Source organism: Aquirufa ecclesiirivi, from assembly GCF_011250515.1.
Classification (GTDB): domain Bacteria; phylum Bacteroidota; class Bacteroidia; order Cytophagales; family Spirosomataceae; genus Aquirufa; species Aquirufa ecclesiirivi.
Genome location: NZ_JAANOP010000005.1, coordinates 2,877 through 60,547 on the forward strand (window position 1 = coordinate 2,877; position 57,671 = coordinate 60,547).

A 57,671-nucleotide genomic window follows, 5' to 3' on the forward strand; every position below is an offset into this window, starting at 1 on the left:
TCGGTTTACTAATTGGATTAGCTGTAGTACTTGCACCGGAAAAAGTTAGTGTTTTTGTTCCTGAATATTCAATAGCATCATTCCCATAGGCATCTACCGCTTTTATACTCAAAGTTTGGGTGGCACCAACTTGTTGACTTGATTGGCCACTGATGACAAAATGAGTAGCAGCATTAGATTTTACCTGAATTGAAAACGCTGATTTAGCTGATATGCTACCAACACTTACCTGGATATTCGCAGTTTCCACTTGGTATAAAATCAAATCTACTTGGGCTATTCCGTTTGTAAATACCACTTGAACGGGTTGACCAAAATCGATTCCAGAAACACTCGGTTTACTAATTGGATTAGCTGTAGTACTTGCACCGGAAAAAGTTAGTGTTTTTGTTCCTGAATATTCAATAGCATCATTCCCATAGGCATCTACCGCTTTTATACTCAAAGTTTGGGTGGCACCAGCTTGTTGACTTGATTGGCCACTGATGACAAAATGAGTAGTTGAGCTAGCATTTACTTGAATCCCTAATAGACTACTAGCTAAAACTCCACTCGATACAACAATGGATGCCTGCTCTGCCCTAAACAAAGTCAAATCCACAGATGCAACTCCTTGATTAAACAATACGACTAAACCTTGATTGAATGTCCCTTTTATATATCGACCTTGAACTGAAGGATTCAATACTGGATTTAAGGAGGCATTGGCCCCTGAAAAAACAAGATTTACATCCGAAAAACCTCCCATAAATCCTGTATCCACATTCCCATAGGCATCCACCGCTTTTATACTCAAGGTCTGGATGGCCCCTACTTGTTGGGTCGCATTTCCACTGGTAACAAAATGAGTAGCAGAGCTAGCATTTACTTGAATGGCCAAAGGTGAACTTGTCTTGATTGTCCCCTCATTTACGGAAATAGACGCAGTTTCCACTTGGTATAAAATCAAATCTACTTGAGCCATTCCGTTCGTAAAAACCAGTTGGACAGGTAGTCCAAAATCTATCCCAGAGACACTCGGTTTACTAATTGGGTTAGTCGTTGTACTTGCCCCAGAAAAAGTTAGCGTTTTTGCTCCTGAATATTCAATAGCCTCATTCCCATAAGCATCTACCGCTTTTATGCTCAACAACTGGGTGCTTCCAGCTTGTTGGGTCGCAGTTCCACTAATCACAAAATGAGTAGCGGGATTAGATATTACCTGAATCGAAAACACTGATTTGGCGGATATGCTACCATCACTTACCTGGATATTCGCCGTTTCCACTTGGTATAAAATCAAATCAACCTGAGCCATTCCGTTCGTGAAAACCACTTGGACAGGTAGTCCAAAATCTATCCCAGAGACACTCGGTTTACTAATTGGGTTAGTCGTTGTACTTGCCCCAGAAAATATCAGTGTTTTTGTTCCTGAATATTCAATAGCACCATTCCCATAAACATCTACCGCTTTTATGCTCAACGACTGGGTACTTCCAGCTTGTTGGGTCGCAGTTCCACTGATGACAAAATGAGTAGCGGGATTAGATATTACCTGAATCGAAAACGCTGATTTGGCTGATATGCTACCATCTGTTACCTGGATATTCGCAGTTTCCACTTGGTATAAAATCAAATCTACTTGAGCCATTCCGTTTGTGAAAACCACTTGAACGGGTTGACCAAAATCTACCGCAGAAACACTCGGTTTACTTATTTGGTTGGTTGTAGTACTTGCCCCAGAAAAAATCAGTGTTTTTGTTCCTGAATATTCAATAGCCTCATTCCCATAGTCATCTAAAGCTTTTATACCCAAAGTCTGCGTTGCTCCAGCTTGTTGAGTTGCAGTCCCACTGATGACAAAATGAGTAGCAGCATTAGATTTTACCTGAATCGAAAACGCTGATTTGGTAGATATGCTACCATCACTTACCTGGATATTCGCCGTTTCCAATTGGTATAAAACCAAATCTACTTGGGCCATTCCGTTCGTAAAAACCACTTGGACAGGTAGTCCAAAATCAACACCTGATACTGTAGGATTTCTTATTGGGTTGGTTGTATTACTTGCCCCAGAAAAAGTCAGTGTTTTTGTTCCTGTATATTCAATAACCTCATTCCCATAGGCATCTACCGCTTTAATTCTCAAAGTCTGAGTAGTTCCTGCTTGCTGAGTCTCATTCCCACTGATGACATTATGAGTTGCTGAACCAGCTTTTACTTGAATGGCTAAAGGTGCTTGGGGTAAAATCACCCCATCAGTTACTGAAATTGAAGCTTTTTCTGCTTTATAAAGTGTTAAGTCGACTAATGCTATTCCTTTGTTAAACAATACCCTTAGACTTTGATTCATTGCTCCAGTTTCATATCGACCTTTAACGACGGGATTCAATACTGGATTATTGGATGCATTGGCCCCTGTGAAAACTAGATTTACATCTGTGAAACCTCCCATAAACCCTGTATCCACATTCCCGTAGGCATCCACAGCTTTTATAATCAACGATTGGGTGCTTCCAACTTGTTGGGTCGCATTTCCACTGATGACAAAATGAGTTGCTGAACTAGGTTTTACTTGAATTGAAAAAGCTGATTTTTCTGAAATAGTACCATCACTTACCTGGATACTCGCCGTTTCCACTTGGTATAAGATCAAATCCACTTGGGCAATTCCGTTCGTGAAAACCACTTGAACGAGTTGACCAAAATCGATTGCAGAAATACTTGGATTTCTAAGTGGATTGCTCGTCGAGCTGGCTCCAGAAAAGATGAGGGATTTCGTACCAGAAAAAAAACTACTGGCTACATTACCATAGATATCTATCTCGCGGATACTTAAAGTCTGTACTCTTCCTGCCTCTTGTTTGTTTAAACCTAGAATTTCAAAATGAGTAAAATTACCAGATATCACTTGTACAGATAAAGGAGAATTCGATGCTATTGTACTATCAGAAACGATTATACTAGCTTGTTCTGCTTTTCTAAGAATTAAATTGACTTCAGCTATCCCTGATACAAAATTCACTTCTATTTCCTCTCCAAAATTGACCCCATTGGCAGTTGGACTATAAATTCCAATGGTAAGGGCTCCTCCAAACCGTAATTTTTTTCTACCTACATAATTTGATTCTGTAAAACCTAATATATTTTTAGCCACTACTCTTACAGGGTATACCGCACCCACATGGACAGCATTTAAACCTTCAAGAACAAAGTAATTATTATCAAAATCTTGAGGAAGTATTTCAACAGGCTCACTGTCTACATAAACTCCATTTTCTGTAGACACATTTAATATATCAGTATTAATATTTTGGCCAGAATATATCATCCCTAAAGCTGTTAAGTCAGCAATACCATCCACAAAATCCGTAGGTTGATCTAATACATTATTTCCTTTTGAACCCAATCCACTAATTACTCCATCTAATGCGGCACTCGTAATGGTTACAGGATTTTTACTTGCGTCAAAATCTAGAACAACATTTCCAAAACCGTCAATTGCTAAAATTTGATTTTCCCCTTTGATAGGTGATTGGTTTTTAAAATTGGGCTCTAATTTAATTTGAAAACTATTCCATGCTCCATTAATAACTTGAATGGAAAAAACATTGGAAACCATTCCAGAATGACTCGCTTGAATAGTTGTTAAACCTGCTGTAAATAACTCCAATTCAACTTGAGCTTTACCTTTGTTAAAGCTTACAGTTATAAGTTCTCCGAAGTTGGACCCATTAACCAAAGCAGGATAATCCAACAATTGAATTTCAAATATAGAAAATGACACATGTTTAGTACCTTGATACGTAAGATCCACTTGACCTTGAGAATCAATGGCTTCGATATTAACAGTCAAATATTCACCTGCCACCGAAGTAGTATTTGTGGAAGTTAATCTGAGCTGAGTTGCAGCTTGACTTTTAGACAAAGCTTGGGAATAAGCAAGTTTTGTGAATTCATCATTTTTGTTAATTCCTGTTGAATAAACTATTTCCGAATGAAAAAGTAAAATCAAAAAAATCAGGTTTGTCAGAATAGCCCAATCTCTAAAAGAATGAGGAATTCTTAATTTATTAGTGGTATACATCGTGATTAGAGCTTCAAAGCTTACACTTTGAATCAAATATTAAATATGTGTTCAGGCAGACATGTAAGGCGACTGAGCGATTAGACTCATGATTTAAACAAATTGATATTCGATTAGAATCATCTCAAATCAATGCCATTGACAGACCGAAGTCCACAAAGCACGATGAACAAACGAGAATACTCTTGTTGTAAAAAAGACCAAAAATGCAAAAATGGATGTACCCAATTTGGGCCAAATGAAGAAGACATGGGATATATTTTAGTGGTTAGATTGCCATTAGGCAATGCTAAACTAGGAAATCACCCGTATGAATCCAATTAATTGGCAAGAAGATTTGTACTCAATTTGGAATGTTGCTTTTGGGTATCTCAATTACACGGGTTTGCATAAAAACTTTTTTTTTATACCTTTGGGACATGATTATGCATTCAACTACTTATTACTACGCTTATTATTACGCAGGATATCCATCCTGCCAATAGGCTATTGTAGGTATAGATTTAATTTAAACTTATTATGAGCCGGCCCAAAGTCGGTTTTTTTGTTTTATGAGCTTCACCATTTCTCCAGCTTCTCGGTTACAAGTTGTACAAGAATACTACTTTTCTACCAAGCTAAAACAGATTGCAGCCTTGAAAGCATCAGGTATCCCTGTGCTTAATCTTGGTATTGGTAGTCCTGACCTAGCACCCTCAGATGTCACCATTCAGGCATTGATTACTAGCGCCCAGAAAAAAGAAAACCATGCCTACCAAGGTTACCAAGGTATTCCTGCTTTGCGTGAAGCTTTTGCTCAATTTTACCAGAAACACTACCAACTAGACTTAAATCCCAATTCCGAAATATTACCTCTAATGGGCTCCAAAGAAGGCATCATGCACATTGCTATGGCATATTTGGAAAAAGGAGATATCACCTTAATCCCCAATCCTGGTTACCCAACCTACCAAGCTGCTTGTGCCCTAACAGGGGCAGAAGTACAAAGTTATGAGCTGTCGGAAGCCAATGGCTGGCTACCTGATTTAGATGCCTTGGCCAAGCGCGATTTATCTCAAGTGAAAATCATGTGGGTCAACTATCCTCATATGCCAACGGGTGCTAAGGCCGATAAAGCATTTTTTGAAAAGCTGCGTGATTTTGCCGTCACTCATTCCATCTTATTGGTCAATGACAACCCGTATAGCTTTATCTTAAATGAAGAACCTATCAGTATGTTAAGTATACCTGGGATGAAAGAGGTGGCCTTGGAATTAAATTCTCTTTCCAAATCCCATAACATGGCGGGTTGGAGAATTGGTGCTGTGATGGGAAAACAAGAATTCTTAGCGCCCATTTTGACTTTTAAATCCAACATGGACTCAGGTATGTTTTTACCTCTTCAAGAAGCCGCGGCGGAAGCATTAAAAGCCGATTCGGCTTGGTTTAAACAACAAAATGAGATTTATGCTGGCCGTCAAAAAGTAGTATTTCAATTGATGGACTTATTAAACTGTAGCTATGATCCGAAACAAAGCGGCATGTTTGTTTGGGCTAAAATTCCCCATACTTATGCTGACGGATATGAGCTTTCCGACAAAATTCTTAGCGAAAATGCCGTCTTCATCACTCCAGGCGGTATTTTTGGAAGTCAAGGAAATAATTACATCCGCATCTCTCTATGTGCCCCCATTTCCCTTTTTGAAACAGCTATCAAGCGCATAAAAACACAGTCGAATGGAATCTAACAAAGTCGTAGGAATATTAGGTATAGGATTAATCGGTGGTTCCATGGCGCTAGGTCTACGTAAAAGTGGATGGGCCAAAGCGTGTATTGGAATTGATACGAATCGCCCGAACCAAAAGAGGGCTTTGGAATTAGGTTTAATCGATCAACTATTACCTTTGGAAGAAGCTTTACAAGTGATTGATATCCTCATTATTGCTACTCCAGTAGATAATTTGGTCGAACAATTACCCAACATGTTGGACCAATTCAACGATAAGCAAATCGTGATCGAAGTGGGTTCAACCAAAAGCCCCATTTACGAGGCGCTAAAAAATCACCCAAGAAGAAAGCAATTTGTGTCTACTCACCCCATGGCTGGAACCGAATTTTCGGGCCCAGAAGCGGCTATTGATGGGCTTTTTGAAGGAAAACGCTGTGTGATTTGTGATCAAGAACTAAGTGATCCAGATGCTGAAAAAACCATTGAGAGTCTATACCAAGACGGTTTACACATGAACTTAATCTATATGGATTCCATCAGCCATGATGTCCATACAGCCTACATTTCCCATATTTCTCACATCTGCTCCTTTGCCTTAGCCAATACCGTGTTGGAAAAAGAGAAAGATGAAAAACGTATTTTCGAATTGGCTTCCACGGGTTTTGAATCAACCGTCCGTTTGGCCAAATCATCTCCTGAAACATGGATTCAAATCTTTCACCAAAATCAAGAAAATTTGATGGATGTATTGGATGAATACATCAACACACTATTGAAATACAAAGGACTGATGCTTTCTGGAAGTTATGAAAAACTCAAAGAGGAATTAGCTAAAGCCAATGACATTGGGCGGATTCTAAACCGTAAATAAAATATAAGCTCCAGACTTCTTGCGATGTCTGGAGCATGTTAGTTGTGCTGATGAAAGCATAATTAAATGTATAGAAAAAAAGGTTTTTACCTATTAATTCGCCTTAGGTGCTCGATATGAATACGGTTTCCACGTATTATTTTGAGGGTTCAAATCAGGAAATACATGATCTGGGTCAATGGTTACTGACTTAATGGGCAAAGTGGTATTAGTCTTAAAATCCCAACTGCCTCCTCGCTGCCAGATCTCCACAGGAAAAGTATAACGCTCCTTTTTACCATCAGATAGTTCTACCTCGACGATTCCCGGCATAACCATTTTATCCAAATTCTTAATCGTCACAATGGCTCCATTGCTAGGATTTTGATCTACATACACCACATCACTGACCGTTTGATCTAACTTCCACAATTCAAAAAACCATTGTCTCCAAAACCAAGTTAAATCCTCCCCTGCTCCATCTTCCATGGCATGGAAAAAGTCGTAAGGAGTCGGGTGTTTAAAGGCCCAGTTCTTGATGTAATTCTTAAATGCATAATCAAAACGGTCAGCACCCAATATTTGCTCACGCAAAATCTTTAATCCAAAACCCGGCTTATTGTAGGCTTCCCATCCTAAGTTTCTAGGTTGAACCACATCAGGAATCGACATGATAGGATCGGCATTTTCTCTAAACATGGCTTTAGCGATTTGATGCATATCAAACTTGCGGTTCTTGTATTCTCCATCGTTGAACGCATCCGTAGAATAAAAATTGATGAAGGTATTAAATCCCTCATCCATCCAAGGAAACTTGCGCTCATTGGTTCCTACGATCATCGGGAACCAGTTATGACCAAATTCATGATCTGTTACCCCCCACAAAGCCGCTGTTTGATCACGAAATCCGCAGAAGATTATTCCCGGATATTCCATGCCGGATACGATACCTGCTACGTTAGTCGCACTAGGATACGTGTACTCATACAACCATTTAGAATAATACTCAATGGACGCTTTTACGTATTCGGTGGATCTTCCCCAAGAATTTTTACCATTGGACTCTTCTGGATAAACGGATATCGCCATGGATTTTTTTCCGCTAGGCAAATTGATTCTGGCCGCATCCATGATAAATGATTTTGATGTTGCAAAAGCCACATCACGGGCATTCTGACATTTAAACTTCCATGTCAAACGGTCTTTCGCTGGTCGAGAAGCTGGATTTTTCACTTCATCTTCCCCACGAATGATTACCGTTGTTTCAGAATTGGCAGCTGCATTCCAACGTTTTACCTGCTCGACGGTAAATACTTCAGATGGATTTAGTAACTCTCCAGAACCCACCACTAAATGCGAAGCGGGTACATTGATGGCATATTCAAAATTGCCATATTCCAAATAAAATTCACCAGCTCCTAAATAAGGAAGTACATTCCAACCCTCAATATCATCGTAGACACACATGCGAGGAAACCACTGGGCTACCTGAAATATCATGCCATTTTTAGTCTCCTGCAAACCCATACGATCAGATCCATTTTTAGGAGAAGTAAATGAATAAACAATCTTGATTTTGGCTTGACCTAGTTTTTCTGCCAAAGGCTGCGCCAAACGAATTTGCATGCGAGTATCTTCCACGATAAATGGAGTTACTTTACCATCTACCAATACGCTTTCAATTTTATAGCCTCCATCAAAACCCACATTGCCAAAACGTCCACCAGAAATAGGAGTCGTTTTACCGCCTCTTGATTGGGTATTAAAGGAATTTTGATCCAATTGTAACCACAAAAAACCTAATTTATCTGGGGAATTGTTTTTGTAAGTAATCTCTACATCTCCTGAAATTTTTCTAGCCTCCTCATCCAAACTCACCTGAATTTTATAATCAGCGGAGTTTTGCCAATAAGATGGCCCTGGAATACCTGCACCCGAACGATAGGGTGAGTTGGATTGATAATTCCATAAAGGGTGAAATAATTCGTAAGCACTATATGTCGACTTTGTCTGGGCATTTGCTGTCCAAGTAATGCTCAATAAAAGACAAGCGTAAGCCAATATTCTATTCATATAAATCATTGTTTTTAAGATTCAAATACAGTTAAATTTTCCGTATCCAGTAATCGTTTATTTAATCCCAAAGCCTTAGGCACCTCATAGTGATAAAAGAACTTCATGGTATGTAACTTATCCTGATAAAACTCCTTATCTAGTGCAGATGGGCTTTCTTCTAAAGCTTTACTAGCCACTGTTCCTTGCTTTAACCACTGCCATGCTACCACAATTAGTCCGAACAATTCCATGTATAAAGTAGAATCAGCTAGGAATAATTCTGGTTTTCCCTCGGCCGCTATTTTTAGTTTATGCATCGTCACTTGACCTAATTTGGCCACTTCTTGCTCTAACTCTTCTGCATATCGCTGAATATTGGCTTGCTTTTTAGCCTCTTCAATATCTTTCTGAATCAAGTTTACCAATAACTTTAAAGCCTTCCCTTGATTGGCTGGAATTTCTCTCCCCAATAAAGTTAAACCATGAATACCGGTAGTCCCTTCGTAAATGGACATAATCCGCACATCGCGAGCCATTTGTTCCAAAGGAAAGTCTTCGGTATATCCATAACCACCTAATACTTGAACTCCCTGATTTACCGCCTGCAATCCCATTTCGGCAGGATAAGTCTTCGCCACTGGCGTCATCAAATTCAATAAAGTATGGTAGTTTTCAGCTTCTTCTCCTGTTAAACATTTGGAATAATCTTCCCACATAAAACTTTGGAATAACAATCCCATGGCTCCTTCTACGATGGTCTTCTGGAAATAAAGCATACGCTGAACATCCGGATGGTTTTTGATCAAAGTGGGTGGTGTTTCTGGGTCTTTATTACTCAACTTACGTCCTTGAGAGCGCTCATTGGCGTATTGTTTGGAGAAATGATAAGCCGCAGAAGCGATATAAGCGCCTCCCATACCTACTCCTAAACGAGCTTCATTCATCATTTGAAACATGTAGGATAGTCCTTTGTTCGGCTCTCCAACCAAATAACCAATGGAATCTCCTTTATCACCGAAAGATAAATGCAATGCCGGCGTTCCTTTTTGACCCATTTTATGGTAAAGTCCCAAAGAAGTCACTTCATTGGAAACCCAAGCTCCATTTTCTTTTCTGCGCTTGGGAACCACAAATAAGGAAATCCCCTTAGTTCCTTTCGGCGCTCCTTCTAATCGAGCTAATACCAAGTGAATAATGTTTTCTGAGAATTGATTATCTCCCCCAGAAATAAATATTTTTTGTCCTTTGATGGAAAAAGTCCCATTGCCTAAATCCTTGGCTTGGGTAGACACATCATTCAGTGAGCTACCTGCCTGTGGTTCGGTCAAACACATGGTTCCTGTCCATCGGCCATTTAACATATTTGGTACATATTCCGCTTTCAATTCCTCGGATCCGAAAGAAGCAATTAAGTGTGCTGCTCCATTGGTTAATCCCGTAAACATGACAATGGAATTACTCGCCGCGCCACGAATAAACTCATGGGCTCCTCCTACTGTACTAGGCAATTGCTGTCCCCCTTTTTCATACGAAAATGTGGCGCCTATCATTCCTGACTCCCCCATTTCTTTAACATAGGCCTCTGTAGATGGATGTACGTGTACCGTTCCATCAATCAATTCAGCAGGATGCCTGTCGGTATCCACAAAATGAGGACGTAAATAGCGTTCAGCAATGGATTCCGCTGAGTCTAATACCATGTCGAACATGTCGGGTGTATAATCCGCAAAATAAGGGTGTGAACATAAGGAACCGAAGTCCAACACTTCTTTTAAAATAAAGTCGAGATTCCGACGATCATATTCTTTTGCCATATAGTAACACATTAGAAATTCAAAAATGCAGAAAAAAAATATATTATGCAAGCATACTAGTTTGTGTTTCTATGAGTCAATTCTCCCGACCTGTATGGATTGCCGGAATAAAGGGTAAAATGAATTTAAAAACGGTTTATGATTAATACACGGGTAAGGTCAATCCCACGTTGTACGGAATCCAAGCAGCAAGTCGGCAATCCCACAATGGGGTATTTTGATGTCGCAATTTGTTGAAATCGATGTAACTAACCAGCTTTTGATACGATTCGGATGGAATCCCTTGATATCTATCTACGAACTTGCGTTCTTTCGATTTTCCAGCGACCATAAAATATCCTAAGACCTGCCGATCTGGCTTGTTTAAACAGGTCAAATTTCCGATGATTTGTGCGGGTATCTTATCAAAAATCCCACCGTCTAAGATGCGCTGATCTTCCTGGCGTTTCCAGTATTGATACGCCAATTTATCGACGTGGTAGACCTCCAGCTGTACATACCATTCAGTAAAATCATCATAGGGAATCGATTCCAAGGGCAAAGCTATTTCTCGTCCATCTAAAAAGGTATCTTCCATTAATATGGGTTGCGTATTTTGGGTTGCCTGCCAGCACTTATTGTAACAAATTGGTACTGGAGCCGGTGGCGGTGGAGGGCTAGGGCAAGTAGTTAAAAACTGAATGAGATCTTGGCGTTTAACAAAATAATAATCTTCCGTTCCGCGGCTATCTTGAATACTGGCCTGCAATTTAAAATTCATGTCCTTCACCTTATCTGCATTTTGATAGGTGGATGTAAAAGTCTTTAGCCCAACAGGTACTGATAGTTGCTGCCAATTCGATGCAATTTCGAGTCCGTCTGCTGTCCTAATTTCTAAGCGATATTTCTTGCCAATCTGACCCTGAAATGTCGCTGGTGTTTGATACATTCCTTTTTGCATCTCTTTTAACGAAATGACTGAGCCAGCTTCATCCACAATCCGTACAGCCGCACCGGGAATCGGCTGCCCCTGAAATTCGGTAGGATCAAATGGCGAGTAAGCAGAAGTATAATTTAAACGAACGGTATAAGGGCCTGCCAAATTTGATATCTCTCCATATACAACAAGGGCGTCACTCAAGTTTTTTGTCTTGAAATCTGTGATTTCCGTCTCACAAGAGAACAAACCCAATAAGCCCAAGAATACCAATAATCTCTTCATCAAAATTTAAAATTATAAGTCAGGGACGGAATTGCTGCACCCAACACGGATAATTGATAGGTGCGCGCTTGGTTTATCAAACCTGTGGATGACCTAAAAAAAATCGAATAGGCGTTTTCTCGGGCTAACAGGTTATAGATGGAAAAATTCCAACTACCCTGCCATCGTTTACCTTCCTTCGGCTCAATCGTAAACCCAATATCCAAACGCATATAATAAGGAATTCGCTCTTGGTTACGCAAGGTGAAACTTGGACTCGAATATCCATCCAACAAGGGCTGAATGGTTGTATTCGTCAAATAGGAATTACCATTGGAGGATGGAGCCAAGCCCGGCCGAGGAAAAATTCCACTCGCATATCCATAATCAAATAAATCATTGAACGCATATACCTTATAGCGGGCGTTCGGATAGGTTATCGGCCGGCCGGAAGTATAAGTAAAATTCGCATTAAAAGAGATTCGTTTGGATAAACGATTATTCAACACAAATTTAAAATTGTGCGGCATATCAAAGTTGGCCGGAAACTCCTTCCCGAAATTGGCTGCCATTTGATTTTCATTGGCTTCAATCAACCGAAACGAGCGTGCATAGGTATAGGAAATCCAACCTGTCAAACGTTTTCCCCGTGCCTTTTTCAAAAAAAACTCAGCCCCATAGGCTCGGCCTTCCCCAACCAATAATTCTGTCTCCACCGTTGGATTCAAATAAATAGCGGCCCCATCGATGTAATCAATAACATGAGATAAACGCTTGTAATATACTTCTGCCGATGCCTCGAAAATGGCATTTTGTGCATTGCTAAAATTCCTAAAAATCCCGATTGAATATTGATCAGCTACTTGTTGGGGTAAATAGGGATTTGAATTCTTCCAAATATCCACAGGCGACACTGCCATGGTATTGGACAATAAATGCATAAACTGCTGCATGCGGTTAAAGCCCATTTTGATGGATGTATTGGTGTCCAATTTTATGGCTAATGACAATCGTGGTTCAAAGCCTCCATAAGATTGAATCACATCACCAGATTGAAAGCTTAACGTGTCTGAAATTGTGTTGATGGCACGGGGTAATCCTGGTTTATAGCGATAAAACTGCTGTGGACCGCGTAATTGATAATAAGCATACCTTAAGCCAACATCCAGGCTGAAGCGCTTATTAATCTGCAGGTTATGCCCAAGGTATACAGACATTTCGCGCGAATATTCCGCTTGCATGGGAAAAGTATTCACGGCAGAATTTATTGTACTTGGCTGAAAAGTCCCAGCATCATTACGGTAAGCTGTATATTCTACTCCAAGATCACTCCTTCCCCACTTTTTCAAATCAAGGCTGAGGTCTTCACGCAGAGTTTTTTGAGCAATCGACGGTCGCCAAATAAACTCATAGCCCGATTTCAAGCCCTCAATACCATAAGCGTATTCACTCGCAAAGGCAGTGAAATGATGTGACCAATTTCGCCATAGAGCAAAGTGTTGAAAGCTTAAGGTCTTGGTTTGCCAAGCATACAAAGTATCTGCTGCAAATTTGAACCCGTCATTACTCACATAAGTAGATAAGGAAAAGCGTTGGTTATTACCGATGCGGTGGGTTAATTTGACATTGACATCATAAAAATTAGCTCTACTTTTTTGAAGTGCTGGATTGGGAAAATAACCCAAATAAAAATCTGAAAGCGACCCACGGGCACCCAAAATCAAGGACGTTTTCCCCTTACTCAATGGCCCATCTACTAGCAGCCGACTGGAAATGGGACTAATTCCCCCTTGAATTTGCCATTTATCAAAATCACCTTCTTTCATGCGCACATCTAACACGGAAGAAGCACGACCTCCATACTTACTTGGAATACCTCCTTTGTACAAACTCAAATCTTGCACCAAGTCGGCATTAAAACTCGTAAAAAAACCAAATAAATGGGAAGTATTAAACAGCGGCACTCCATCTAGCAAGACCAAATTTTGATCCACATTACCACCTCGCACGTTAAAACCAGAAGCTCCCTCTCCAACGGTCGAGACACCTGGAAGCAACATGATGCTTCGAATCACATCTGCCTCTCCCATCAAATTGGGCAATTTTTTCAGCGTCTTACTGGTCATCTTTTCCACCCCCATCAAGGTTCTGCTCACATTGGCATCAGACTTCTCCTCCGATATGACCACTTCATCTAACATTTGTTCCGACTTCTCTAAATAAACCGAAATTCGTATATTTTCTTTTAGGTCAATTTTAGCTGTTTTATATTTATACCCAAGGCTGCGAAAAACGGCTCCGTAGGAACGAGAGGGAAGTGATAATGAAAAATGTCCAGAAGAATCTGTTCTTGCTCCAATTGTAAGACCGGAAAAAAAGATAGAAGCCCCTTCGATAGGAGTCTTTGTTTCGTTATCTTGGATCGTTCCTGAAAATATGAAATTCCCATTTTTTTGACCCAAGGTGGCGAAGGATAATAGAAAACAATACACCAGTAATACCTGTTTCATCGCTTCTGATTTCGTAAAATCAAAACTCCTTTTGCTTGTTTCCAAGCAGGGTCAAAACTTCCTTCTGGGAATTTTGCGACGGCATGACTGCCTAAAGCGATATCCACGTCTCCATCCCCGTCTAGATCACCTACATCCATCACCGACCAGCGACCAAGATGCTGTATAGGTAAACTCTTTGTCTGGAAAGTATTTCCCATATTTTCCAAATACAAAAATCCTTCTTCGCTTCGCTTCTGAACATCCGGAAAAAGAGCAATAGAAACTAAATCTTGATCTCCATCCATATCAAAATCAGAGGCCAGTACTTTCGTGGCGCCATTTTGAGGAAAAAATGCGCTCTGTTTAAACTGATAATTTCCTTGATTCCTGAATACATATATACCATGATAAGGCTTCAAAACCGTTGAAAAATCTGCATTGTCTCCAGCTGTACATACAATATCCCAATCTCCATCTTGATCCAAATCCGCGATATCAAAAGAACTAGTTCCATAAATAGGAGGAAAACGCAATAGGATTTTACGACGAAACTGTAGCTTACCTTGGTTCAAATACAGGATTATACGCTCATCTCCTTGAGCAAACAAAGCCAACAAATCTTGTTTCCCGTCTTGGTTAAAATCTTTTATAATAACTCGAGTAGCCCCAGTTTGCGCCTCCACTACTTGTTGCGCCCAAGCCCCTGTTTTCCCTTTTTTCCAAATGGACAAGCCCCCCACTTGAAAGCCAAATTCACAAGACACCAACTCCTCTTCAGAATCTTCATCCATATTGGCAGCACTCACTTGCAATGGCCTATTTAAGTTTATCAAATCCTGTTGATTGACCAGCGATTTGTTGGAAGCCAATGTCACCAATTGGCTTACACCATTCACATCGGGATTCGCCTGGGTGGTTGTACCAATGTAGGTGAAACGGTATTTTCCAGCACTCCCATCCACATGAGTTAGTGCATTTTGATCTTTCCATTGTTGGATGGCTTTCCCTTGCTTGTCTAAGAGCCAAATGATACGGTTCGATTGGTCTCCTGCGATAATCTGTCGATGAGCCTCATCTATTTTTATTGCTGTATAATTAGGGAAAGTTCCTCCTTCCAATTTTACAGGTAAATCTTCTACGGTAAACAGGTTTTTAAGTGGTGTAACTGGATTAGGTTTTGTTTCAGGAAATTTAGCTGTAGATTCCGCTAAATAGTAAGCCTTTATCTTATCCCAATCTTCGTCGGAAATGAGCGCTTGGGGAGATTTTAAAATAGCATAATCTGATAAAGGTTTCTGCAATTGATCTATTTCTTTCTGAACCCCCATAAGTGTTCCCATGTAGGGCAAAGTACTGTATTTCCAGACATTGTTGGGTAATACATCAGGACTTGGCAATGCATGGCAAGTAGCACAATGTTTTTGGGCTAATGCCTTACCTTCGGCCACTTGTGTATCTTGACAACTCCAAGTAAAAAATGAAATATACAAGAATATTAACCCAAGCAATAACCTAAACCCACTGGGAAAAATCCGAAAAACGAGAAGCTTCTTTTGGTTTAGCCCCATAGCTTATTTCAGCTTTTTGAATATTTGCAATTGGTCGTTATTCCTACTCACTAAATATAAAAGTCCCTTCACCGTTTTGATTGGCTTGATATCTCGTATGTCGCCCTCTAAGAGTAAACCTGTATCGGTTGGAACCAAGGCTTTAAAATCTCCTCGACCATTTCCGGCCAAAATCAGTCCAAAGAATGCGTCATATCGAGCCTGATACATGGATGCTCCATTAAAATTTCCACCTATAATCACATCTAAATTCCCATCCTGATTCACATCCTCGGTCTTGATCACCATGATTTTGGATACTTGGGCCAGGCTTGGCAAATCTTTTCTTTTAAACTTACCTCCCCCTAGATTTTCCACGTAAATGGATTCAAAGGTATTAATTCGTTTTTCGAGAGCTCCTTCCAGCTCCTCCTTTTCAAATAGTTCATCAATGCTTAAACCCGCAAATTTCTTATAATCTGTAAAGCGTTTATTGATGATGCTTGGAATCTGTTTCCCCATTTCATCTTTACTGTTGATCGGATACCAGGTATCTTTTCCAGCTCGGTTATAGGAAACAATATGTTCTTTGGTTTCATTATGGTCTATATCCTTAATCAACATCTTCAGCTCTCCACCCGGATCACGTCGTAGCTTGGAATTGGTTCCCAAATTACCCACCACTAAATCCATATCACCATCTTTGTCGAAATCTCCCACACTTAATCCTCCCCAGAAGCCTGTCAAATCCGACAATTCATTTTCCTTCAATGTCAGTTTTCCGCGGTCATAATAAAACATTTTGATCGGCATCCAATCTCCGATGACCACCAAATCTTGATCCCGGTCATTGTCTAAGTCAACCCACACGGCTTCACTAATCATCCCTGCTTCACGTAATTCTGGAGCTAGTTGCTGAGTTTTGTCTGCAAATTTTCCCTTTCCATCGTTGATTAATAAATAGGATTTAGGAGAAAGCCCATATTGATAAGCCAATACCCGCCCACCTACAAACAAGTCTATATCTCCATCTCGGTCAAAGTCGATAGGTCGAACAACCGATTTATTATCATACATAGGAGGCAAAGCCTTTGTATTTCGCGTAAAGTTCCCCTTACCGTCATTGATGTACAAACGATCAAATTGCTCAGGCATGTTGTCATAAAACTCATTACCCCCACTAACCACGTACAAATCTTGGTCTTTGTCTCCATCCGCATCAAAAAACAAGGCATCCACATCCTCTTGCAAAGAATCTGCTAAAAAGGCTGTTTGTTTTGAAAGCACAAATCCTGTACTTTTTTGAAGGAACAATTGTCCCGCTTGGTATTTGGCACCTCCTACATAAAAGTCCTCTAATCCATCCCCATTGACATCACCAAGGGCTAATTTAGGTCCCTCGATGGAGACTTTGAAAGGAATCAATAATTCACGGTTAAAGTCGAAATAGGTATTTTCTTGATGCTTGTAAGGAATATTCATAACCTTACTCAGCTCTTCAAAAAGGGGCTTAGGCTTGGTCACAAATGAAAAATCTTTTACCCAGGTAGTCGCATTTTTTTGTTCGACTGTCAAGGTCGTATTAATGCTAGGCTTGGTCAAGATTTGCATTTTTTCGTTCTCCCAAATGACCAATACCGAGTCTATTTGAGTTTGTTTTCCTATTCCAAACAACAGACTTGGCTCCACTGAACTCATGAATCCTCGAGTGGGCACTAACTGTTGTAATTGCTGCCCGTCCTTGGTCTTTAGAATAACTTTAGCTCCTACCCCAAAAGTGTTTTTATCTGAGCCCTTGAATTTAATTTTGATGTAATTATTCTTTAATAATTGTCGGGCATTATTTTGATAAATTCCTGCAGCCTCATTCAAGTTATTGGTGATTAAATCCAAATCGCCATCATTATCTAAATCCGCATAGGAACTACCATTGGAAATACTAGCTGCTTCAAATCCCCAAGCGGTAGATTTATCCTTAAAACGTAAATCTTTAGAACCTTGGAAAAGGTAATTATGCCACTTTCCGCTGGGCATTAAATCGATGGCCTTTTGATCCAACTGATGTGAAGTGGGTAAGCCATAATGCAAAGAATCTCCAATAACAAATTTGAGATAATCTAAGTCATTCGGTCTGCGTAAAATACCATTGGAAACAAAGATGTCTTTGATGCCATCTCCATCGTAATCGGCCATCAAAGTACTCCAAGACCAGTCGGTGGCAGCTACCCCCGAAGAAACAGCCACATCACTAAATTTCTCCCCACCCATGTTCAGCTGTAAGCAGTTGCGACTATACTGATTGAAATAGCCAAATTGTAATTTGTATAAATAAATATCTAATGGGTCTTCTCCTACAGATGATTTTTCTACTTTTTCGTCTTCTGGGTACATATCCAGCGTCATAATATCTTGGTATCCGTCGTTGTTGATATCCGCAATATCAGATCCCATAGAAAAACGACTTAAATGCTTAAAATGCTCTTTGATACCCTCATGAAAAGTACCATTTTTCTGGTTGATGTAGTAGTAATCATCTTCATGAAAATCATTACTTACATAGATATCCATCCAACCATCATTATTCAAATCAGCCACTGATATTCCTAAACCATAGCCCATAGCGGCTTGGTAAATTCCTGCTTCTTTGGACACATCCACAAAACGCCCACCATCATTTCGGTATAAATAATCCCCCGCCTCATTGTCTTTCAGCATACGGGTATTGACACGGTCATAAGAACGTGTATTATGAACGGCATGATTCAATAAATAACAATCCAGATCCCCATCTTTGTCATAATCGAAAAAAGCAGCTTGCGTAGAAAAGCCTGTGAAATCCAAACCAAACTGACTCGCTTTTTCCGTAAATGTTAGGTCTCCATTATTGATGTACAATTCATTGGAACCTTCCATTCCTTTGAAATTACCTACGGCACAAACATAAATATCCAGCAAACCATCACCATTCACATCGGCCATGCTGACACCCGTTTTCCAATCCGAAAACCCTTCGATACCTGCCTTTTGAGAGATATCCTCAAACTGCATGTTGCCTTTGTTCAAATACAATTTACTTTTTCCTTGATTTGATACAAAAAACAGATCCACCAATCCATCATTATTGATGTCGCCAGATGCCACACCACCTCCATTATAAAAATAGAGGTAATCTAAAATATTAAAATCTTTGGTTTCTGTAATTTGATTGGTGAAGTTGATGTTGGTTTGACTAGGTTCCAATTTCTCAAACAAGACCACATCGGAATCATTCGTCCGACAAGCGAACAAGATACAAGATAAAAAAAGGGCTACTAAGGCTTTATTCACTACTTTCATGTATAAAAAACAGGTCATTTATTCCATTGAAACAACTGAGCGGCTTCATTGTTTTTGGCTAAAACCAGCAATATTCCTTGTTTTGCTGATTTAATTTTGGCCATATTTCGAACCTGGCCTAAGGTCTTAAATCCAGAATTTTTAGATGTAAGCACATCGAATTTACCTTGACCTTTTCCCAAAAGAAGAAGGCCATAATTGGCATCAAACCTTCCCCATTCAGGAAGAGTATCAAAGAAATTTCCAGCCAAGAGTATGTCCAGTTTGCCATCTTGATTAAAGTCTCCGGTTTCTATCGCTTTAATGGGAGAAAACTGTGCCTCCACCGGCATGGCAACAAGCGTAAAATTGCCTTTGCCATCATTCATCATAAATGAGGAAGAGGTCGTGGTAATTTGTTTGGTCACCATATCTTGTCTTTGATCTTCATCAAACAATTCTTCTATGGTCTTATTGGCATAATCCTTGTACTTGATAAATTTCTTTTTAATCAATGGCAAAGCACGTTGAATTTCACCTTTAAGCACCATCGGATAGGTGTTACCATCTTCTGTGATGCATGAAATGATTTGCTCATAGCTACCATTTTTGTCAAAATCGTTCACATGTAAAAAGGCGGGTTTCTCTAGCGTAGCTTTGATCTTGGCGTTCAATCCCATATTACCTAGGATTAAATCCATATCTCCATCACCATCAATATCCGCTGACTTCATCGAACTCCATAAACCTGCTGTGCCCTTTGTTTCTTCCATCAAGCTAAGCTGTCTTCCTCGTTCATTTTTAAATACCTTAATGGCACCCCAATCTTGCGCTACTACTAAATCAACATAACGATCTCCATCCACATCCACCCACTCAGCATCGGTCACCATTCCTAATTCAGACACCTGGGGCATATAGCGCTTACTTTGATTTTTGAATCCACCTGTACCGTCGTTGATATACAGATTACTCACGGGATTCAATCCGTATTTTGCCGAAAGCATGCGGGTACCTACAAATAAATCGAGGTCTCCATCTTGGTCAAAATCTCCTGCTGCTACAGATGACCCATTTTCATTAATTGCTGGAAAGCGAGTATCTCGTTTAAACTGGCCTTTGCCATTGTTTAAATACAATAAATCATGCAATTCAGGTGCATTGATCTCAAATTCATTACTGCCTGTTACCACGAACAAGTCTAAGTCGCCATCTTTATCCGCATCAAAAAACAGCGCATCTGTATTTTCGGTGGTTCTGTCAAAAGCAAAATCGGCTTGTTGAGATTCTTTAAATGCACCAGAGAATTGCTGGATAAATAGTTTTTTATCCTGACCAGCCGCACCCCCTAAATAAATGTCGTCCAGTCCATCTCCATTCACATCTCCCACAGCCATGGCTGGTCCCATGGTAGAAAACTTTTGCTTCAATAATACGTCTCGGTCGTAGTCGTTAAAAATACTTTCTTGATGTAGATAATTCAAATTACCAGAAGTCACATCTGCAAAAAGCAAATGCCTATTAGCTTCCTTCATGGACCACTTATCCTTGGCAGCTGATTGATTCAAAACGACTAACTGATCCACTTTGACTGACTTAATCACCTGATATGAATCATCGGGCCAAACTACTTTTAGCGAATCAATTATTGATTTATTTCCGAGCCCAAAGACCATTTGATGGTCACATGAAGACTGAAAGCCCCGGTTAGGCATTTGTTGCAAAATTTTGGTTTGACCTTGCTGATAAACCGTCACCGTAGCGCCAATTCCATTTAAATTTTTTGCTTTGCCTTTGAGTGCAACGCGTAAAAAATGGTGCTTCAGCTTTTCGGTTGATTTATTTTTATAAACAGACAAAGGGGAATTCACGTTATTCACAACCAAATCCAGATCCCCATCATTATCTAAATCTCCATAGGCCGAACCGTTGGAAAATCCAGGACCTTCTAAACCCCAAGCTTTCACTTGATTGGTAAATTTTAGCTCACCCTGATTTTGGTAGGCATAATTAGGAATCGGTACTGAGGATATCTTATCGGTAAATTCTTTATAGTCAAATTTCTTCCCATTCAGCATTTGTTGCATGGTGTTTCGGTCACCTAGAAAATCGACAAAATCCTGATCTGTCAAATCTTTGGCGATTCCATTGGCCACAAAGATGTCTTTTTTGCCATCATTGTCCATGTCAAAAATCAATGCTCCCCAGCTCCAATCCGTGGCATGTACTCCTGACAATTGGCCAATTTCACTGAAGGTTCCATCCCCATTATTTAAATGTAGGTTGTTGCGCATGTATTGATGCCAAAAACCTTGTTTCAGCTTCAGTTCCATGAGGTTATAGCCTTCAAAAATACTGGTCGTTTTTAAGCGACGATCATCCCCTGGCAGCATATCAGTTACAAAAATATCCAGGTTACCATCGTCATTGATATCCGCAATATCTGCTCCCATAGAGCTTAAGCTAATGTGGGGCATTGATTTCTCTAAGTCTTCTTTGAAAGTGCCATCCTGTTGATTGATGTACAAATAATCCCTTTCATAAAAATCATTGGATATATATATATCTGGCCAATTGTCATTGTTGACATCGCCAATGGTGATTCCTAATCCAAAGCCAATCAAACTTCCATAAATACCTGCTTCTTCTGAAACATCGGTGAATTTGATTTGACCTTCACTATCATTTCTAAATAGCTTATCTCCCCCCAATTTATCGCGTTGTTCACGCAAATTCATATATCCCAATTTACCAATAGGCGTAAAACTATTGTTGAGCAAATACATATCTAAATCTCCATCGCGGTCATAGTCAAAAAATGCCGCATGGGTAGAAAACCCACCATCCTCAAGTCCTGCCTCTTTGGCTATTTCTTTGTATTGGGGAATCCCCGCTTTAATGCCTTGATTCAAATATAATTGGTTCCCTCGTTGATCTCTGGAACCTGAGTTACACACATAAATATCCATCAGACCATCGCCATTGATATCGGCAAAAGTAACACCTGTAGACCAAAACTTTTTTCCGCTAATGCCTGCTTTTTGAGTAATATCCTCAAAATGCATATTGCCTTGATTGAGGTATAATTTATTGTCTTCAAAATTAGATGTCACAAATAAATCAGACAATCCATCATTATTAACATCTCCGATGGCAACGCCTCCACCATTATAAAAATTTCTGTAATTAAAGATATTGAAATCTTTTCTGTCCAAACTTCGATTGACAAAATCGATCCCCGTTTCGGAAGCAGGTAGTTCTTCGAATAGCGTGTCTTCTTTGGTAGAACAAGAAAACAGGACGATTGAAAAAGAAAAAAACAGGAAATACTGCTTCATGCTTAAGGATTTCTAATTAGGGCTGCAAATTACAAAGGGAATAGACAGAATAAAATAAAAAGGCAGAACCAGGGGCTCTGCCTTTTTATCAACAAATGATAAATTAATACCCAGGGTTTTGTTTCAACAATGGGTTCGCGTCAATACGTGGTTGAGGTATTGGGAATAATTCACGCGATTTATCCGTTACTTTCATGAATTTACGAACTTGAGAGAAAGTTCCGAAACGAATCATATCGTTACGTCTCCATCCTTCCCAAGCAAATTCACGTCCACGCTCAGCTAAAATGTCTTCAGCTGTAACCGCTTTTAATGGATCTACGCCAGAACGAGTTCTGATGCTATTCAAGTCAGCTAATGCTTGAGCTGTATTTCCTAAACGGAAAGCAGCCTCAGCACGCATCATGATGGCATCTGCCAAACGGAAAACAACATAGTCATTTGACTGGTCACCATTCGGGTTATTGCGTTGGATCTCATATTTCTGAGAACGAATACCCGCAATTTGGAACTCAGGATCCGCATCCGTCATCTGATCTTTTTGGAAATCAGCAACGAAAGCCAACGGTGCTCCTTTAGCGTCCGTCAAAGGAGCTCCAGATGCAGCAAATTGTTGACCTTTGATCCACATCGATTGACGTAAATCTTTGGATTCAAACGAGTTATAAAAATCTGCTAACGTACAGAAACCATTCCAAGGCGAGTTACCTAAACCGTATGTCTGCTGATTCGCATAGTGTAGTGTTCTCATTTGGAAGTTCATACCACCTGCTTTGAAGCTATCGAAAGGAATAGTCCAAATATTCTCTCCTGAACCTTGGTTCTGAACGATGAAGTTTGAAGCCGTAGAAGATGATAAGCTGTAATTGTTAGTCGATTTAATAACTGCATCAGCAGCATTATAAGCACCTTGCCAATCCGCAGTTCCAGAATAAACCGCAGCGTTCAACTTCAACTTAGCTAGCAACATGGTCGCTGCATCTTTTGTCATACGAGAATATGCCTTACCTGCAACTAAATTAGGAATCGAAGATTCCAATTCAGACTTGATGAAAGCGTATACTTGAGCACGTGGCTTAGTATCACTTTTCGAAGTAGGGTCGGTGATAATAGGTACATTACCAAATGCGTCAATGGCCATGAAGTAATAGAATGCACGGATAGCACGAAGCTCATCTACTGCTTTCTGATTTGTTTTTACTACTGGAATCAATTGGTTCACTTGGGAAATGTTACCAAAAATGAATCCCCACATACCGTTGATAGGACCGTGTTGTGGAGTCCAAGTATGGCGAGAATAAGCTAACCAGTCTCCACCATCATACCAGTCACCACCACGGGTAGGTACAATTAACTCATCTGAAGACGCTTCACTAGGATTGAACCAATCCCATGTAATACCTCTCAAACCTCCATAAGCAGGTCCAAGTGCCGCTGCAATCTGTGCATCCGTTTTCAAGAATTGATCTGCCGGAATAGCATCATACACTGGCTCAGTTAAATCTGTACAAGACGATAGGGCTAACGATGAAATTACACCTACTGAAAGTACTTTATATATGTATTTTTTCATATTTCAATAATATTAATTAATGTCTATAACTAATCTATTTGTATGTCTAGAACGTAAGATTAATACCCGCAGTTAATGCACGAGTTTTGTAATACGTCTCACGAACATCAATTCCTGGAGCAGCAGAACCGATTGATAATGCTTGACTAACCTCAGGATCTACACCAGTATAACTAGTGAATACAGCTAAATTATTACCTGCCACATAAATACGAGCTCTTTTGAATACTCCTTTTACTGGTAAAGTATAACCTAAAGAAGCGTTGTTGATACGGAAGAAATCTCCTGACTCTACATAATAGTCCATTGGGATGGTACGCTCATCATTGATTACAGATGTCAAAGCTGATTTCAAAGCTCCTGATTCAGCGATACGTCCATCCTGACGTCCTAACAATAAGGCGTTCGTGTTGACGATTTTCGCACCTAATTGGCTAGTTACTTGGAACTGGAAGTCAAACGCTTTGTAACGAACGTTGGTTGTAATACCTCCTACAAAAGTAGGGTTAGGATTTCCTAAATACGTTCTATCTTTTGCGTTTGGATCTACTACACCGTCACCATTAAGGTCTTGGAATACGTATTTACCATTTTCAATCTTAGCAATCTTAGCTCCGTAGAACTCTCCTACTGGGTGGCCAGCTTGTAACACGGAGAAGTTAACCGCTGATGTACCACGGATGAAGCTACCTAAGGAAGTAGATAAAAATACTTGGTCTGGCGCAGCAAACTGATCATTTCTTAAGCTAACAATTTCATTTTGGTTAAATGAACCTGCCAACGTTGAATAAATAGACCAATCTCCTTTATCAATCCACTGGTAAGTTAAGGTTAATTCAACTCCACGGTTTTGCATGGTTCCGATATTCGCTAACATCGATGGATACACATAACCTTGCTCTTGTGGCACGTTTACGGTGTACAACATATCTTTTGTTTGACGCGTATACCAATCCAATGAACCGGTTAACTTTCCTTTGTAAATGGAGAAGTCAATACCAGCACCGTAGTTTTCGTTTACTTCCCATTTCAAGTTTGGATTTGGGTTTGATTGAATAGCATAAGCTGGTAAGAAGTCGTCCGCAGCTCCATCATAATAAGAACCATTGGCTCCGTAAAATGATTTAGATAACAAGGGACGAATACCTTCCGAGTTACCTGTTCTACCCCAGCTAGCACGAATTTTCATGTTATCCAAAGTACTAGATCCTTTTAAGAAATCTTCTTCGCTGATTGCCCAACCCACAGAAACAGATGGGAATAAACCCCATTTATTGTTATCTCCGAATTTAGTAGAACCATCGCGGCGCACATTCATGGTAGCGAAATATTTGTTCAATAAGCTATACTGGGCACGAGCTAAGAAAGAAACCAATTTGTACTCATTCTTGTAAGAACCTAATAAGTTCGGGTTAGAACGGATACCTAAACCAGCTCCTAAATTATTCGCTTCAAATGCATCCGTTAAGAAATTATTGTTGGATGCACCAAAACCATCATTCACTACATCTTGATATGTATAACCAGCTAAAACAACCAAGTTAGACACATCGTTTAATTTCTTCGTGTAGTTCAACGTAGCTTCTAACTGCTGATCTGTAACCGAGTTCAAGAATCTTTGAGCCGAGTTACCTCCTACAGTTAACAACAAGTTACCTGGAGTAGAACGAGCAAAAGCCGAATTATCTGCTGTCTGAGTACGTAAAGTTCCTGACACGTTGAATACTAAACCTGGAGTAATGGTATAAGCAGCTTGTGCATTGAACAAAAAGTCATGCAAACGTTGCTTGTTCGATCTGTTTTCTAAAGTAGCCAATGGATTGAAGTTGGCAAATGTCCCAGGAATCTGAAAATACGTACCATCCGCATTGTACACAGGATCTGTTGGACGCATGTTCATGGCAAAACCAATCGCACGGTTGTCTGTAAATTGACCATCCGTTTGAGAAGCAGACATATTGAACTTCATGTTCAATTTTCCGTCAATAGCTTTAGCGTCTAAGTTCAAACGACCTGTTAAACGCTTTTTACCTGACCCAATCAAAGTACCGATTTGGTCTAAATAACCAACAGAAGCACGATACGCTAAATTTTCTGATCCACCTGAAACACCTAAGTTGTGGTTCTGAGAAACAGCATTACGGGTAATCACTTTTAACCAATCCGTATTAGCTCCACGATCATCAAAAGTCTGATTGTATTTCTTAGCTGCAGCACGAAATTCTGCACCGTTCAACAACTCTGGACGCTGAGAAATAGACTCGCTACCCACGTAGGTAGAGTAATCTACCGTAGGAATACCTGATTTACCACGTTTTGTGTTGATCAAAATAACACCGTTAGCTCCACGAGAACCGTAAATAGCGGCCGCAGATGCATCACGTAACACGTCCATAGAAGCGATATCTTCTGGAGCAATGTTCTCAATAGGAGCACCAATCACGCCATCAATCACATATAGTGGCTCAGAACCTGCGTTCAATGAACCTGTACCTCTCAAACGTACGGTAGGACGAGCATTGGGGTCACCACTCGATTGAGTAATTACCAAACCTGCCACTTTACCTTGAGCAGCCGCTAGTGGGTTCGTTACAACCCCAGCATTAAAATCTCTAGCACCTAAACTAGTTACTGTTCCAGAAATTTCTTTTCTTTTTTGAGTACCGTAACCTACTACAACTACCTCCTCCAATGATCTAGCTTCTTGTGAAAGCTTTACCTCTAAAACGGATTTTCCTGCAACAGGAACCTCTTTTGAAGAATAACCAACAAAAGAAAATACCAAAGTCGCATTGGACGCAGCATTAATTTTGAAGTTACCATTAACATCTGTTTGAGCACCTTTGGTGGTACCTTTAATCAAGACAGACACGCCAGGAATTCCTGAGCCATCGCTAGCATCAGTCACTTTCCCTGAAACTGCATCCTGAGCGTAAGAACTCAAGGACAATAATAGTGCAAATGCAACACCAAAAACCTGTAAAAGGCCAAGATTGCATGCACCTGATCGCACTAGGCGACCCACTCTTTTGTAAGAATGCATCATAGGTGATTAATTAAGGGTTTAAAATGATAAATGATTATATAACTTAGAACAACCAAGAGTTTATTGGGAATGTTTTGAAGTATTCGAACACCAGAGTAAGCTCGCAATAATGGTTCGTTGTTGTTTCTAAATTTTTACAAAAAAACTAAGAATAAACGAGAAAAAAAATGATTTAACGGTAAAAGGTAGAATAATTCAACAAAAAAATTGGATAATAGATATTTCAAAACACCCCAAGTAAGAAATTAGCTCATCCAAAAAAATGCGCATTTATCCCCTTTGCGAATCATTTTACCCCTTTAATATGAGGTAAATCGATGACAAAATTAGACCAAAGTCATCCTTTGATTATATCTACTCATTTTTGAAAAATGCGTATTTTTTGCCCTAATTCCTTTCTTTTTAAATGAAAATTTAAGTCCAAAGCAATGCGGTATACTCTAAATGATTGAAATATTAATCCTCCGGCACGGGATCATAGCCACTACCTCCCCAAGGATGGCAACGAGAAATTCGCTTGGCAGCCAGTTTACTTCCCTTCCAGATTCCATGTTTGATTAAAGCCTGTTTGGCATATTCAGAACAGGTAGGAGTATAACGACAAGCATTAGGCAAAAAGGGAGAAATCATTCCTTGGTAAAGCCGAAGTAGCAATAACATGAAATGCCTTACGAGATTAGAAATTATTCCCATTTTGATGTATTATTTCCCAAAATAAGTCTTTTTACTCCAATTTTATTCGTTTTTACTGGATTTGAGTTGAATAAACTATACATTTCTACTATATTGTGAAGCATAAAAAGACCCAACCGTTCATGAAATTGAATCTCACAAAATCCATCTTTTTATTCTCCCTAAGTGCATTTATCGGGATTCTGTCTTGTTCTCATCAACCAGGACATTTATTTGAATTCAGTTCAGCCACGGAAAAAAGAAATGATAGTATTGCTTCCTTATACAATCCCTCGGTAGCGAAACAGAAGGCGGTCAAATTAGATACCTTTTTCCAAAAGCTTCATTCCAAAACTGGTTTCAATGGAGTCGTACTCGTATCCCAATACGGTAAAATCATATATAAAAAGGCTTTTGGCTTTGCTAATTACTTCACTAAAAATCCTTTAACCACTCAAACACATTTTCAACTGGCTTCGGTATCTAAACAGTTTACCGCCGTGGCCATCATGCAATTGAAAGAAAAAAACCAACTGAATTACGACGATCCTATCTACAAGCATATCCCCGGATTCCCTTATGATTCTAGCCTAACGATTCGTAGTTTATTGACTCACCGCTCAGGTTTACCGAATTATGCCTATTGCTTGGATAAATTTTACGATAAAAAAAGTCCATTGACCAATAAAATGGTGGTGGATATGATGATTCGCTTGAAACCTAGAATCGACTACCGACCGAATGCCAAGTTTAGCTATAACAATACCAATTACCTGCTCTTGGCACATATTGTGGAACGTTTAAGTGGAGAGGATTTCCGTGGATATTTGAAGAAACATATTTTTGAGCCTGCAGGAATGCACAACACTTTTGTGTATGACCCCATGCATCCAGAAATGTTAAAAACAGCTGCCACCGGTTACTCTCCAAGAAGAGGACAACCCGCTGTGGTAGGTTTTGACCACCTAGATGGCGTGGTAGGAGATAAAGGGATTTATTCGACAGTTGATGACATGCATCACTGGGACATGGCCTTAAATGATGAATCTATTGTTAAATTTAGTACGCTAGAAGAAGCATTTTCTCCACAGCACCGCACTCCCAATGTATTACCTAAAAACTATGGGTTCGGTTGGAGATTGACCCAATTAGATAATGGTGAATGGCTAACTTACCACACAGGTTGGTGGCATGGATTTAAAAATTATTATTTACACAATGCCAAAGACAATTCGGCCATCATCATTTTAGGAAATATGGCCAACCATTCTTTGGGCAAAGTAAACATCGTTCAATCGATTCTATATCCCGAAAAAACTGCACTTTTCATGAAAGGGGAATCTCTACCCATGGAATTTACGGGTGGCATTTAATTAAAATGACAAAATCATGAAAATCAAAACTACTTTACTCACCTGTCTAGCCTGCCTATGTTTTAGTACATTGGCTTGGTCACAAGACGACGATGCCATTAAAAACACAGTCAATGCCTATTTGGATGGTATCACTAAAGGAGATACTGCTTCATTGGGTAAAGCCTTCCACCCAACGGCCATTTTAAGAACCTTCAATGCTGGCACGGGTAAAATCCAAGATTTTCCTGTTAGAAACTTCATTCGAAATACACCAGCAGGTGGAGCTAAAGCAACGACCAAATTAATAAGCTATTCCTATGCTGGCATTTCTGCAACTGCGACAGTTGAATTAGAATTTCAAGATTTCAAATACATTGACTTATTGAGTTTGTTAAAAGTCAACGATGAATGGAAAATAGTATGCCGCGTATTCAGTCGGGTAGACCACGATGTACAGGTAAAAGGATCGGCTGGAATAACTGGGAAGACTCCTGCCAGTGCAACAAAGAAAGCGGTAAAACCTAAAAAGGATGATGGCTGGTAAAATAACAGCTACTCCATAAAAAAAGGTCTGAAAAAATTCAGACCTTTTTTTATTTATATCTATCATGAAACTACCAATAGATAGGACCTTTTCCTAGGTACTTCTCTACGATTGGCTCATAATATGGCTTCAATTCGTTGTAATCAGGCACTTTAGGAGATTTGGTATACAAATCATATTTATTAAAATCCTTGATCCAATCTAAGTACTGCTCATCTTCAGCAGTCATAAACTGCTTGTAAGCACCACCTGTATGCCAAGGGTAGAATGAGTGATAACGAACCATCACCATACCTGCATGAGGGATTTTATTGTCTTTATGGTTTTTCAATACTTGGTACAAGTACTCATCATGTCCCCAAGCTAATTCCAAATTATCTAAACCACAACCAGGAGCATATACCCCTAAATCAGTATTGTATAGGTCCACTAAGGAATCAGGATTCAAAGCATTGAATTCTGGGTAAACACAAGAATCAGGGAATTTACATCCTACGGCAAAAACATCACCAACTAATCCCCACTGCTCGGCTTGAGAAGTACCATCTTCATCACTACCAAATAAATACATGGCTTTACCCAAATCGTGAATCAAACCTACCAATTGCATCCAATCTGGGCGGCCTTCTGCACGAAGTCCTTCAGCTGTTTGCAATAAGTGTATCACATTAGGAAGATTCAAATCTGGATCACTTACGTCCACCAAGGCATTCAAACGCTCCATCATATCCCATAAGTCCATAGGGCGCTCAAAAGTCAAATACTTTTTCTTCATCCTTTGAACATACTCATAGGTTTGACGCGAACGCATCTTTCTATAATGCTCTTTAACTGCAGCAGTAATATCTCCCTGCTCGTAATTTCTAAACTCACTTTTTTCCTTGGCAATAGTAGTTTCCATGGTGCTTTACATAATTTGGAATACAAATTACTAACTAAGATTTTAAAAATAAAAATTAGGGATGTATTACTGATAAAATAATCGCGCTGATTAACATCAGTATACCAAGGATAAAAAACACATTGGGACTCAAAACGGGCACAGATTGCTCATTTAAAGAGGCTTCATAAGGCTTTTCAGATAAATAACGAACGGGTATTTCCTGACCAATCTCATAATTTTTCATCAAACCTCGTTCAGCTTCCCGACGAAATTCGAGTCCATTTACCTGATAAGATACTATAGGGAAATAAATTGGAAAACGACCAGCATGGTCTCCACGTGCGTAGCGACGAGAAATCTCAACGACCTTACCGTAAGTTAATTTACTATGTTCAATCCAAGCTTTACGTTTTTGATATAACCTTCCACCTACTCCTATAAGGACTAAAGCTATGATAGCAAATAGAGCCATGAACAAAGCTGTTGAGCCCTGAAAATTGCCTGTTGGCCTAGCTGAAATCAAAAAAACGAAATTTAACTCCATAGTGACTATTCAATAAAAAGGTAATTCAATACCTAAATATTGGTCAAACTAACAACAAATATCACTGAAAATCAAATACTTAAGGAGTTGCCAACAAAAGACAGATAATCCTTTTTAGGGCTATTTTTTGATATATTTTGTTACATTTCAATTTTTGAGGTTTAAATTTTTGGGCTAGAAATCAAAAAAATGTAAAATCATTAATTAAAGAGTTCAAATTTATCACCGAATGAGCCTAAAAAATATTTTCTAAAAGAAGTAAAATTCATTCAAATTTGTATTTTTGGTTCACTCAATAAACGGCAAAATGAAAAATAGTACTCGAATTCAGTTGATGGTCATGATGTTCCTAATGTTCTTTTCATGGGGATCATGGTATGGTCAAATGAGTAAATACCTGTTAACGACGCTACATGCCACTGGAGATCAAGTAGGTAATGCTTATACCACATTTTCGATAGCTTGTATCACAGCCCCGTTTTTTGTGGGATTAATTGCTGACCGTTTTTTTTCTGCCCAAAAAGTGATGGGGGTTTTAAATATTTTGGGTGGTATCATCTTGTTTTTCTTAAGTCAAAATAAAGACCCTGAAACTTTCTTTTGGTATATCCTGGCCTATACGCTTTGCTTTGCTCCTAACCTAGCCTTGTCAAATTCTATCGCCATGAACCAAATGAATAATCCAGAAAAAGAATTTCCGAGTATACGAGTAACAGGAACTGTGGCATGGATTGTGGTGACCAATATCATTGGATTTTTAGCTTTAGGAGATCAGGTGGCCATATTCCAAATCTCCATGATTAGTTCATTTATCTTGGGGATTTATGCCTTTTTCTTACCAGATACTCCTCCTAAAGCAGATAAAAACTCTTCGATAGCTCAAATCATCGGACTAGATGCCTTGAAATTATTCAAAGATCGTTCTTTCTTAATCTTCTTTGTTTCCTCTATTTTGATCTGCATTCCTTTATCATTTTACTATGCCATGGCAAATCCTTCCTTGACAGATTCGCATATGCAAAATGTAGAAAATAAAATGTCCTTTGGACAGGCTTCTGAAGTTATTTTCATGTTATTGATTCCTTTGGCATTTACTCGTTTGGGAGTTAAAAAAATGTTAATCGTTGGTTTGGTTGCATGGGTAATCCGCTTCCTTTGCTTTGGTTATGGAGATGGAATCAGTTCAGAATGGATTTTGTTCATTGGTATTATTTTACACGGAGTTTGTTATGATTTTTTCTTTGTGACGGGCCAAATCTATACCGATCAAAAAGCGGGCGAGAAAGTGAAAAACGCGGCACAAGGGTTAATTACACTGGCCACCTATGGTGTAGGTATGGGTATTGGTTCCAAATTGTCGGGAATCGTATTAGACCATTATACCGTGAATGGAATACATGATTGGCAAGCCGTTTGGATGGTTCCAGCGGCCATAGCAGGACTTGTATTAGTCTTGTTTATTCTATTCTTTAGTGATAAAAAAGAAGCAGCGAGTGCTTAAGTATTTTTGATCTTTCTGATCATCCAAAACAATAATGATGGACTGAGGCGCTTGACGAATAAACCGAGCGCTTCCAGTTTTCCTCCGATAAAATATTCTTTCTTTTTTTCAAAAACGGCTTGAACGATGCCTTGAGCAGTGATGTTAGGATCTAAGCCTTTCGCTTGATTGGGATCCATTTTACCATAGGCTTCTCCATGTTCGTTCATGGCATTCAAGGAGATATTTGTCTTGATATAACCTGGCAATATGGTACAAACGTGAATTCCATAGTCGTAAACTTCTGCCCGTACCGAATCAAAAAAACCAATCAAAGCATGCTTGGATGCCCCATAGGCTCCTCTCCTTGGTGTTGAGATTCTTCCAGCAACAGAAGCGATCGGGACAAAAGTCCCAGAACCTTGTTTTTTAAATAAGGGTAACAACTTCTGGGTCAAAGCCACGATGGAAAAGAAATTGATTTCAAACAATTTTCGATATACTTCCAATTGCGTATCCTCTACAAAGGATCGTTGACTCACACCTGCATTCAAGACCATAACATCGATACGCCCAAAGGTAGCCACGACCTTTTCAAGCATTAAATCATGTTGATCCAATTGGGTCATATCAAAAGGCAAAACCAAGACGGAATGGCCATACACTTGACAAAGATTCGCCACACGCTGGAGCTCATCTTCTCTTCTTGCTGATAAAACCAAATGTGCTCCTTCTTGCGCAAAGGCCTGTGCTAAAGCTTCACCAATGCCTGAAGATGCACCTGTGATCCAAACAACTTGATCGGTAAATTTCATGATTAAGAAGCGTAAGAAATATGTCTAATTTCTAATTCTTTGAAAAAATCAGCCATAGGATTCACTTCCAAACGTAGTAGTTTTTGCCATAGGCGAATCGCCTTGGTCATCAAACCACTTTCGATTAAAAAACCATCATGGCCGTAAAGGGAATCGATCACTTGAAAAGATGCCCCAGGGATATGCTTGGCCAAATATTCCTGTTCGACTATAGGAAATAAGGCATCTGATTTGATACCAATGACTAAGGTTTTGGATTTCACAGACTTTAAGGCTTTTATCACCCCTCCTCTATTTCTACCTACATCTTGGGAATCCATCATTTTCGACAAAATATAATAGGAATAGGCATTAAATCGGCCAGCTAATTTTTCTCCTTGGTAGCGTTGATAGGATATCGCACGAAGGGATTCGCCAGTTGTATTTTCTTGTCGGGCCTGCGTAATTTGATAAGTTTCATAATTACGGTAAGAAATTAATGCCGTAGCACGTGCCGCTTTCATACCTTCAATACCCGCTTTGGGCTGAGATTCTTTCCACGTAGGATCCACCTCGATGGACATACGTTGGGACTCATTGAAAGCGATACCCCAAGGCGAATGAACGGCATTGGTGGCAATTAGGATAAGATTTTCAATTAAATCTGGTTGGATGATGGACCATTCAAGGGCTTGTTGACCTCCCAAAGATCCTCCTATACAGGTTTTGATACGATCTATACCTAAATCCTTTCTTAGTAATTCAAAGCTATTGACCACATCCCGAATGGTGACGTTTGGAAAAGTATGGTAATAAGGCTGGCCAGTCAAGGGGTTGGTAGAAAGCGGACCGGTGGAACCGTAATGAGAACCCAAGATATTGCAACAAACAATAAAATGGTTTTCTGGATTAAACAGTTTACCTGAACCGACGAGTCCTTGCCACCAATCAGACACTTCATGACTTCCGGTGAAGGCATGACAAATCCAAACTACATTATCTTTTTGGGCATTTAATTTCCCCATGGTTTCATAGGCCAATTGAACGGAAGGAAGAACACCACCCATTTCTAGGTCAAAAGAAAAAGAAGAATGAAAATGATGAAACTCAGCTTGCATGAACTAATCGTTTATATTTCCCTAAACAGGCATTTGCCTGGGGTAGGAGTTAGCACCTTAGTTTTTCAACTGGTTGCCAGAAGTTCGTTGAGCCTAGTCTCTCCCTTCTTCTTTATAAATCAATGCTGCTTGTGCGATTGACTTGGGACTGCAAAGTAAAGGATGAAATGGAAGAATTCCAAAAAGGAGAAGATTTGTCGGTTTAGATTTGTCAATTTAGATTCATCGGTTTTAGTTTCGACGATCTTGTTTCTTCGATTTTGCTTCGACGATGTAAGCTTCATCGATTTTGCTTCGACGATTTAGATTTGTCAACTTTTGAAAAGTTGACAAATCTAAGTTGACAGAGCTAAGTTGACAAAGCTACCTTCAATATGGCGTACATTTAATTCATTACTTGATAATTATTACCTACCTATTGGTAAAAGAATAATTTAGTCTTGAATGGAATAACATTATAAGACTTAATTCAGATATTTGTACCATGCTTAAATTAGTCAGTTTTTACGGAGGAATAGGTTTGGTACTTTGGGGACTCCATCAAAGTAGTTTAGCGAGCTGGTTACATTCAGATGTAAAATTCATTTGGGCCTTCTTCTTCTTTCTAGCCTATTTAAGTCATGCATTACATCAACTAGGTTGGAAAAATGACCGTGAAAAATTTATACCTTTCCACATGGCTTCCCTAGCCATCCGCTTCATAGCTAGCCTTATTTTTATCGGTGTTTTTGGATATATGGATACTCCGGAAATGATCTTATTTGTGGGGAATTTTTTTGTACTCTATTTATGTAGTACAAATTTTGAAATAATTGGTTTGCTTCGTAACTTGCGACGTTTTTAGAAAAGACTAAGACCAAAAGTCATAAAAATCCTTTTCTACATCCAGCTAATCAACGTATTAGCTATATTATTCAAAGAAATTAAAGTAAAAGCGAGCATTAAGATGTCGGGTAAGTCCATTTTCAAAAAAGTGTATTTTTCAAATATAATCCTGGGATTATTCATTTCCCTTTTTAGTTTCTCCGCATGGGCCAATGAGCCTGCTGCTGCAGAAGCGACCGAACATGCTCCTCAGCAAGAAGAGAAGTTCGATGCAGGAAAAATGATCTTACACCACATTGCCGATGAGCACGAGTGGCATTTTTTTACCATCGGACATTTCCATGCTACGATACCTCTCCCTTGCATCGTATACACTGAATCGGCTGGCTTACAAGTATTTTCTTCTTCTAATTTCAAAAACGAACATCATGAAGAAGTGCCTTACCAAGGTTTAAAATTAGAACATGGAAAAATCCATGCGGAAAATGGTGAGACCGTTTATGATATATCCATCACTAAAAACGTAGCTTCCTTATTACTTTCTGCCGTTTTATTATTAAGTATTTTCATCGGCATCGGTAAAACCTACAAAGAAAACCCACACCGTGCACCTAAAGGAATTCAATCTTTATTTGAACCCATCATTATTTTTGTGCGCGATGAAATCGCCAAAAACAACATAGGCGAAAAACACTACCGTCGTTTTATGCCTTATTTATTGACGGTATTTTTCTTCATTTGGTTCAACAACATGCTGGGCTTAATTCCAGGTGGCGCTAACGTTACAGGAAATATTGCGGTAACAGCTGTTATGGCTATTATTGCCTTTTTTGTAACAAACTTAAATGGTAAAGCTACCTACTGGACGCACGTATTTGCTATGCCAGGTGTTCCAAAATGGATGTTAATCATCATGACTCCCGTGGAGATTGTGGGTGTATTCATGAAGCCTTTCTCTTTAATGGTGCGTTTATTTGCTAACATGACAGCAGGTCACATCATTTTATTAAGTTTGGTTTCCTTAATTTTCATTTTTGAAAATGCCGCTTTAGGAATTGCCGTAGTACCGTTCTCTTTATTCATGAACGTAATTGAATTGATTGTGGCCTTCATTCAAGCCTTTATTTTCACCATGTTGGTTTCTACTTACATTGGTGCAGCCATTGAAGAACATCATCACTAGAATTTGTATTTTAATTTTTATTCATAAACCCAATTAGTATGTCTCTTTTATCAATTTTATTGGAAGTTTCTGTAGGAACTGGTCTTGCAGGTGTTGGAGCTGGTTTAGCTGCAGTTGGTGCTGGTTTAGGTATCGGTAACATCGGTGGTTCTGCTATGGAATCTATCGCTCGTCAACCAGAAGCTTCAGGAAAAATCCAAGGTGCGATGTTGATCGTAGCTGCTTTCGTTGAGGCGGTTGCTCTTTTCGCAGCAGTAATTTGTTTGTTGGTTACTTTAAAGTAATTCAATACCAGGTCATGCCTCGGGTTAGCCTTGGCAAATGACTCCCTTATTTTCAAACGCAATTTGGTTGCAATAGGCTCCAAATTGCGTTTTTAAGAAGATTCTAACATCTTAATTATACACAAGTATGGAGTTAATTACCCCAGATTTTGGACTTATCTTTTGGCAAATTCTCGTATTCGGAATTTTGTTTTTTCTTCTAGCAAAATTTGCTTGGAAGCCTATCATTCAATCATTACATGAGCGCGAAGAGTCGATCGACCAAGCAATCAAACTTTCTGAGGAAACAAAGAAAGAAATGGCTGAACTGAAAGCTGGAAATGAACAATTATTAGTTTCTGCCCGTGCTGAGCGTGATGCTTTAATCAAACAAGCGAAAGAAGCTGCCGATGCCATGATTTCTCAAGCTAAATTAGATGCTCAAACCGCCGCTAATCAAGAAATTGAAAAAGCACGTGTCGCATTTGAACAAGAAAAAGTAGCCGCTGTTGCCTCTATTCGTAAAGAAGCAGCTAGCCTATCTCTTGATTTAGCAGAAAAAGTATTAAAAAGCCAATTGAAAGACAAAGCTGCTCAAGAAAAATTAGTTTCTGAGTGGATAGCTGATGTCACATTAAAATAAGAAGCAACACCTTAAATTTGATCAAATGTCTGAGTTAATTGTTGCCCACCGTTATGCTAAATCTTTGCTCGATTTAGCCATTGAAAAAAAGGTGGTGGAAGATGTTTACCAAGATATGGTGAGCTTCCAAGAAACCTGCCAAAATAGTAAAGAATTGGTACTAGCGTTTAAAAGCCCTATTATCAAGCACGGTACGAAAATGACTATCTTGAGTAAACTATTCAAAGATAAATTTCATGCTGTGTCTTATTCTATCTTTGAAATTATTACCCGTAAAAACAGAGAAGAATTCTTACCCGCTATTGCTAAACAATTCATTGAATTATATACTACTTATAAAGGAATTCAAAAAGCAGATGTGGTCACTTCTTCTACATTAACAGAAGAGCAACGTAAACAAGTGATTGCCATTGTAAAAGAATATTCTGGCAAAGATGTTCAATTGCATGAGTCCATTGACGAATCATTAATCGGTGGATTTATTCTACGTGTAGGAGACAAACAAGTCGATGATTCCATCCGACGGAAACTAAATGATTTAAAAGTTTCTTTCGCCTCATAAATTAAAAGCCTTGTTCATCAAGGCTTTTTTTATCCATTTATCATGAAACGTTTTTGCTTACTTTCAGGCTCTATCTTAGCTACTTTATCCGTAGCCATCGGTGCTTTTGGCGCGCATGCATGGAAAGCCTATTTACTGTCGACACAGCGGCTAGATACCTTTGAAACGGCATCAACCTACCAAATGTATGGCGCTTTAGCCTTACTACTTTTAGGTATTTGGCAAATCAATTCAGGAAATCGCTTTTTAAAAATTGCCTCTTATCTCATGTTGGCAGGAAGCATCATTTTTCCAGGAGCCTTGTATTTGATATGCATCACCCAACAAAATATTTGGGGAGCTGTAGCTCCACTAGGTGGACTTTCCCTGATAGTAGGATTTTCCTGCATGGCCATGGCTGCCTACCAAAAAGCTTAATGCCGCATCACCAACTCTAAACTACTCCAAACAATTTCGCCCATCGTTTTACAATTCAAAAAACGCTCATCATTATAATGACGAGCTAAATCCAAGCGCAATTGCTCCATGTTCTCAATTGGTGCTATATCGTCCTTGGCCATGACTGTCATCAAATCATATACCCGCTGACTCTCCGATTTCAAACGACTCGCAATCATCGATCTTTCCTCAATTTGGTACTGCCAAACAGATTCGGGTGTCATGAACTTCATGCCCAACTCAACCAAACGATTATTTTGTTTGAAATATTGCGGTAAATACACCGACCGCTTCCCTTCATAGCATTGCTGATCAAAATCAATTGGTCGAATTCGATAATAGATATCATCAAAATCAGGCGTTGTAATCACAACATAATTCGTGCTGTGCATATCTCCTAAAAGTTGTACCAAACAACGCTCATTGAACTTGACAAATTCCTTAGCTAAACGGATGGGCGATTCCAAATCATTCTCTAAATCTTGCTTCAAAAAAACATCTCCTGGAACTCCGGCGATATGCTCTTCGACCAAGGTATTGTCGTAAGTCACATAATTGATACGATTCGGAGAAAGAATATGCTCCAATTCCAAACCATAAACACGAGAAGCATCAGCTACTTTAATATAGAAATAATCAAAAATATCATTGACTTTATTGACAATCCGAATGCGAAATGGATGCGTATTCCCATAAGTACAATAGTCCACCCGATCAATCACCAAGTGCTTAATAACGCCTTCATTACCATCTGTCTTCAAATCCGCATAAATGTTCTTCAGAGATTCATGCACTTCTTCCTGATCTGCTGGAGAATAAAAAACGGTTTCCCATAAAGTATCATGACCATTTTTATCGTACAAGGTAATTGCATTATCATACCGAAGTAAATCCTGGTAACTTATATTCATGGCATGCTCACGACCATACTTATGCAAGTAGCGTCTCAGCTGGTTATTAATCCGATACAGGTTTTTCTTCCGAGATATTAATGCCATTATTCTTCTATAAAATCCAATGATTTGCCAAATGTCTCTTTCAAGTGACTAACAGACCAAATTGATAATCCAAAACAAAGCGCCCCGACAATAGCCGCCGAATTCACCATACCTACGCTAGGTATTAAAAACTTAAACAATAAGCTAATGGGGATTAATGCTCCGCGTACAAAATTAGGAACTGTGGTAGTCACTGTCATACGTAAATTAGTGCCAAACTGCTCAGATGAACTAGTCAAAAACACAGCCCAATATCCCCCAAAGAATCCAAGCAATGTGATCATGATGTTTCCATAAACAACCGAAATATCTGACATGGCATAGAGGAAATAAATGGTCAAGACCCATGCAATAACCAAATAGCTCATGACCGCTTTATTCCTACTTTTCAATACTTGACTTAAATAACCGCTAGCAAAATCCCCAACGGATAAACCTAAATAACAATACATGATAGCATCCCCTCCTGTTATCACGCCCTTCAAACCCATACTCTGTAATAATTCTGGTGATGAAAAAACCAAAATGCCAATGATGTACCAAATCGGCAAGCCCATTAAAATACAATACAGGTATTTCTTGAAAATTTGTCCATGGGAAAACAATTGGAAGAAATTTCCTCGTTTGACATCCATCTCCAATTCCAAAAACATACCGGACTCAAATGTCCCTAAACGTAAGAGCAATAAAGCTAATCCCATAGCTCCACCAATGTAATAGCAGGTTCTCCACCATTCAGGATCTGAACTGAAATTAGATACTATGGGAGCAAAAATAGCACCAGAGGCACCAACCCCAGCAATAATTAAGGTTCCTATTCCTCGCTTAGAGGGAGGTAGCGTTTCGTTGACTAAGGTAATTCCAGCTCCCAATTCACCTGCCAAACCTATCCCTGCGAGAAATCGTAACCAGGCATAAGTATCTAAATCATGTACCATTCCATTCAAGGCATTCGCTATAGAATACAATAAAATAGACCCGAATAAAACAGACTTCCTACCCTTTTTATCGCCATAAATTCCCCACAAAATACCTCCTAATAACATACCACCCATCTGAATATTCATCAGATTCAGTCCTTGATTCAATAAATCAGGGCCCACCAAGCCCAAACTTTTTAAGCTGGGATTACGTACCACTGAAAAAAGAATTAAATCGTAGACGTCTACAAAATAACCTAGGGCTGCAACGGCAATTAATAGTTTAGCTTTAGAACTTAGTTTTTCTTCTATCATAGGTTTAGGTTTTAACGAGAAAGCATATCCGAACGATGCGAATCTAATTTCAGAAATATAAACAATAGTATGGTAAATGACCAAAGGGAAGATCCTCCATAGCTAAAAAATGGAAGTGGTATTCCCATGATTGGCATCAAGCCAATAGTCATACCAATGTTCACCAAAAAGTGAAAAAACAAAATACCAACTACCCCATATCCATAAGCCCGTGCAAATCTAGATCGTTGCTGATCCGCTAAATACATGAGTCGCCATAAAAATGCCACAAACAAAAGTATGACTACTAATACTCCAAAAAAACCATGTTCTTCGCCAATCGTACAAAAAATGAAATCGGTACTTTGCTCAGGAACAAAATCAAATTTTGTTTGTGTGCCTTGCAGGTAACCTTTACCCCAAAAACCACCTGAACCGATGGCAATTTTAGATTGTGTAACTTGATAACCTAAACCTCGGGGGTCAAAAGATGGATCAATGAGTACTTTGATACGATTCCTTTGGTGCTCTTTTAGTACTGTATTAACGGCTAAATCAACCAAAAAAACCATGAACATAATCCCTACAATGAACAAAGCTGCTTTAATATAGGTTTGTTTTAAGCGTTGAATATAAATTGGCGAAAGTGCAATAATAATCCCCGCAATGAGGATTAACGTGGCCAAAATAGTCCATGGACTCAGTAACAAAGCAGAAACAAAAATAGTCACTGTTCCAACAAATAATCCAGGGTATTCTCCAGGTAATCCCTCTCGATAAAGCAAGATTAAAAATGAGGCAAATACCAACGCAGATCCCGTTTCATTGGAGGCGATAATCAATAGCATGGGTAATCCTATGATGGCCCCAGATATCCATTGATTTTTCCACTTAGACAAATTCACTTGTGGTTCATTGATGTATTTTGCTAATAACAAGGCCGTGGCAGTCTTAGCAAATTCAGCAGGTTGAATGGTGATTGAACCAAACTTAAACCAGGAATGAGACCCGTTAATCGTGACCCCCAAAAATGGTACCAAGATTAATAAACCTATAAAACTAGCATAAATGATCGGCGCAAAAGCCTCAAAAAAACGAAAATCAATGGCAAAAATACAGATGATGAGTATCAGACTTGTCCCGATCCAAATCAATTGTTTACCCGCATTGGAATCATAAAATTTAGCGTCAAATATCCACAAATGAGTCTCTGGATTGTATACGGCCGAATATATATTCATCCAGCCAGCTAACACAAATAATCCGTACAAGGATATGGTAATCCAATCAACCTTACTCACTAATTGGTTTTGATTACTCATTTTAAGGTGTCTTTTTTAGTTTTTGAGGGCCTTGGACCTGTCACGGATAACACATTTGGAAGATAACTTTTATTCATAAATTTCTCCTCCACGGCCTTTCTATCAACCTTTCCTTTCAAATATTTCTCAATAATTAAAGAAGCAATAGGCGCAGCAGCAAAGCCTCCAAATCCGGCATTTTCTACAAAAACAGCAATGGCAATTTTAGGATTATCCTTGGGAGCAAAAGCAATAAAAACGGAGTGATCTTCTCCCTTAGCATTTTGTGAAGTACCCGTTTTCCCACACATCACAATATCTGGAATTTTACCATCACCCCCCACCGTTCCATGCAGTACTGCATCTTTCATGCCTTCAATGACTACACCAAAATGCTTGGCATCTATACCCACGGAAACTGGGGTTTTATAAAATGGATCCACTACTTTATTATCCCCAATGGCCTTCACTAAATGAGGAGGAATATACCAGCCTCGATTGGCAATAATGGCTGCCACATTGGCCATTTTCAATGGATTTACCACCAATTCCCCTTCCCCGATACTCAAGGAATAAATATTGGAAAACTTCCACGTATTTTCTCCTTTATACACTTTATTGTAATATTCAACATTGGGTAATATCCCCTTTTTCTCATTGCCCAAATCCACCCCTAACTTCCTTCCAAATCCAAAATTAGCCACTAATTCTGACCATCGCTGTAAACCTTGTGCCGATCGCTCAAAGGTATTTCCTTGCGTATCTTCGTACAAAATCTTACGAAATGCATGGTAAAAATAAGGGTTACAAGACCATTGTATGGCATTGTGCAAATCATTGTGTGAGGTATTGTGCGAGTGACACTTGACAGGAGCACCAGCGTGCGTAAAAACACTACCCGGCGTAATGATTCCCAGCTGTAAACCCACCAAGGCTTGAATCAATTTAAAGGTTGAACCTGGACGATAATACGCTGAGGGTGGACGATTCAACAATGGTTTCATGGGATCCAAAGCTAAATCCTGATAATACTTGGAAAAATTACGCCCTGCTAATAAACTTGGATCATAAGAGGGAGCCGAAACCATTGTCAAGATTTCTCCTGTTGCCGGTTCTATAGCCACCACGGAGCCTACCTTATGCTGCATTAAACTATCGGCATATTCTTGCAATCGAATATCCACCCCTGTATATAAATTCTTTCCTGCTATGGGTTGTATGTCCAAGCTTCCCTCCTTGAAATCGCCTTTTTCCACCCCATTACTATTGACCATTCGGTATTTGACCCCTCTTTGTCCCCGTAAATCTTCTTCATAAAAACTTTCAATTCCAGACACTCCCACATAATCCCCTTGGCGATAATAATCGTCCTTTTGATTTTGAAGTGAGTTCGAATTAATCTCCGCTACATAACCTAAGGCATTAGAAAAAGCCTTGGATTGATAGGTTCTAAATGCGGTAGTCGTAAAAGTAAATCCCGGAAAATCGACCATGGCATCTTGAACACGAGCAAAATCTTCTTTTGACAAATGCTTCAAAAACAAATAGGGCTTTACACGAGAATATGCTTTGGCTTGCTTGCAGGTTGAATCAAAATAAGCCCTTGTAATTCCAAATAGTTGACAAAACTGCAAGGTATCCCGAACATGTGCTTTACGTGGTGTGATGTACAAATCATAAACCGGCGTATTGTACACGATAAGTTTTTGATGACGGTCATACACCTCCCCACGAAAAGGTATCTGAATGATTTTGCGAATAGCATTGTTGTCGGCCGCCTTTTCGTAACTATCATCAATCACTTGAAGGAAAAATAACTTTCCAATAAACACCAAACCTATGATGATAAAGAACAACAAAAGAATTTGTCTGCGACCCTCGAACACGTAAAATTTGAGTTAATATGGAAAATCTCAGCAATTTACAGAAATATATCGGCTTATAAATCGAGCTAATTCGCAATTATTTTGGCAAACTCCGAATCAAAGCCACCATGGAAATGGCAATAGAGCCTAAAGAAAAAACAATGGTTAACCAGGGCTTTTCGAATTGAAAATATCCATCCAAATACCTCCCCAACCAAACACCTAACAAGATGGTCACCAACATTTGAAATGCTGCTCCAATGTATTTTTGGTAAGAGTTCATCCCTTTGAATTAAATTAATCGTAATGCCACGCTAAATTTATCCCTTTTTCGTTGAGATAAATTGTAAATTTGAACAATTTTGGTTTTCTGCATGATTAGAAGATATTGGCTTCTCGGATTATTGGCTCTTGTAAGTGCTTGTTCTCAACAAAGCACAAAGCCTGCTGCCGTCGCATTTCATAATCTAAATGCCAAATACAACGCCATTTGGCAAGCTGATCGCTTAAAAAAGACCATACAAAAGAAGTTTTGGGAAGAACATAAAGAGAATTACAAATCCATTCTTCCTATTATTCCAGCCATTGATTCGGCATTTGGCCAGCAACATGCTTCCGATATTGATTTAGTTATCAAAAAAGCCTCCTTGGTGATTGATCGTCACCAAAATTCTCATTTTGTGGATGATGCCTATACCTTGATTGGTTGGGGCCGATACATCAAAAAAGATTATAAAAATGCCCTAGAGACGTTTAAGTTTGTCAATTCCATTGACAATGACCCTCGTTCTCAAAGTACCTCACTGATCCATTTATACCAAATTTATACCCAACAGCATGATTTCACTTCGGCAGAAAAAGTAGCTGAGTTCATCCAAAGTCTAGACCTTAGCCAGTCACAGAAGAATAATTATTTATTGGCTAGAGCTTATTATCACCAAAGTAAAAATGAAATAATCCCAACCATCGCGCTCTTAGAAGAAATCATTCCTTCGCTTTCCTCAGGAGAAGAAAAAGCTCGCCTTCGCTTTATTTTGGGTCAATTATTTGAATCGCAAGGAAAAAGCCAATTAGCCTTAGAGAATTATGCGGCTGTAAAAAAATCCAAAGCTAGCTATGACTTACAATTCCATGCAACATTGGCAGTACATCAATTAAACAATGCGCCCGAAGAATTAGAAAAAATGATTCGCGAGCCAAAGAATGAAGATCATGTTCCTGCTTTGTACGCAGCTTTAGGAGAAATATCTTTCAGAAATAAGGATTATGATAAGGCTAAAGTCTATTGGACCCAAGGTGGTAAAAGCGGAAGCGACCGAGGAGAACTTTATTTACAATTGGGTAATCTATTTGCCAAACAATTGAAACGTTTTGATGAAGCTGCCAAATACTATGATAGTGCCGCCACTTACCTTAACCCGAATCATCCAGCATACACCAATACTCAGAAATTAAAAAAGACGTGGTCTAGCTATTTACAATTAAGCAAAGCGCTAAGTCAAGAGGACTCTTTATTAAAATTAAGCAATATGTCCATGATCGAATTAACGGACATGTACCAAAAGACACAAAAAAAGCAACAAAGAAAAGCGGATTCCTTATTGAGCAAAACGGTGCAAGTACAAAGCAATGTCGTTTTTACGCGCAGACCTCCTAGTCCAGAGCAACAAAGTTTTTACTTTAACAATGACCAAGCTAGAATCCAAGGTCAACAAGAATTCAGTAATAAATGGGGCGTTCGGACCTTAGAAGATTTTTGGAATCGTAAAAATAAAAATAACAACTTGACTAACCGTATTGTAGATTTGACACAAAATACGTCGAATGCCCCTTCAGAAAATGCGAAGACAAACAGCAACAATCCTGTCGAGAATGATTCTTTACAAATTTGGTTAAACTCCATTCCCAAAAGCCCCGCTCAAATTTCACAAGTAAAAAAACGAGAAGAGGATGCCCTATTTGAATTAGGAAAATTTGTACAATTGGAATTGGGAGAAAAGGAACAAGCCAGTGGCTTATTGAAGAAATTATTGGTTAATTATCCAGGCACAAGCCATGAAGCAGAAGCGCTCTACTTGCTATATTTAAGTAGCGACAAAGATTCTCCAGATCAAAAAAACTACCGCAATCAATTATTTGACCGCTTCCCTACGGCCTATTTCAAACAATTAATCTTAAAAATTGAACATGGTAGTTTGACAGAAAGCAATGAATTGGCCGCACAAAAAGCCTATGAATTGGCCTATGAGCAATTTAAAACTCATAATTATAATGAGGCCTCGCGTCAATGTCAACAAATCTTACAACAATTTCCAGGTAGTAACTTAGAAGATAAAGTCGTATTTTTAAAAGCGCTTTGTTACGGTGGGTTAAAGGAATTCACTAGCTATCAAGATAATTTAAAAAACTTCATTCAAGCTTTCCCAAAAAGCCCATTAACAACAGAGGCAGAAGCTTTATTAAAAGCCTACACCAAAAATAAAAACTAATATGTTCGAATTTGAAGAGGGAAAATATCTAAAACTGATTCGATTTACCTATAAATTTCTTTTGGGTTCCACGCTGTTTGTGGTCCTGTTTATTACGGCTGTCAACTTTAATTTTCTTTGGCTGTTTGGTGGAATGCCTAGTTTATATGAATTAGAAAATCCCAAAAGCCAAGAAGCATCTCTACTGATTTCCGAAGATGGACAAGAAATAGGTAAATATTTCAGAGAAAATAGAAATCCTGTGGAATTTGAAGATCTCTCTCCCACCATTATCAATACCTTAATGGCCACGGAAGATGCCCGTTTTACCACACACTCCGGCATTGATATGCGCTCCATGATGCGGGTCGTGTTAAGTTTGGGAACATCGGGTGGAGGAAGTACCATTTCTCAGCAGTTGGCCAAAAATCTTTTTCATACGCGCTCGGTGGAATTCGGGGAGGATGACCCACTTTACATGGGTTTACTCATGAAAATTGGTGGTTTAAAAACAGCCATAGCTAAAGTCAAAGAGTGGATTTTAGCCATCAAATTAGAAAGACGCTACACCAAACAGGAAATTATGGCCATGTACCTCAATGAGGTGAGTTTTGGCAATAATGCCTATGGTATACAAGTGGCTTGTCGGACTTATTTCCAAAAAGATGTAAAAACAGTTTCCTTACCAGAAGCAGCAACCTTGATAGGTTTATTACAAAACCCATCGCTTTATGATCCGCGGATAAGACCAGAAAAAACATTAGAAAGACGTAATGTGGTTTTGGGTCAATTAGCCAAATACGATTATGTGCTGGAAGATGACGCTCGTAGCATGATGGAGAGTCCTTTGAATCTCAAGTTTAAAGTAGAAAACCAAAATACAGGTGCCGCTCCTTATTTCAGAGAAAGTATCCGTAAACAGATATTATCTGTCATCAAAGAAATCAATGCTGACCGTCCGGAAGACCAGCAAATCAACTTATATACCTCTGGATTACGCATTTATACCAGTATAGACTCTCGCATGCAAAAATATGCGGAAGAGTCCATCCAAGAGCATATGAAAGCCGAGCAGAGCCTTTTTTATTCGCATTGGAGAGGAAGAAACCCTTGGGTGAATGAAGAAATGAAAGAAATCAAAGGTTTCTTGAAAGATGCCATGAAACGTACCGACCGTTACCGTGAATTAATGACAGCTTACAATAATGATGAATTCAAGGTGTGGGAAGAATTGAATAAAAAAGTAAAAATGACTGTATTCTCCTACCAAGGGGATATTGATACCACGATGAGTTCCATGGATTCCTTAAATTACTACAAGCGGATTTTAAATTGCGGTTTTATGGCCATGGACCCAACCAACGGCCACGTGAAGGCTTGGATTGGAGGCATCAATTATAAATACTTTAAGTTTGACCACATTACCCAAAGTAAAAGGCAGCCCGGCTCAACCTTCAAACCCTTTGTGTATGGTGCAGCTATTGAAAATGAGATTGCCACTCCCTGTGATGAGTTGATCGATGAACCGGTGACTTTTGGAGAAGAAGATGGACTTACCAATGGAACATGGACACCTCAAAACTCCGATGGAAAATATAGTTATGAAAAGCTCAAATTGAGAAGAGCCATGGCCTTATCCATCAATACCATTTCTGCCAAATTAATGAAAGAAATGGGACCACAGAAAATTGCTGAATTTGCACATAAAGCAGGGATTTCCAGCGCCCTGTATGAAGGCCCTTCCCTTTGCTTAGGAGCCTCAGAAGTATCTGTATTTGAGCAAGTGTCTGCCTATAGCACTTTTGCGAACGCAGGCGAGCGAATTGAGCCTATTTTGATCTTGAAAATCACTGATAAGGTAGGAAATGTTCTGCGTGAATTCTCTCCAACGGCCAAAGCAGCCATAAAACCTGAAACGGCCTACCTCATGACCTACATGCTACAAGGTGCTGTGCAGGAACCTGGTGGAACCGCAGAAGGATTAAAAAGAACTTCCATTGTGGCAGGTAATGAAATTGGTGCCAAAACAGGTACAACTTCCAACTATTCCGATGGCTGGTTCATGGGAGTAACCCAGAAACTAGTGGCGGGTGTATGGGTCGGTGGAGATGACCGAAGCATCCACTTTAGATCATTAGCCCTGGGTCAAGGAGCTAAAATGGCCATGCCTGCTTATGCCAAATTCATGGAAAAAGTTTATTCCGACCAATCTTTAGCCATAGAAGGCTATCGAAAAATGCCTTTCCTGAAGCCCGAAAAATTTGTGTTCGATTTCACCTGTAGTGGAAAAGTGGACATCGATTCTACGGCTGTTCAAAATACCAATGTTCAATAACATGCGATTAATTGCCGCCTTACTTCTTTTTTCAACTGTATTTACGGCATGTCAACAAAGTGCTGAAGAAAAAAGCGAAGCTCTAGCCAAAGAGACCTGTTCCTCTTGCCATAAATTCCCTGACCCTTCTTTACTCGATAAAAAGACTTGGAAAGATGGAGTATTACCTGAAATGGGCTACAGACTAGGCATTGGGGATCGTTTCCAACTAATGACACGTATCTCCGAGGAGCAGTATCAAAGCGCCATGGCCATGGACATATATCCGCTAGATCCTAAAATCAGCGAAGAAGATTGGCAATCCGTTGTGGATTATTATGTCAAAAATGCTCCTGAAAAACCCCTTCCTCAAAAGCAACGAAGTCCTATCAGTACCTCCACCTTGCATTTTAAAGAAGAATCATACATTTCTAAGAAAGATCAACTGGGTGTCGTTATTTCACTACGCATTCACCCTGAAAAACCTGAGATTTGGGCAGGTACACGTAACCGCACGTTATGGGTCTTGGATGCCAATAAACAAGTAAAAAAGACGATTGAAACCAAAAGCCCTGTAGCGCTAACTCAAATTTTAGCCAGCAAACCCTACTTATTGGCCATTGGTAAAATGTATCCCAATGATGAAAAAATTGGAAGCATGTATGGAATCAATACTCAAGGTAAAATGGAAGCCGAGATCGATTCACTCAAAAGACCTGTGGATATACAAATCAGTGATTTTAATAGTGATGGAGTACAAGATTTTGTCATTTGTGAATACGGTTTTGAACGAGGTCAATTAACCTGGATTGATGGAAAAAATAAAAGTCGACATGTATTAAAAGCCCAAGCAGGAGCACGTAATGTTGTCATTAAAGATTACACCGGTGATGGAAATCCTGATTTATTGGTACTAATGGCTCAATCTCGTGAGGGCGTATCCTTATTCATCAATAAAGGTCAAGGTATTTTTGTGGAAAAACCTTTATTACAATTTGACTCCGTATTTGGCAGTAGCTATATGGAAGTGGCAGATATCAATAAAGATGGACATGATGATATCATTGTTTCTAATGGGGATAATGCGGATTACTCTCGTTCTAAAAAAGCCTTTCATGGAGTACATGTGTATCTAAACGACGGAAGAAATAATTTTAAGGAAGGTTATTTTTATCCTTCTTATGGTGCTTCCAAAACGGTAGCAAGGGACTTTGATCAAGATGGGGATTTGGATTTAGCTATGATTGCCTTTTTCGCTGAAAACGACCAAGGGCGCAATGAGAACTTCCTCTATTTTCAGAATCAAGGAAATATGACCTTTCAGGTAAGTAATTTAAACATTGGAGCTGGAGGTCATTACATCTGCATGGATGCAGGTGACGTGGATAAAGACGGAGATATTGATATCGTTTTAGGGAATTACCAATTCGGTGCAGTGAAACCAGGAACCAAATTGACTCCTGGACTTCAACTGACCTATTTCAAGAATTTAATTCGCTAAACTGGCCCCTTTAGGTACAAATCCTTGAGCAGATCCACTTTGACTCAAGTAAGATGAGCCATAATTCCAGTTTACTTTTTGCTTCTTACCCATAAACTGGTAAGTAAAATCTTTTCCTGCTTTAGCTAAAGGAACAAAGCTTTTAACAGGTTTAAATACATACATAGTCCCTCTATTTTGGAACGCAATAAATCCTATTTGATCTTTACCCAGCTGAATACTCACCAATGATTTGGCATCACTTGGTACAAATAAACCTGAATTAGGCTGGTATCTAAATTTCCCTTTTCCATCACCCAATAACACGCCTCCATTAGAAGCATCATATCTTCCCGTGGAAACCTCATTACCAAAATTATTTCCCACAAACAAGACATCTAAATATCCATCTTGGTTAATATCAATCACTTGCATACCATTTAAAGCCGAAACCTGAGCCATCACAGGTAATTCATGCACCACAAATTTCCCTTTTCCTACATTTTCTATATAGACAGACGCATTTTCTGTCAAGGAAACTTTGGACGATTTCTTCTTTTCAGCATCTGTAAAAAGATCCTCTTGCTTGGCCTTACCAAAGTCTTTGTAATACACATATCGAGCACGAGTGGCATTCAATTGCTTATGTGTATCATCTTTACCAAACAATGGATAGGACTCATATAAACCTTTAGGGCCTTGGAAATAGACAAAAGGGAAAATATCGTATAGACCATTTCCATCTAAGTCTCCATGTACCATTTCTACGGGTTGTTTATTAGAAGCCCTTAAAATGGTGTTTTTGCCCATATTTCCTGCGATAAAATCCATATCGCCATCTTGGTCAAAATCAGCACTTGTAATGGATGCCCACAAACCTGTATTTTTTTCTAATCCCGTTTCATTCCATTTTTTCAATTTTGCCTTCTGGTTTTCAAATACTTGAATCGGTGCATACTCTCCAGCTAATACCAAATCCACCCAACCATCTTGATTGACATCAGTCCAAATAGCATCACAGACCAAGGATTCTTTCAATAGTTCAGGAGCCCATTGAGCTGTTTGATCCGAAAATATAATTTGACCTGGTTTAGAATCATTTCGTAATAATCGAGAAACGGTTCCTTTAGGATATTCAAATGGTACATTTCTTCCGCTGACAAATACGTCTAAATCTCCATCACGATCAAAATCGATGGACCTAACCGCTGAATTACTTTCAAAAAAAACGGGCAAGGCGGCTACATCTAACTTGAAATTACCTTGACCATCATTCGTGTATAGCACATCTTGAAAACTCGGTGAATTAGCCTTATCTTCTGTTCCTCCTCGGGTAATATACAAATCCAAATCCCCATCTCGATCAAAATCAGCCAATAGCGAACCCAAATCCTCCCCCATCTTTTTGGGTTGATCTATAGCCCCATCCAGTGGTTTGGAAACAAATTGGCCATTAGCTTGCTGCACATAAAAAAGTCCAGAATAAAACTTAGCCCCACCTACAAAAAAGTCCTCTAATCCATCCCCATTGATATCTCCGACCGAACAACCCGGGCCTAATTGAGATAATTTAAAAGGTGTTAATGTTTGAAAATTAAAATCGACAAAATCGTATTCTTTATGTACATCTGCCACTTGTAGGCTTTTACTTATATCTTCCAAAAGAGGCTTTTCATAATCAAACATACTTTGAATAGGCATTTTGGCTTCCCCTATTTTCACGGTCATCACCTTATTTTTACCTGGGTTTTTAATCACTTGCATGGAATCATTCGGCCAAAAAATACGCATTTCTTTGATGGCCAATTTAGATCCTAAACCAATATGGGCAACTGTTTCTACACTAGACAAATATCCTCGATAGGGTGTATTTTCGTAATAAAAGCGAGATCCATCCGCAAAAACACCTTCAATTTTTGCTCCAATACCTAACACATTTTTTCCTTTTCCCTCAAACTTAACCCGTAAAAACTGTGACTTCTCTTTCTCTTGATCGATGGTATTATTTTTATAAACAAAGGCTTCATCGTTGATATTATTCACTACATAATCCAAATCACCATCATTATCCAAGTCGCCATACACCGCTCCATTAGAAAAAGACGCAATATTGATTCCCCAATTGGCACTCACATCATCAAATTTCAAGCCTCCCATATTTTTGAAGGCATAATTATTGATTTTGATGACAGGCAATTTTTCCAGCATGATCGATTCTGATGTCAAACGCTTTGATTCTGCCTGATACGACATAAAATCCCTATCTGTAACATCTTTAGGGAAGCCATTGGTAATCAACAAATCACGATATCCATCATTATCAAAATCGGCTAAAGAAGGACACCAACTCCACTCCGTTTCTGCTACACCAGCCATTAAACCTATTTCTTGGAAAGGATAGGGTTGACCATTGGTTTGTTTACCGGCGTTCAACTGCAAGGTATTCCGCATATATTGGTAAGTAAAACCATAGGTATCACTGTTCAAATAGGATTGATAATGATTTCCTGGAGCTAATTGCTTTTTACGATCATTACTTTTAGGAAGCATATCCAAAGCAACGATATCTGCCAAACCATCATTGTTGATGTCAGCTACATCATTACCCATAGCACTTAAACTGGTATGCTTAAAATAGGCCTTAGATTGATCGGTAAAAGTTCCATTCTGGTTGTTGATGTAAAGAATATCATCCGATACATAATCATTCGTAACATAGATATCTGGCCAATTATCTTGATTGATATCACAAATATTAATCCCTAAACCAAAACCTTCTAAAGTAACTCCTGCCTCTTTAGAGACATTGGTATAAACAGGGTGCTTCAATGTTTCCGACCAATCATTTCGATACAAACGATCTGTATTAGGGTAAGTACCATCATTCACTTTCGGGCGAAAAAGCGAAGGGAATTCCGTGATTTTATCCGTTAAGACATATAAATCTAAATCCCCATCTTTATCATAATCAAAAAATGCAGCGTGTTGGCTGTGACCAGAATCATTAATACCATATTCCACCGCCATTTCTTTGAAGGTTGGAATACCCTCTTTGATACCTTGGTTTACAAACAATAGATTCTCCCGGTCTTTGTCGCTATTTTTCAAGGTTACTGACACATATACGTCCAGTAACCCATCACCATTGATATCCACCACACTTACCCCAGCACACCAACGATTCTTGGTATCAATTCCCGCTTTTTTAGAGACATCTTCAAACTTCATTTCCCCTTTATTGAGGTACAAAGTTCCATTAGCTTGATTGCCAGAAAAGAACAAATCCAATAAACCATCATTATTAAAATCGCCCATTCCAACCCCGCTACCGTTGTAAAGATATTCATACTTCAAGATGCTCAAGGTGTCGTTTTCAACAATTTGATTTGAAAAATGAATGCCTGTTTGATCACTAGGCAGTAGTTCGAAAGTCGTTTTGCTTTTACAAGAAATAATTCCGAAGAAAAGCAGACTCAAATAAAGTAGTTGTCGAGAATTCATCATTTTATAATTACTAGGCTAAAATTAAAAAAGGTGGGAACAAGTTCCCACCTTTTTAAGAATAAAATACAATCAATTAATAACTAGGGTTCTGCTTCAAGATAGAAGATCCTTGGATATCAATTTGAGCTTGTGGGATAGGAAGATATTCCTTACCTGTAGTGAATTTAGCACCACCAAACATTGTAACTAAAATACCACCTTCGTAAGCTAGGTATGCATTTAACACTTTGCTGGCATCACCCCAACGAACTAAGTCGAAGAAACGGTGACCTTCTGTTGCTAACTCCAACATACGCTCCATTTTAAGCGCTTTCATAGCTTCATCTGCGTTAGCAAATGCTGCATAAGGAGCGATTGAATAATTTGCCTCTAACTCACCAGACTTAGCATTTCTAACAAAGCTAGCTGGGTTAGCTGCACGGTTACGAACTTGGTTGATATAACCTAAAGCAGTAGCTAAACTTCCACCACCTTTGATTTCAGCTTCTGCAGCCATTAACAATACATCAGAAAAACGAATGATGTTATAGTTAAGCGTTGCATAACCACGTGTCCAACCAGAACCATCAGTCAATGTGTTCTCCTGAGTTTTGTAATACACATATTTCTTAGGAGAATATGGACCTGCATAAGTTTGGTCACGAATCCAGTTTTTACCTGGGTGCTCGATCCAGTCTAAGTACTGAATACCACGACGACCGATCGTGTGGTCAATACGAGGATCCAAAGGATCTTTATCTTCAGCAAATGGTTCACTAGAAGCTAACTTATAGTCATGTTTTACCGCATTTTCAGGGGCGTTGTATGCTGGAGCACCATTTGACTCTGACAATAATGGTAAACCATCTTTAGTACGGTAAGCATTTGCTAAAGAGAATGAAGGCTGGAAGAATCCGCAGCAGTTACCTGGACCATCAGTACCTGTATTATATGGGTAGTTCAATACGTCGAAAGCATTCGAGTTAGTAACACTACCCGAATTCATCGAAGACTGAATAGCAAATACTGCTTCTTCATTGTTATCGTTCGCTGCATTAAACACATCTTGGAATCTTGGAACCAAGCCATATTTCTTACCATTGGTTGTTTTGCCACTAGCAATTACAGTAGTGAATAGAGCTTTAGCCTCTGCAAATTTTCCTTGGTACAACAAAGACTTAGCTAGGTAAGCACCTGCTGCCCATTTGTTAGCACGACCTGCTGAAGACTGAGTCTCAGGCAAATTATCGTATGCAAATTTAAAATCTGTATCGATTTTACCCCAAACATCTGGAGTATTACCTACCTTCTCGATTCCTTTACCATAATCCATTGTCTCGTCAACGTATGGAACTGAATTGAATAAGCGCTTCAATTCAAAGTAAAAGTGAGCACGTAAGAAACGAGCTTCCGCAATGATACGAGTTTTTTCTGCAGCTGAAAGAGCCTTAGACTCATTTGCTAAATTAATAGTCGCATTAGCACGCGCAATACCTTCGTATTTTGCTTGCCAAGTACCATTTACCTCTCCTTGTACTGGTGAGGTTTCATAGCGCTGCATTGGGTTAATCGCAGAAAAGTCTCCAGCATCTGTTCCTTTGTTGTTCTCTCCACCAAGGATTGAACCCCAAAGCCAGTTGTTAGAAGCGGCTACCTGAGTAAAGTTTTTTGCTGCTAAAGCAGAATAAGCTCCAATCAAAGTACCCTCAACACCAGCCTTAGAAGTCAATTGCGCCTGAGCTAATGAGCCAGTAGGCAAAACCTCTAAAAACTGATCCTTACAAGCGAATGTCAAGGTAAATGCCGATGCACTTACTAAGGCTAATCGTTTTAAAATATGATATTTTTTCATTTTATTTTAATTTAAATTGGCTTTCGCGGATTAAAATGACAAGTTGATAGCAGCGTTGAATGAACGAGTAACAGGGTAGTTACCTACGTCAATACCAAAACTAGTATCGGCTGCACCACCAACACCTGGATCTAAACCTTTGTACTTAGTAAAGGTTAACAAGTTGTTAGCAGAAAGAGTCAACTTCGCACGTTTGATACCAAGCTTAGAAGAGAATTTCGAAGGAATGTTATATCCGAAAGAGATATTCTGGAAACGGATGTAATCTCCGTCCTCCACATACCATGAGTTCTCTGCACCGTTGGTTGAGATATTAGATGCTGATTCCCAAATTGGAGCTAAAGCACTGTTTCCTAAAGCTGGAGTCCAAGACTGCTTAGCACGCTCTCCTTTACCAGAACCTTCGAATGAACCGTGGAAATCAGTAAACCACTTAGACTGGTTCCAGATTTTGTTACCAGCAGAAGCATATACATACATGTTCAATTCAAACGCTCTGTAAGTTAAACCTACGTTGATACCACCTGTGTAAGTTGGTACTGGAGAACCTAAATAAGTACGGTCATCTGGAGTGATTTTACCATCTCCGTTCATATCAGCATAGCGGAAACGACCTACACCTGCACCTGATTGAGACGGTGCACTAGTCACCTCAGCAGCTGTATTGAAGTATCCAAGTACTTTGTAGCCATAGAAAGAAGACAATGAACGTCCGATTTCCATACGAACTGGAGTAATACCACGGAAACCACCACCTGTTAGGTTAGTAATACCTGGAGCAAATGCGATGATTTCGTTTTTCAAGAATGAATTATTGAAAGTCAATTCGTATTTCAACTCGTTAGTAATGTTACCACGGTTAATCACTTGGAAGTCGATACCCTCGTTACGCATTTTTGCTACGTTAACGGATGGTGCTGATGCGTTAGGACCAACAACCGCAGGAAGAGGTACGTTGAATAACAAATCACGTGTATCTTTTCTCCATAAATCAAATACCAATTCCCACTTACCATTTAAGAAAGTAGCATCAATACCGATGTTCGTTGTCTCTGAAGTCTCCCATTTTGCAGCTGGGTTACCAATACGTGAACGGATATAACCTTCGTTAGCTCCTGAGCTCTGACCATCAATTGGATAGAAAGAAATATCACGTCTTGCAGCGTACAATGAATATTGGTTAGCAGGGTCTACGTTGTTTGAGTTACCCATTTCTCCCCAACCTCCACGAATTTTCAAATCCGTGATACCTGGAAGATCTTTCATGAATTCCTCCGATGTTACACGCCAAGCTGCAGAGAATGCAGGGAAAATACCATAACGGTTTTGAGAACCGAAACGAGATGAACCATCACGACGAACCACAGCTGTTAAATAATACTTCTCATTGAAGTTATAATCAGCTTTACCGAATAATGAGTAGAAATTAACTCCACTGAATAAGTTAGAGTTAACTACCGGCGACTGTACAGCATTCAATGTAACGAAGTCTAAGTCCATCGAGAATGGGTTGATACCCGATCCTGAGATACCGCGACCACGGCCTGTGTTCAATGACTCAATACCAGCTAAAGCTTTAATACCATGTTTTCTCCACTGGTATTTGTAAGCAGCCGTATTTGAGAATACCCATGCAAAAGAATAACCTGAACCTTCAGAGAAACTATCAGAAGCCTCTGGCTCTGAATCTCCTAAGTACTTGTAGTTGTAGTTAACAAAGTATGAGTTATTATACTGACCTCCGATACTAGATTTGATAATTAAATCTTTAACAGGCTCAAATTCAACATAAATATTACCTACAGCGTTAGCATTGTAGTTCTGGTCATTGATTTGGTTTGTCATTAATGAACGAACCGGGTTACGAGGGTTGTTGAAACCTGCAGCTCTTGTCGATGCAAAACTTCCAAAATCATCATAAACAGGAATAACGGTTGGCATACGATAGGCTGATAAGATCACTGACTCATCACCAGCAATACCTAATCCACCATTACCACCTGCTTGACCTCTTACTGAACGGTAAGTGAACTGTAAGTTCTCTCCAATTCTTACGTGCTTTCCTAAATCAAACTCAGAGTTAAAACGAGCTGAATAACGACGGAAATCATTTTCTAATAAGATACCTTGTTGCTCTTGAGCAGATAAGCCAATGTAGAAACGACCGTTGTCTGTTCCGCCAGAGAATCCTAACGAATGACGTTGTGTATTACCAAAACGAGTAATCTCGTCATACCAGTTAGTACCAGCTAAGTTTGGACGAATCGCAAAGGTAGTCAATGGACTAGCCGCATAAGCAGCTTGTGCAGCAGCCATGTCAACAGCTCCTCTTACACCATTTGCTCCATTAAAGTGCAAATAAGTTGGTAAAGAAGCTTGTGCTGAAGTACCATATTGTGGGTGAGAA

38 protein-coding genes and 1 riboswitch (1 of these 39 only partly in view) are annotated in these 57,671 nt (G+C 39.2%); of the genes, 14 read left to right on the forward strand and 24 right to left on the reverse strand.

Annotated elements, in window-relative coordinates; all coding sequences use genetic code 11:
* Both G9H65_RS07950 and G9H65_RS13465 read right to left on the reverse strand, forming a co-directional pair.
* Positions 1–3,907: hypothetical protein (locus tag G9H65_RS07950; RefSeq protein ID WP_166374820.1), on the reverse strand; the 3,907-nt coding region annotated here is incomplete at its 3' end.
* A 278-nt stretch (positions 3,908–4,185) separates the two neighbouring features.
* Positions 4,186–4,317, reverse strand: coding sequence for a hypothetical protein (locus G9H65_RS13465; RefSeq protein WP_262887530.1), 132 nt, complete (start codon positions 4,315–4,317; stop codon positions 4,186–4,188).
* Positions 4,318–4,617: 300 nt separating this feature from the next.
* On the opposite strand from G9H65_RS13465, the gene G9H65_RS07955 reads away from it, so the two are divergent.
* Both G9H65_RS07955 and G9H65_RS07960 read left to right on the forward strand, forming a co-directional pair.
* The gene (locus tag G9H65_RS07955; protein WP_166374821.1) at positions 4,618–5,793 is read left to right on the forward strand and encodes a pyridoxal phosphate-dependent aminotransferase; all 1,176 of its coding nucleotides are present in this window, start codon (positions 4,618–4,620) and stop codon (positions 5,791–5,793) included.
* Positions 5,783–6,646: a prephenate dehydrogenase gene (locus G9H65_RS07960; protein ID WP_166374822.1), complete on the forward strand. Its 864-nt coding sequence runs from the start codon at positions 5,783–5,785 to the stop codon at positions 6,644–6,646. Before G9H65_RS07955 ends, G9H65_RS07960 begins: the two co-directional genes overlap by 11 nt.
* A 93-nt stretch (positions 6,647–6,739) precedes the next feature.
* Here the strand turns inward: G9H65_RS07960 and G9H65_RS07965 are convergent, their stop codons facing one another.
* From G9H65_RS07965 to yidD, 10 genes are all read right to left on the reverse strand, one after another.
* On the reverse strand, positions 6,740–8,698 hold the full coding sequence (locus tag G9H65_RS07965; RefSeq protein ID WP_166374823.1) for a M1 family metallopeptidase: 1,959 nt from the start codon (positions 8,696–8,698) through the stop codon (positions 6,740–6,742).
* Positions 8,699–8,712: 14 nt separating this feature from the next.
* Positions 8,713–10,494: an acyl-CoA dehydrogenase gene (locus G9H65_RS07970; RefSeq protein WP_166374824.1), complete on the reverse strand. Its 1,782-nt coding sequence runs from the start codon at positions 10,492–10,494 to the stop codon at positions 8,713–8,715.
* Between the two features lie 142 nt (positions 10,495–10,636).
* On the reverse strand, positions 10,637–11,695 hold the full coding sequence (locus G9H65_RS07975; RefSeq protein WP_166374825.1) for a DUF4249 domain-containing protein: 1,059 nt from the start codon (positions 11,693–11,695) through the stop codon (positions 10,637–10,639).
* On the reverse strand, positions 11,695–14,184 hold the full coding sequence (locus G9H65_RS07980; RefSeq protein ID WP_166374826.1) for a TonB-dependent receptor: 2,490 nt from the start codon (positions 14,182–14,184) through the stop codon (positions 11,695–11,697). Before G9H65_RS07980 ends, G9H65_RS07975 begins: the two co-directional genes overlap by 1 nt.
* Entirely contained in the window at positions 14,181–15,656 is a 1,476-nt protein-coding gene (locus G9H65_RS07985) for an FG-GAP repeat domain-containing protein (RefSeq protein ID WP_166374827.1), read from the reverse strand. Before G9H65_RS07985 ends, G9H65_RS07980 begins: the two co-directional genes overlap by 4 nt.
* Before the next feature lie 81 nt (positions 15,657–15,737).
* Entirely contained in the window at positions 15,738–19,049 is a 3,312-nt protein-coding gene (locus tag G9H65_RS07990; protein WP_166374828.1) for a VCBS repeat-containing protein, read from the reverse strand.
* 14 nt (positions 19,050–19,063) lie between these two features.
* Complete coding sequence (locus G9H65_RS07995; protein WP_166374829.1) at positions 19,064–22,366, reverse strand: VCBS repeat-containing protein; 3,303 nt, start codon at positions 22,364–22,366, stop codon at positions 19,064–19,066.
* A gap of 103 nt (positions 22,367–22,469) precedes the next feature.
* Complete coding sequence (locus G9H65_RS08000; RefSeq protein WP_166374830.1) at positions 22,470–23,939, reverse strand: RagB/SusD family nutrient uptake outer membrane protein; 1,470 nt, start codon at positions 23,937–23,939, stop codon at positions 22,470–22,472.
* A gap of 46 nt (positions 23,940–23,985) precedes the next feature.
* A complete protein-coding gene (locus G9H65_RS08005) occupies positions 23,986–26,985 on the reverse strand; it encodes a SusC/RagA family TonB-linked outer membrane protein (RefSeq protein WP_166374831.1) in 3,000 nt (999 codons plus the stop codon).
* 456 nt (positions 26,986–27,441) lie between these two features.
* Positions 27,442–27,645 (reverse strand): membrane protein insertion efficiency factor YidD, encoded by a 204-nt coding sequence (gene yidD, locus G9H65_RS08010; protein WP_235927481.1) that lies wholly within the window; start codon positions 27,643–27,645, stop codon positions 27,442–27,444.
* A 155-nt stretch (positions 27,646–27,800) separates the two neighbouring features.
* On the opposite strand from yidD, the gene G9H65_RS08015 reads away from it, so the two are divergent.
* Both G9H65_RS08015 and G9H65_RS08020 read left to right on the forward strand, forming a co-directional pair.
* Positions 27,801–29,030 carry a serine hydrolase domain-containing protein gene (locus G9H65_RS08015; RefSeq protein ID WP_166374833.1) on the forward strand — a complete coding sequence of 410 codons (1,230 nt, stop codon included), beginning with the start codon at positions 27,801–27,803 and terminating at the stop codon, positions 29,028–29,030.
* A 16-nt stretch (positions 29,031–29,046) separates the two neighbouring features.
* Complete coding sequence (locus G9H65_RS08020; RefSeq protein WP_166374834.1) at positions 29,047–29,556, forward strand: nuclear transport factor 2 family protein; 510 nt, start codon at positions 29,047–29,049, stop codon at positions 29,554–29,556.
* Positions 29,557–29,626: 70 nt separating this feature from the next.
* Here G9H65_RS08020 and G9H65_RS08025 read toward each other — a convergent pair whose 3' ends face one another.
* Positions 29,627–30,457, reverse strand: coding sequence for an inositol oxygenase family protein (locus tag G9H65_RS08025; protein ID WP_166374835.1), 831 nt, complete (start codon positions 30,455–30,457; stop codon positions 29,627–29,629).
* A gap of 55 nt (positions 30,458–30,512) precedes the next feature.
* Positions 30,513–30,983 (reverse strand): DUF3592 domain-containing protein, encoded by a 471-nt coding sequence (locus G9H65_RS08030; RefSeq protein WP_166374836.1) that lies wholly within the window; start codon positions 30,981–30,983, stop codon positions 30,513–30,515.
* Positions 30,984–31,290: 307 nt separating this feature from the next.
* Here G9H65_RS08030 and G9H65_RS08035 point away from each other — a divergent pair, with 307 nt between their 5' ends.
* Complete coding sequence (locus G9H65_RS08035; protein ID WP_166374837.1) at positions 31,291–32,484, forward strand: nucleoside permease; 1,194 nt, start codon at positions 31,291–31,293, stop codon at positions 32,482–32,484.
* On the opposite strand, the gene G9H65_RS08040 is transcribed toward G9H65_RS08035, so the two are convergent.
* Together G9H65_RS08040 and G9H65_RS08045 are read right to left on the reverse strand one after the other, a co-directional pair.
* On the reverse strand, positions 32,481–33,278 hold the full coding sequence (locus G9H65_RS08040; protein ID WP_166374838.1) for an SDR family oxidoreductase: 798 nt from the start codon (positions 33,276–33,278) through the stop codon (positions 32,481–32,483). The two genes, G9H65_RS08035 and G9H65_RS08040, sit on opposite strands and share 4 nt — an antisense overlap.
* 2 nt (positions 33,279–33,280) lie before the next feature.
* On the reverse strand, positions 33,281–34,375 hold the full coding sequence (locus tag G9H65_RS08045) for a homoserine O-acetyltransferase family protein (RefSeq protein ID WP_166374839.1): 1,095 nt from the start codon (positions 34,373–34,375) through the stop codon (positions 33,281–33,283).
* An 8-nt stretch (positions 34,376–34,383) separates the two neighbouring features.
* A riboswitch (SAM riboswitch) is annotated at positions 34,384–34,496 on the reverse strand.
* Positions 34,497–34,859: 363 nt separating this feature from the next.
* Between G9H65_RS08045 and G9H65_RS08050 the strand changes: the two genes are divergently transcribed.
* The 6 genes from G9H65_RS08050 (at position 34,860) to G9H65_RS08075 (ending at position 38,268) form a co-directional block, all read left to right on the forward strand.
* Complete coding sequence (locus G9H65_RS08050) at positions 34,860–35,219, forward strand: hypothetical protein (RefSeq protein WP_166374840.1); 360 nt, start codon at positions 34,860–34,862, stop codon at positions 35,217–35,219.
* Positions 35,220–35,321: 102 nt separating this feature from the next.
* The gene (atpB, locus tag G9H65_RS08055) at positions 35,322–36,383 is read left to right on the forward strand and encodes a F0F1 ATP synthase subunit A (RefSeq protein WP_166374841.1); all 1,062 of its coding nucleotides are present in this window, start codon (positions 35,322–35,324) and stop codon (positions 36,381–36,383) included.
* 38 nt (positions 36,384–36,421) lie between these two features.
* The gene (gene atpE / locus G9H65_RS08060; protein ID WP_109322163.1) at positions 36,422–36,667 is read left to right on the forward strand and encodes an ATP synthase F0 subunit C; all 246 of its coding nucleotides are present in this window, start codon (positions 36,422–36,424) and stop codon (positions 36,665–36,667) included.
* A 127-nt stretch (positions 36,668–36,794) separates the two neighbouring features.
* On the forward strand, positions 36,795–37,289 hold the full coding sequence (gene atpF / locus G9H65_RS08065) for a F0F1 ATP synthase subunit B (RefSeq protein ID WP_109322162.1): 495 nt from the start codon (positions 36,795–36,797) through the stop codon (positions 37,287–37,289).
* 25 nt (positions 37,290–37,314) lie between these two features.
* Positions 37,315–37,851, forward strand: coding sequence for an ATP synthase F1 subunit delta (atpH, locus tag G9H65_RS08070; RefSeq protein ID WP_166374842.1), 537 nt, complete (start codon positions 37,315–37,317; stop codon positions 37,849–37,851).
* 42 nt (positions 37,852–37,893) lie between these two features.
* Positions 37,894–38,268, forward strand: coding sequence for a DUF423 domain-containing protein (locus G9H65_RS08075; RefSeq protein WP_166374843.1), 375 nt, complete (start codon positions 37,894–37,896; stop codon positions 38,266–38,268).
* Here the strand turns inward: G9H65_RS08075 and G9H65_RS08080 are convergent.
* The 5 genes from G9H65_RS08080 to G9H65_RS08100 all read right to left on the reverse strand — a co-directional run bounded on the left by G9H65_RS08080 (position 38,265) and on the right by G9H65_RS08100 (position 43,950).
* On the reverse strand, positions 38,265–39,287 hold the full coding sequence (locus G9H65_RS08080) for a hypothetical protein (protein ID WP_166374844.1): 1,023 nt from the start codon (positions 39,285–39,287) through the stop codon (positions 38,265–38,267). The two genes, G9H65_RS08075 and G9H65_RS08080, sit on opposite strands and share 4 nt — an antisense overlap.
* Positions 39,287–40,522, reverse strand: coding sequence for an MFS transporter (locus G9H65_RS08085; RefSeq protein WP_166374845.1), 1,236 nt, complete (start codon positions 40,520–40,522; stop codon positions 39,287–39,289). Before G9H65_RS08085 ends, G9H65_RS08080 begins: the two co-directional genes overlap by 1 nt.
* Positions 40,523–40,533: 11 nt before the next feature.
* Positions 40,534–41,823, reverse strand: a complete 1,290-nt coding sequence (rodA, locus tag G9H65_RS08090) for a rod shape-determining protein RodA (RefSeq protein WP_166374846.1) — start codon at positions 41,821–41,823, stop codon at positions 40,534–40,536.
* Positions 41,820–43,688, reverse strand: coding sequence for a penicillin-binding transpeptidase domain-containing protein (locus G9H65_RS08095; protein WP_166374847.1), 1,869 nt, complete (start codon positions 43,686–43,688; stop codon positions 41,820–41,822). The genes rodA and G9H65_RS08095 overlap by 4 nt, the downstream gene beginning before the upstream one ends.
* Positions 43,689–43,764: 76 nt before the next feature.
* Positions 43,765–43,950, reverse strand: coding sequence for an AtpZ/AtpI family protein (locus G9H65_RS08100; protein WP_166374848.1), 186 nt, complete (start codon positions 43,948–43,950; stop codon positions 43,765–43,767).
* Between the two features lie 91 nt (positions 43,951–44,041).
* On the opposite strand from G9H65_RS08100, the gene porW reads away from it, so the two are divergent.
* Genes porW through G9H65_RS08115 form a run of 3 tightly spaced genes read left to right on the forward strand, consistent with a single transcriptional unit; the run spans position 44,042 to position 49,950 of the window.
* A complete protein-coding gene (gene porW / locus G9H65_RS08105) occupies positions 44,042–46,156 on the forward strand; it encodes a type IX secretion system periplasmic lipoprotein PorW/SprE (protein WP_166374849.1) in 2,115 nt (704 codons plus the stop codon).
* A gap of 1 nt (position 46,157) precedes the next feature.
* The gene (locus G9H65_RS08110) at positions 46,158–48,470 is read left to right on the forward strand and encodes a penicillin-binding protein 1A (protein WP_166374850.1); all 2,313 of its coding nucleotides are present in this window, start codon (positions 46,158–46,160) and stop codon (positions 48,468–48,470) included.
* A 1-nt stretch (position 48,471) separates the two neighbouring features.
* A complete protein-coding gene (locus tag G9H65_RS08115) occupies positions 48,472–49,950 on the forward strand; it encodes an FG-GAP repeat domain-containing protein (protein WP_166374851.1) in 1,479 nt (492 codons plus the stop codon).
* Here G9H65_RS08115 and G9H65_RS08120 read toward each other — a convergent pair.
* From G9H65_RS08120 to G9H65_RS08130, 3 genes are all read right to left on the reverse strand, one after another.
* On the reverse strand, positions 49,939–53,433 hold the full coding sequence (locus G9H65_RS08120; RefSeq protein ID WP_166374852.1) for a VCBS repeat-containing protein: 3,495 nt from the start codon (positions 53,431–53,433) through the stop codon (positions 49,939–49,941). The two genes, G9H65_RS08115 and G9H65_RS08120, sit on opposite strands and share 12 nt — an antisense overlap.
* Before the next feature lie 73 nt (positions 53,434–53,506).
* Positions 53,507–55,264: a RagB/SusD family nutrient uptake outer membrane protein gene (locus G9H65_RS08125; RefSeq protein ID WP_166374853.1), complete on the reverse strand. Its 1,758-nt coding sequence runs from the start codon at positions 55,262–55,264 to the stop codon at positions 53,507–53,509.
* Between the two features lie 30 nt (positions 55,265–55,294).
* On the reverse strand, positions 55,295–57,671 hold the 3' portion of the coding sequence (locus tag G9H65_RS08130) for a SusC/RagA family TonB-linked outer membrane protein (RefSeq protein WP_166374854.1). It continues 863 nt past the right edge of the window; 2,377 of the gene's 3,240 nt are visible here — the last part of the coding sequence; its start codon lies beyond the right edge, outside the window — the gene reads right to left on this strand; it ends in the stop codon at positions 55,295–55,297.

Excerpts from the sequence above, each read along its gene's own strand:
- G9H65_RS13465 (WP_262887530.1), bottom strand. The coding sequence starts at position 4,317 with ATGTCTTCTTCATTTGGCCCAAATTGGGTACATCCATTTTTGCATTTT.
- G9H65_RS07955 (WP_166374821.1), top strand. The coding sequence starts at position 4,618 with ATGAGCTTCACCATTTCTCCAGCTTCTCGGTTACAAGTTGTACAAGAA.
- G9H65_RS07960 (WP_166374822.1), top strand. The coding sequence starts at position 5,783 with ATGGAATCTAACAAAGTCGTAGGAATATTAGGTATAGGATTAATCGGT.
- G9H65_RS07965 (WP_166374823.1), bottom strand. The coding sequence starts at position 8,698 with ATGAATAGAATATTGGCTTACGCTTGTCTTTTATTGAGCATTACTTGG.
- G9H65_RS07970 (WP_166374824.1), bottom strand. The coding sequence starts at position 10,494 with ATGGCAAAAGAATATGATCGTCGGAATCTCGACTTTATTTTAAAAGAA.
- G9H65_RS07975 (WP_166374825.1), bottom strand. The coding sequence starts at position 11,695 with ATGAAGAGATTATTGGTATTCTTGGGCTTATTGGGTTTGTTCTCTTGT.
- G9H65_RS07980 (WP_166374826.1), bottom strand. The coding sequence starts at position 14,184 with ATGAAACAGGTATTACTGGTGTATTGTTTTCTATTATCCTTCGCCACC.
- G9H65_RS07990 (WP_166374828.1), bottom strand. The coding sequence starts at position 19,049 with ATGAAAGTAGTGAATAAAGCCTTAGTAGCCCTTTTTTTATCTTGTATC.
- G9H65_RS07995 (WP_166374829.1), bottom strand. The coding sequence starts at position 22,366 with ATGAAGCAGTATTTCCTGTTTTTTTCTTTTTCAATCGTCCTGTTTTCT.
- G9H65_RS08000 (WP_166374830.1), bottom strand. The coding sequence starts at position 23,939 with ATGAAAAAATACATATATAAAGTACTTTCAGTAGGTGTAATTTCATCG.
- G9H65_RS08005 (WP_166374831.1), bottom strand. The coding sequence starts at position 26,985 with ATGATGCATTCTTACAAAAGAGTGGGTCGCCTAGTGCGATCAGGTGCA.
- yidD (WP_235927481.1), bottom strand. The coding sequence starts at position 27,645 with ATGTTATTGCTACTTCGGCTTTACCAAGGAATGATTTCTCCCTTTTTG.
- G9H65_RS08015 (WP_166374833.1), top strand. The coding sequence starts at position 27,801 with ATGAAATTGAATCTCACAAAATCCATCTTTTTATTCTCCCTAAGTGCA.
- G9H65_RS08020 (WP_166374834.1), top strand. The coding sequence starts at position 29,047 with ATGAAAATCAAAACTACTTTACTCACCTGTCTAGCCTGCCTATGTTTT.
- G9H65_RS08025 (WP_166374835.1), bottom strand. The coding sequence starts at position 30,457 with ATGGAAACTACTATTGCCAAGGAAAAAAGTGAGTTTAGAAATTACGAG.
- G9H65_RS08030 (WP_166374836.1), bottom strand. The coding sequence starts at position 30,983 with ATGGAGTTAAATTTCGTTTTTTTGATTTCAGCTAGGCCAACAGGCAAT.
- G9H65_RS08035 (WP_166374837.1), top strand. The coding sequence starts at position 31,291 with ATGAAAAATAGTACTCGAATTCAGTTGATGGTCATGATGTTCCTAATG.
- G9H65_RS08040 (WP_166374838.1), bottom strand. The coding sequence starts at position 33,278 with ATGAAATTTACCGATCAAGTTGTTTGGATCACAGGTGCATCTTCAGGC.
- G9H65_RS08045 (WP_166374839.1), bottom strand. The coding sequence starts at position 34,375 with ATGCAAGCTGAGTTTCATCATTTTCATTCTTCTTTTTCTTTTGACCTA.
- G9H65_RS08050 (WP_166374840.1), top strand. The coding sequence starts at position 34,860 with ATGCTTAAATTAGTCAGTTTTTACGGAGGAATAGGTTTGGTACTTTGG.
- atpB (WP_166374841.1), top strand. The coding sequence starts at position 35,322 with ATGTCGGGTAAGTCCATTTTCAAAAAAGTGTATTTTTCAAATATAATC.
- atpE (WP_109322163.1), top strand. The coding sequence starts at position 36,422 with ATGTCTCTTTTATCAATTTTATTGGAAGTTTCTGTAGGAACTGGTCTT.
- atpF (WP_109322162.1), top strand. The coding sequence starts at position 36,795 with ATGGAGTTAATTACCCCAGATTTTGGACTTATCTTTTGGCAAATTCTC.
- atpH (WP_166374842.1), top strand. The coding sequence starts at position 37,315 with ATGTCTGAGTTAATTGTTGCCCACCGTTATGCTAAATCTTTGCTCGAT.
- G9H65_RS08075 (WP_166374843.1), top strand. The coding sequence starts at position 37,894 with ATGAAACGTTTTTGCTTACTTTCAGGCTCTATCTTAGCTACTTTATCC.
- G9H65_RS08080 (WP_166374844.1), bottom strand. The coding sequence starts at position 39,287 with ATGGCATTAATATCTCGGAAGAAAAACCTGTATCGGATTAATAACCAG.
- G9H65_RS08085 (WP_166374845.1), bottom strand. The coding sequence starts at position 40,522 with ATGATAGAAGAAAAACTAAGTTCTAAAGCTAAACTATTAATTGCCGTT.
- rodA (WP_166374846.1), bottom strand. The coding sequence starts at position 41,823 with ATGAGTAATCAAAACCAATTAGTGAGTAAGGTTGATTGGATTACCATA.
- G9H65_RS08100 (WP_166374848.1), bottom strand. The coding sequence starts at position 43,950 with ATGAACTCTTACCAAAAATACATTGGAGCAGCATTTCAAATGTTGGTG.
- porW (WP_166374849.1), top strand. The coding sequence starts at position 44,042 with ATGATTAGAAGATATTGGCTTCTCGGATTATTGGCTCTTGTAAGTGCT.
- G9H65_RS08110 (WP_166374850.1), top strand. The coding sequence starts at position 46,158 with ATGTTCGAATTTGAAGAGGGAAAATATCTAAAACTGATTCGATTTACC.
- G9H65_RS08115 (WP_166374851.1), top strand. The coding sequence starts at position 48,472 with ATGCGATTAATTGCCGCCTTACTTCTTTTTTCAACTGTATTTACGGCA.
- G9H65_RS08120 (WP_166374852.1), bottom strand. The coding sequence starts at position 53,433 with ATGATGAATTCTCGACAACTACTTTATTTGAGTCTGCTTTTCTTCGGA.
- G9H65_RS08125 (WP_166374853.1), bottom strand. The coding sequence starts at position 55,264 with ATGAAAAAATATCATATTTTAAAACGATTAGCCTTAGTAAGTGCATCG.